This window comes from Nocardioides jejuensis (genome assembly GCF_004337475.1).
Lineage (GTDB): Bacteria > Actinomycetota > Actinomycetes > Propionibacteriales > Nocardioidaceae > Nocardioides > Nocardioides jejuensis.
In genome coordinates this window covers 1-55,251 of sequence record NZ_SJZJ01000015.1, presented here as the reverse complement: position 1 = coordinate 55,251, position 55,251 = coordinate 1, and the positions used below count along the sequence as shown (strand labels likewise).

Below are 55,251 nucleotides of genomic sequence, written 5' to 3'. Positions count from 1 at the left end.
CTTGCTGGGGGTCGTCTTCCAGGTGGTCATGAGCTCTTCCTTCGGGGGCGGGTCGCCGTGGCGGCAACAGGGGTGGACGTACGTGCGTCGAGGCGGGCGAGGACGTCGAGAATCCGGCGGTCGCGGGTGAAGCGGTCGTCGAGGGCTGGGCCGGCCACGCCGCGCAGGGCAGAGACCGGTCGCCAGAGCTTCGGCAGGACGACGCGGCTGTCGCGCGCCTCGAGTCCATCGGCGATGCCGGCTGCGGCCTGGTCGGGCGTGATCCGCTTGAGCATCACCTTTGGCAGGGCGCCGAGGAGCTCCATCACGACCGGGTCCTCGTCGACGCCGCGCGCGATCATGTCCGTCTGCACGAGGGAGAAGTAGGCCGTCAACACCGAGACGCCGTGGTCGGCGAGCTCGACGCGGAGGCCCCGACCCATCTGCTCGACAGCGGCCTTGCTCATCGCGTACGGAATCGTCCCCATGCCGTTGAGGAAGGCGAAGACCGAGCTGATCAGCACGACCTGGCCCTTGCTCGCGATCACCGCCGGCAGTGCCGCGGCAACGGTGTTGGCGACGCCGGTCACGTTGACGGCAAGGGTGGCCTCGATGTCTGCGACGGGGGTGTTTCGCAGGGTGGCCGCCTTGGCCAGCAGGCCGGCGTTCGCGATCACGACATCGAGGCGGCCGAAGCGGTCGACCGTCTGCTCGACCGCGGCGTCGAGCGAGGCGCGGTCGCGTACGTCCGCCACGCACCCGAAGGCATCGGTCGGGTGCAGCCCAGCGGAGCGCTCCGGGGTCGTCGGGTCGATGTCGGCGATCGCCACGCTGGCGCCACGTGCAAGCAGGGTGCGAGCCGTCGCCGCCCCGATGCCGCCGTTGCCGCCGGTGATCAGGACGACCTTCCCTCCGAGGTCGTACGCCGCGCGGCTCACCGGTGGCCCCGGCGCGACGTGAACGACACCCGGCCGTTGCGCCGGATCATGGCGAGCGTCGTGCGCAGCGGGCCCCGGTCGAGATCGGGCTCCTTGCCGGCAGCGAGCCGGTGCAGCTGGTCGGTGTTCCACGCCAGGTTGAGGACCCCGTCGAGCATCTTCAGGTCGGCGAAGCGGCCGAGCAGGCCGCGCATCCCGGTCGCGATCTCGTGGGTGGTCAGCTGCGTCGCGCGGCCCTGGAGGATCACGGTGGCGGCGTCCGTGGTGGTCACCGTCGGCCGCGCGATGCCGACGACGTCGCAGTCTCCGGCCGTGAGTGCGTCCTGCATGCCGGCGCTCGAGCGGAAGCCTCCGGTCACAGCGATCGGCACGTCACCCGCGGCGTCGCGCACCGAGCGCGCGTAGTCGAGGAAGTAGGCCTCACGGGCGCGCGTCGACGCAGCTGCGGAACCCGCCATCGCCGGCTCCTCGTAGCTGCCGCCACTGACCTCGATCAGGTCGACGTCCTCCAGCGCCAGGGCCGCGACGACGGCACGGGAGTCCTCCTCGGCGAAGCCGCCGCGCTGGAAGTCGGCGGAGTTGAGCTTCACCGCGACCGCGAAGCCGGGGCTGACCCGCCCGCGGACCCGGCGTACGACCTCGAGCAGGAAGCGCATGCGGCGCTCGGGGTCGCCGCCCCATGCGTCCTCGCGAAGGTTGGTCAGCGGGGAGAGGAACTGGGTGACGAGGTAGCCGTGGGCCGCGTGGATCTGCACGCCGTCGAAGCCGGCGTCCTCGCAGACCTCGGCAGCAACGGCGAACCGCTCGATGATCTCCTCGATCTCGGCATCGCTGAGGGCGCGCGGCGTGGTCGCACCGGGCAGGGCCAGCGCCACGGCGCTCGGCGCCACCGGGGTGTGGCCGATCTCCATCAGGTTGGACTGCCGACCCGGGTGGTTGAGCTGCACGAAGATCGCCGCACCGCCGTCGTGGGCGGCCTTGGCCCACGCGGTCAGCTGCGGGAGCGCCCGGTCGTCCTCGATCACGATGTTGCCCGGCTCCCCCAGGTGGTCACGGTCGACCATGACATTGCCGGTGATCAGGAGGCCGTAGCCGCCCTGCGCCCAGCGCCGGTACAGCGTCACGATCCGCCCGTCGGGGGCGTTGTCGGCATCGCCGAGCGCCTCGCTCAGCGCAGCCTTCGCGATGCGGTTGGGCAGTCGTACGCCGGAGGGCAGGTCGAGCGGATCAGCAAGCGAGGCCATGGGGCAGCTCCAGTTCGTGATTGCAGTACGTTCGTAATAGTATGATCGTAATGCTAAAGTTCTGACAAGCCCCCGGAAGGAGATCCACGTCATGGCCCGCTACAGCGCAGAGCACAAGGAAGCGACCCGCCGCCGGATGGTCGAGACCGCCGGCCGCCGCTTCAAGAGCGACGGCATCGACGGCTCCGGCATCGCGACGCTGGTGGCCGACGCAGGCCTGACCAACGGCGCCTTCTACGGCCACTTCGCCTCGAAGGACGAGCTCGTCGCCACCGTCGTCGCGCAACAGCTCGAGGACCAGGTCGCGGCGGTCAACGCCCTGCCAGCCGGGCTCGAGTCGGTCGAGGGCTTCCTCCGGTGGTACCTCTCCCCCGACCACCGCGACGACCTCGCCGGCGGTTGCCCCTCGGCTGCGCTGCTCGACGAGATCGGCCGCTGTGACGTCATGGTCCGGGAGGCCTACACGGTCGGCGCGGAGGCGATGGTCACGGCCATCTCCCGTCACCTCGATGACGGCGACCCACAGAGGACCCGGCAGCGCGCGCTCGGCCTCTTCACCATGCTTGTCGGCTCACTCCAGGCGGCCCGCGCGGTCACCGACCCCGAGCTCTCCGATCAGTTCCTCGCCGCGGCGTACGCCAACGCGATGACGATCGCCACCGCCCCGCTCCCTCCCGCAGCACCCACCGGACAGGACTCCTGATGAAGGCATTCGTCGTCACCCACTACGGCCCCGACGGTCTCGAGCAGGCCGACGTACCGGCGCCCGAGGTCGGGCCCCATGACGTCCTCGTCGACGTCCGCGCGGCGAGCATCAACCCGCTCGACAAGATGGTCCGCAACGGTGAGTTCAAGCAGCTGATCCCCTACAAGCGACCCTTCGTGCTCGGCCACGACCTGGCCGGCGTGGTCACCGCCGTTGGTGCCGACGTCCGTGGCTTCGAGGTCGGCGACGAGGTCTATGCCCGCCCGCGCGACCGGCGCATCGGAGCCTTTGCCGAGGCAGCCGCGATCGACGCCGGGGACGTTGCGCTCAAGCCCACAACGCTCTCCTTCGCCGAGGCTGCCGCACTGCCGCTCGTCGCCCTCGCTGCATGGCAGGCGCTCGTCGACGTGGCCCAGGTCCAGCCCGGGCAGAAGGTGCTCGTGCACGCGGGAGCCGGCGGGCTCGGCTCGACGGTCATCCAGGTCGCGAAGCACCTCGGTGCGTACGTCGCCACCACCGCAGGCACCAAGGACGTCGCCAAGGTCCGTGCCCTCGGCGCCGACGAGGTCGTCGACTACACGCAGGCCGACTTCGCCGACGTCCTGAGCGGCTACGACGTGGTGCTCGACTCGCTCGGAGCGGCCAGCCTCGAGAAGTCGCTGACCGTGCTCAAGCCCGGCGGCCTGGTGATCAGCGTGGTCGGCCCGCCCGACCCGGCGTTCGCGTCCCAACTCGGCAAGCCGCTGCTCAAGCCGGTCATGGCCGCTCTGAGCCGCAAGGTCCGGCGCCGGGCGAAGCAGCTCGGCGTCCGCTACGCCTTCTTCTTCATGCACGCCGACGGCGACCGCCTCGCGAAGCTCGCCGCCCTCTACGACGACGGCACGCTCCGCCCGGTCCTCGACCGCACGTTCGACTTCGACCAGACCCTCGAGGCGATGGCGTACGTCGAGCAGGGCAAGGCCAACGGCAAGATCGTGGTCACGCGCTGACACACCCGCCGGGGTGCGACCGCCGGGTGGGGCGTACTGTCGAGAGCAGGAGCCATTCAGGCTTCCTCTCAGAGAGAACCCACATGAGCGACAAGTCGCCGCGCCAGAGCATGACCAAGAAAACCGGCAAGTCCATCAAGGAGAAGCGCGCCGACAAGCGCAATCTCGCCCAGCCGGAGACGCTCGCCGACAAGCTCCATCCGGGCAAGAAGAAGTGACCCTCGCGACGCTCGGCGTCATCGGCTCCTCAGCCAAGGAGAACGAGCACCGGCTGCCGCTGCACCCGGATCACCTCCCCCACCTCGATGCTGACCTCCAGGCACGCATCACCCTCGAGCACGGGTACGCCGCCCGGTTCGGCGTCGCGGACGACGCGTTGCTGCCGTACGTCGCCGGCTTCGCCTCCCGCAAGCAGCTGCTGGCGGAGTCCGAAGTCGTCCTGCTGCCCAAGCCGCAGCTCTCCGACGTCGAGGCGATGGGTCCGGGGCAGGTGCTCTGGGGCTGGCCGCACTGCGTCCAGGACACCGAGCTGACCCAGGCCGCGATCGACAACCGGCTCACGCTCATCGCTTTCGAGGCGATGAACCACTGGACCCGTGATGGCGCGGTCGGGCTGCACGTCTTCCACAAGAACAACGAGCTCGCCGGCTACTGCTCCGTGCTGCACGCGCTGGAGCTGGCTGGGCTCACCGGCGACTACGGCCGCCGGCTGAGCGCGGTCGTGATCGGCTTCGGCGCCACTGCACGCGGGGCTGTCACCGCCCTCAACGCGCACGGCGTGCACGAGGTCGCGGTGCTGACCAACCGGGACGTCGCGGCAGTGGGCGCACCGATCCACTCCGTCCGGATCCGGCAGTTCGAGCACGACCCGGTCAACGGCAGCGACGTGATCACAGAGCGCGGCCGCGAGCCGCTCCCGGCGTACCTCGCGGAGAACGACATCGTCGTCAATTGCACGTTCCAGGACACCGCGAACCCGCTGATCTACCTGCACGACGAGGACCTCTCGGCCTTCCGGCCGGGCAGCCTGCTCGTCGACGTGTCGTGCGACCTGGGCATGGGCTTCAGCTTCGCCCGCCCCACCAGCTTCGAGGAGCCGACCTTCGTGGTGGGCGACAACGTCCTCTACTACGGCGTCGACCACTCGCCGTCGTACCTGTGGAACTCCGCGACCTGGGAGAACACCAGCGCGCTCATCCCGTTCCTGCGACGCGTGCTCGAGGGTGCTCCTGCGTGGGATGCCGACGAGACACTGAGCCGGGCGATCGAGATCCGTGACGGCACCGTGGTCAACCCCGCGATCCTGGCCTTCCAGGGGCGCGAGGCAGAGCCGCCGTACCGGGTAGAATCCGGCCAGTGCCCGACACTCGCCCCCGCCGTACCTTCGCCGTCATCAGCCACCCCGACGCGGGTAAGTCCACGCTGACCGAGGCCCTCGCGCTCCACGCGCGGGTGATCACCGAGGCCGGCGCGGTCCACGGCAAGGGAGACCGGCGCGCCACCGTCTCCGACTGGATGGCGATGGAGAAGGCGCGCGGCATCTCGATCACGTCGGCCGCGCTCCAGTTCGTCTACGACGGCCACGTGATCAACCTGGTCGACACCCCGGGCCACAGCGACTTCTCCGAGGACACGTACCGCGTGCTGTCGGCCGTCGACTCTGCGGTCATGCTGGTCGACGCCGGTAAGGGCCTCGAGCCGCAGACCCTCAAGCTCTTCCGGGTCTGCGCGCTGCGCGGCATCCCGGTCATCACCGTCATCAACAAGTGGGACCGCCCCGGCCTCTCGCCGCTCGGCCTCATGGACGACATCGAGAAGCAGATCAAGCTGCGTCCCACTCCCCTGACCTGGCCCGTCGGCGAGGCCGGCGACTTCCGCGGCGTTCTGGACCGGCGTACGGGCGAGTTCATCAAGTACACGCGTACGGCGGGTGGCGCGACGCGCGCTCCCGAGGTGCGGATGGACGCCGACGACGTCGAGGAAGCCGACCGGCTCCCGTGGTCCGAGGCCGTGGACGGTCACGAGCTGCTCCAGCTCGACGACTACGACCACGACCAGGAGCGCTTCCTGGCCGGCGAGACGACGCCGGTCATGTTCGCCTCGGCGCTGCAGAACTTCGGCGTCGCGCAGCTGCTCGACCTGCTGCTCGACCTGGCTCCGTCGCCCAGCCCGACCGAGGGCATCGACGGCTCGATCCGCAAGGTCGAGGACGACTTCAGCGCGTTCGTCTTCAAGGTTCAGTCCGGCATGAACAGCGCCCACCGCGACCGGCTCGCGTACGCGCGCGTCGTCTCCGGCAGCTTCGAGCGCGGCATGGTCGTCACGCACGGGACGACCGGCCGGCCGTTCGCGACGAAGTTCGCCCAGGCGATGTTCGGCCGCGAGGCGACGTCGGTCGAGACCGCCGAGCCCGGCGACATCATCGGCCTGGTCAACGCCGGCTCCCTGCGCGTCGGCGACACGATGTACGTCGGCGACCCGATCGCCTATCCGCCCGTCCCGAGCTTCGCGCCGGAGCACTTCAAGACGTGCAGCGCGGCCGACATCAGCAAGTTCAAGCAGTTCCGCAAGGGCATCGAGCAGCTCGACCAGGAAGGCGTCGTGCAGGTGCTCCGCTCCGACCTGCGCGGTGACCAGAGCCCGGTGCTCGCGGCCGTCGGTCCGCTGCAGTTCGAGGTCGTCGAGGACCGGATGAAGAACGAGTTCAACTCCCCCATCCGGCTCTCCAGCCTCCCCTACTCCGCTGCCCGGCTGACGGACGCTGCCGGCGCCGACGAGCTCCGCGGCGTCCGCAACACCGAGGTGCTCCAGCGCAGCGACGGCACGTACCTCGCGCTGTTCGTCGACAAGTGGACGGCGGGCTACGTGGGCCGCGAGCACCCGGGCGTCATGCTCGAGGAGCTCCCTGCCGGCGGCAGCTGAGCACCGTCAGAGGACCGCTGATGCCGCACCAGAACGTCGACATCCCGCTCACCGTGATCGCGCGACGTCAGGAGACGCCGGACCACCTCACGCTGGTCTTCGAGCGGCCTCGTGGCTTCCAGTTCGAGGCAGGCGACTGGATCGACCTGGAGATCCCGGGCGCGGACCTCACCGGCGGCAAGACCTACTCGCTGTCGTCCTCCCCCGGCGAGCCCGACCTGGCGATCACGTTCAAGGCCGGTCAGAGCGGGTTCAAGCGTGCGCTCCAGGAGGCGCAGCCCGGCGCGACGATGCGGATGACGGCGTACGGCAATGACTACGACTTCTCGCTGCGGCAGCACCGCTCGAGCGTGCTGATCGCGGCGGGCGTGGGGGTCGCGCCGTTCCGGAGCATGATCGCCGAGATGGCGGAGACCTCCAGCCACGAGGCAGCGCACCTGATCTACCTCAACCGCACCGATGACTTCCTGTTCATGGATGAGCTCGACGCGTGGAGCAAGCAGCTCCCCGGCGTCACCATCGACTACGTCCTGACGGCCGGCATGAAGAGCAAGGAACGCCGGCGCATCCTCGCCGCCAGCGTCAGCGACGCCGTGCACTACTACTACATCGCCGGCCCGCCCGCGATGATTGAGGCGACCGAGGCCGTCCTCATGGAGGCCGGCGCGGACCACGACGACATCCGCATCGACTCGTTCGACGGCGACTGAGTCACCCCGCGCCTCTGGCGCGCCCGCGACGACAGTGCCATCGTCGAAGGACACGCCGCGCAAGGAGTGACCCCATGGATGCACCCGACTTCACCGGCCTCCGGGCCATGTTCATCAACTGCACGCTGAAGAAGAGCCCCGAGGTCAGCAACACCCAGGGTCTGATCGATGCCAGCGCCCACATCATGCGGGAGCACGGCGTCGAGGTGGAGGTCCTCCGGGCCGTCGACCACGACATCGCGACCGGCGTCTATCCCGACATGCGCGAGCACGGCTGGGAGACCGACGCGTGGCCGGAGATCTACCCACGGCTGCTCGCCTCCGACATCCTCGTGCTTGCCGGGCCGATCTGGCTCGGCGACAACTCCAGCGTCATGAAGCGGATCATCGAGCGGCTCTACGCGCTCAGCGGCATGCTCAACGACAAGGGCCAGTACCTCTACTACGGCCGCGTCGGCGGCTGCCTGATCACCGGCAACGAGGACGGCATCAAGCACTGCGCGCAGAACGTCCTCTACTCCATGCAGCACATCGGCTACACGATTCCGCCGAACGCCGACGCCGGGTGGATCGGTGAGGCCGGACCGGGCCCGAGCTATCTCGACCCCGGCAGCGGTGGCCCGGACAACGACTTCACCAACCGCAACACCACCTTCATGACGTGGAACCTCATGCACCTCGCGCAGCTGCTCAAGGACGCCGGCGGGGTGCCGTCGTACGGCAACTCGCGCAAGGAGTGGGACGCCGGTGCCCGCTTCGACTTCGAGAACCCGGAGTACCGCTCCTGATCAGCACTTTCCGGCCAACCACCGCGAACATCGTCACCGCGAGGAACGCGGTTGCCGCGATTCTCTGTCGGCCAACGTAACCACTGCCCGCGTGCCGCGTTGATATGAACAGACGCAGCCAGGTCCTCATCCCTCCCTCCCGAGGAGCTGGCAGGAGCCCGCCGGTCACCCTCCCTCCCGACTGGCGGGCATCGTCCATTTCAGGGGCGAGGGGTTCAGGCCCCTGGGTGCAGGGGCTTGCGCTCGAAAGCCAGCAGCGCGAGTGCCAGGGCGGCGGCGAGCAGGCCGAAGTCGCGCAGCGCCACGTCGTAGAAGTCCCCGAGCGTCACGAGGTCGACGATGATGCCGCCGAGCCAGGCGGCGACCAACAGGGCTCCGAACCGCGCATCGACGGCGACCACCACGCCCGCGACGATCTCGATCACGCCGACGACCAGCATCGCGTCGTGGGCGCTGCCGGGGACGATGTCGTTGATCCACGGAGCGAGGTACTTCTCCCAGTCATCCGTCAGGATCCCGAGGAACTTGTCGAGCCCGAAGGCGATTGGCGCGACCGTGAAGACGGTGCGCAGCAGCAGGTAGGCGCGGTCGGTGCCGCGCTCGGTCAGGGTTTCGGTGAAGGTGGTCATGCCCTGTTGGTGTCGCACTCGCAAACGTTCTTACCCGCGGCCGGTAAGAACATCGCGCACGGCGACACCAACCCGGCATGACCGATGGCACGCTGGCAGGTGTGGAGCTCGCGCCGACACATCCCGACGCCGCTTGGCACCGCGACCTCACCGCGGAGGGACCGGAGGGCGATGAGGCGCTGGCGCGGCTCCGCACGACGCTGCTACAGGCGACCCTGCACCAGGTCTGGAGGCTGCGCGACCAGCTGCCGGGCGCCGGGAGCGGCGACCTCGAGGACCTCGCCGAGCAGGCCGCGAACGACGCCCTGCTGGCCGTCCTCCGGCAGCTGGAGACGTTCGAGGGACGCAGCCGCTTCACGACCTGGGTGTGGAAGTTCGGCGTGCTGCACGCGGGCGTCGCCGTACGCCGTCAGGCCTGGCGCCACCGCGAGGTCGCCCTCGCTGACTCCCTGCCCCTCACCGACGCCACGCCGACGCCAGCGTCCGTCCTCGAGGCCGGCGAGCTGCGCCGCGCCGTCGAGCTGGCGATCCAGCGCGACCTCACGCCGCACCAGCGGGTCGTGGCCCTCGCCCTGCTCGTCGAGGGCGTGCCGATCGACGTCCTCGCCGAGCGCACCGGCAGCACCCGAAACGCCCTCTACAAGACCTTGCACGACGCGCGCCGACGGATCCGGGCCAGCCTCACCGCCGCCGGACTGCTCGACTCCCCCACCCCTCGGAGCCCCCGATGAATGACCACACTCCCCTGACACCCGATGCGGTGGAGGCGCTCCTCGTCGACACCTCGCCGTACCTCTCCTGCGACGACTGCTTCGCCACCATCGACGTGTACGCCGAGCGGCTGGCCGCCGACCCGGGCTACCGGGACCTGCCGATGGAGACGCACCTCGCCGGGTGCGGAGCCTGCGCGGAGGAGGCTCGCACCCTGAGCGAGCTGCTCGCCGGGAGCTGACCGATCAGCGGCTCTCGAACCACGGCTGGTGCAGGTCGTAGAACGTCGCCGACGCGAATGCGTAGTCGAGCTCCTGCTGGACCTCGGCCGGCGGCGGAGCGGACTTCTCGTACTCGCGTGCCTCGGACTCACTGGTGAAGGCGACGGTCTCGGTGAAGGTGCCGTCGGGTTCGATCGCGAGGCTCGCCCCGATGATGTCGGGCCGCATCTCGTGCATCGCCCGGGTGTCGGTCATCATCGCCTTGAGCCGCGCGAGGTCGTCGACTCGCCCGCGGATGATCTGGACGAAGCCGGCCTGGTCGGAGCCGCCGTCGAGCATGAGCGTGACGTCGTCGCAGTCGTGGAACTCGAGCGGGCCGTCGAGCACCGCGTTGAGCCGGTCGGCCCAGGCACCCTGCTCCGGACGGGCCGAGTTGGCGGCGGCTTCTTCCCGCGACGCGAAGCGGACCACGCCGATCAGCTGGCCGTCGTCGGTGCAGCCGTAGGTGCCGCCCAACCATCCGGTCGCCCCGGGTGCCAGGTCACGACGCCACTCGTCAAGCAGCGCGTGGGCCTCCTCCGGCCGCGAACAGGGTCCCTGGATTACCTGGATGAACATGGCACTGCCTCCTCGGCGGACGGGGTCGGGCACGTACCGGTCGAGGCGTACGTCGGACCCCGGCCGGGCCCATCGGCCAACGTACGCCGGGTGCGCGGCGTACGCCACGGACCCCGGTGTCAACCCCCGGGTCGGGAGTGGCCGGGGCGTGTCAGGACGGCAGGTATGTGCCGGGCGTCGCGGCGCGACCACGTGCGGCCGCCGGCTCGGTGAGCACGACGGCGACGAACGGCGACGTCATCGCCTGCACCAGCGCGCCGTAGCCGACGCCGAAGGTGAGCTCATCTCCCACGGCCAGACGGTGGTCGCCGCAGTCGACGACCAGGTGGTCGCTGCTCATGCCCAGGATCGTGATGCCGGGCGGCGGCACCAGACCCTCGAGCAGGACGTCCTGCCGGCCGAGCGCCAAGATCGCCTGACGCGTGGTGCCGGAGCCGCCGCCAGCGCGCAGCGGCGCCAGCTCGCCGTACGCCGTCTGCGCCAGCGCACCCCACGGCTGCGAGGGCTTGACGCCGGCCTCGATCACCTCGGCGACCAGCCGGAAGGCATCGTCGTGCAGGCCGGGAAGGACCGTGCGGTGCAGCGGTTCGGTGCCGAGCAGGATCGCCTCACCGATGCGCAGGTCGTTGATCCGGCCGACGGCCGAGGTGGAGAGCGCCCACGGCAGGTTCGCGGAGTTGCCACCGGAGACGACGGCCAGTGACTCCCCCGTGGCCGCCTCGACCTCCTCGACCAGCCGACTGAGCTCACCCATGTTGCGGTCGTCGGGGACCACGCCGTTCTGGCAGGCAAGGTTGGTCCCCAGGCCTGCGAGCCGCAGTCGTCGCCGGGTCCGCGTCGTGAGCGCCAGATCGATGACGTCCTCCGGGGCGATGCCCTCGCGCAGGTCGCCGAGCTCGACCATCAGCACGACCTGGTGAGTACGACGCTGCCGGCGAGCCGCCTCGTCGAGGGCGTCAAGGACCCGCAGCCCTGTGTTCAGCGACGTTGTCGCATGCCGGACGACCTGGTCCACCTGGCTGATCATCGGGGAACGGATCAGCGTGCGTGACGCCGACGCCGGAGCGCCGGCAGCAAGCCGGGTGAGGTTCTCGATCCGTGAGTCGGCGAGGCCGATCGCGCCGCCGCGCAGCATCGCTGCGCCGATCTCCGGTGACCCCAGCGCAGCCTTGGTGACGCCGGTGACGCTGATCCCCCGAGGTCGGAGCTGCTCGACGAGCTGCCGCGTGTTCGCCTCCACCTTGACCAGGTCGACGACGAGCCGCGGCGCGCTCACAGTGTCAGCGGAACGCGAGAGTGTGCGAGGGCCGGGAACGCCAGCAGCACCATGTCGACGAGCTCGGCGCCGGGCCGGGTCAGCGGGTCGGTCACCGGGAGTCCGAGGCTCCGCGCGTGGTGCGCGATCACGCCGCCGATCTCGTCCGTCTCCATGAGCTCGTGGTTGATCGTCACGCCGATGACCTCGGTGTCGGCGAACGCCTCGATCAGCGCGATCTCCCGCGCGATGCTGGGCATCGCGACCATCGGGAAGTCACCGAGCGCCACGCGCCGCGGCGCGTGCTGCACGATGACGCCGGCCGGCCGGCTGCCACGCAGGATGTGCGCGCTCGTCAGGTACGCCGGGTGACTGAGCGCGCCCTGCCCCTCGACGATGATCACGTCAGGGTCCTCGCCCTCCCAGGCGGCAACGACCTGGTTCTCGACCTCGCCGGAGCAGAACTGCGGGACGAGAGCGTCGAGCGCGACGCCGTACTTGCCGCCCTGGATCAGGGTGGTCTGGCCGGTGCCGACCATGACCGCCTTGATGCCGGCGGCGTTCAGCGCCTGCACGAGGAGGGTGGCGGTGGTCCGCTTGCCGATCGCGCCGTCCGTGCCGAGCACGGCGATACGCGGACAGGTCACGTCGAAGATGCGCCCGGAGAAGAGGTGCAGGTCGCGCTTCTCCTTCGGGCGTCGCACATCGGTGATCGTGACGCGCGCCAGCGCGGCGGCAGCCACGAACTCGGCGTCGTCGTTGAGGAACTCGTGCAGGCCGTTGATCACGTGCATGCCGTTCGCGATGCCGTCCAGGAGCACGACGCGCTGCGCATCGGAGAGCAATCCGTCCGCGGGCGCGACGCCGCAGATCAGGTAGTCGGGCACCTCGCCGGCGAGGTGGAGCGCGTCCTCGAGGTCGGCCACGACGGGGATGCCGTTGGGGATTCCGTCGAGGAAGCTGCCCGCGTCGACGCCCGCACAGCTGCTGTCGATGACGCTGAGCACGTCGTACTTCTCGGAGTGCCGGACCAGCCCGTTGGCGGTCTTGCCGTCCTGCTCGCCGAACTGGCCCTCGCAGTAGACGACGGCGGTCGTGCCGGTCGGCAGCGCGAAGGCCTCTGCCGGGTCGTGGGTGGCGTCGGGAAGGTTGGGCGTGGGCATGCGCGATTCCTCTGAGAGAGCTCAGAGGAGGCGACGGGCTTCGTGGCGGGCGGCGTGCCCAGCAATCAACGAGGCGTCTGCCCTGAGAGGCGGCAAGGTTGCCGCGCCCTTTGACGGTAACAGGCACCCCCATCGAACCCCGCATCGTTCACGCCACCCGAACCGGCACGCGCGGGTCTCAGGCGCTCTCGAACCAGGGAGTGTGCAGGTCGTAGAAGGTCGCCGAGGCCATCGCGTACTCCAGCTCGCGCTGGACCTCGGCGGGCGGCGGGTTCTTCTCTCCCTGCCTCGCTTCGGCTTCGCTGGTGAAGGCGACGGTCTCGGTGAACGTGCCGTCGGGCTCGATCGCGAGGCTCGCCCCGATGATGTCGGGCCGCATCTCGTGCATCGCGCGGGTGTCGGTCATCATCGCCTTGAGCCGTGCGGGGTCGTCGACCCGACCGCGAATGATCTGGACGAAGCCCGCCTGGTCGGAGCCGCCGTCGAGCATGAGCGTTACGTCGTCGCAGTCGTGGAACTCGAGCGGGCCGTCGAGCACGGCATTGAGCCGGTCGGTCCAGGCACCCTGCTCCGGACGGGCCGAGTTCGCTGCGGCTTCTTCCCGCGAGGCGAAGCGGACCACGCCGAGCAGCTGACCGTCGTCGGTGCAGCCGAAGGTGCCGCCCAACCATCCGGTCGCCCCGGGTGCCAGGTCACGGCGCCACTCGTCGAGCAGTGCGTGGGCCTCCTCCGGCCGCGAACAGGGTCCCTGGAAAACCTGGATGAACATGGCGCTGCCTCCTGGATGGTCGGGGTCGGGCACGTACCGGTCGAGGCACGGATCGGACCCCGGCCGGGCCCATCCGTCAACGTACGCCGGGCACCCGGCGCGCGCCACGAACCCCAGTGTCAACCCCCGTCCCTGCCTGAGGCGTCCGGGCCCAGCCGTGCGACCAGCCGTGTGAGCGGGCGCGGACATCCCGCCTAGGATGGGCCGCGATGTCGACCGCCGAAGCCACCGAACGCCGCCTGCTCCTCGTCGTCGACGCCCCGTCGCTGCTGCACCGCAACCACCACGCGCGGTCGCACACCGGCATGACCGATCGCGCCGGGCGGCCGGCGTGGGCGCTGCACGGCATGCTGCGCCAGATCCTCGAGGCCATCGACACCTTCGCGCCCGACGCGGTGCTCTTCGGGATCGACGACCGGGAGCGGTCCGAGCGTCGCGAGTTCTACCCCGACTACAAGGCCGGCCGCGCGGAGAAGGACGCCCAGCTCGTCGACCAGCTCGAGCGGGCCGGCTCGCTGCTCGGGGCCCTCGGCCTGGCCACCGTGACTCCCCCGGGCCTCGAGGCCGACGACGTCAACGCCTCGGCGGCCGCCTGGGCCCAGCGCAACGACTGGAACTGCGTCGTCATCACCTCCGACCGCGACGCGTTCGCGCTGATCAGCGAGCACACCCGCGTGCTCCGGCTGATCAACGGCGGCATCAACGGCTCACCGCTGCTGAGCCCCCGCAGCCTCCAGTCGATGTACGGCGTACGCGCCGAGCGCTACCTCGAGTACGCCGCCCTCCGCGGCGACTCCAGCGACAACCTCCCGGGCGTCAGCGGGATCGGCGAGAAGACCGCCGCGGCCCTGCTGTCCCAGCTCGGCCCGATGGACGGCGTCTGGGCCGACATCGACCACAACGACGGTGCAGCCGTCATCGCGGTCCTCGACGAGTGGGCGGCCGAGGCCGGCACGCGCAAGATCGGCGCCCGTGTCGTCCGCGCCCTCACCGCCGAGGGCGCGCGCGAGCGCTACGACTTCAACGTGCGGATGATGACCGGCCGCAACGACATCGAGCTCGGCCTGACCCCCGACATCCCGGGCACCCCGGGACTCCTGCCGCTGCCGTGGGAGCGGGTGTCGCGGGTCGTGGAGTTCCTAGGTGACGACGCCACGACGGCGTACGCACGCCGGGTGCTGAGCACCGACCCCGCGTCGGCGACGTACGGCCGCAACTGACCCGTCAGTGGCAGGGAGCGCCTTCGCAGCACGGGCGGATGTAGCCGCATCCGTCGCACCGCTCGTGCGAGGTCTCCCAGCGCATCATCGTGTTGCAGTTGGGACAGGGTTCGGTGAGGTCAGCCACGTGCCGCAGCGTATGCTGTAGACCAGTCAGTCTACTTCTGGAGGCATCATGGCGACCACGCCCGTCACCGTCACCGCCCGGCGGCAGCTCACCGCGACCCCGGCCGCCCTCTTCGCGACGCTCGTCGACCCGGTCCGGATGGCCGCGGTCAAGGGCATCACCAAGGTCACCGTGCTCAAGGAAGGCACCGACGGCCCGCAGAGCGTCGGCACCCAGCGCCGCGTCGGCCTGCCGGGAGGTGCGTACCTCGTCGAGGAGTTCGCCGACCTCGACGCCCCCACTCGCTTCGACTACAAGCTGCTCGCCGCCAGCACGCCGCTCGACCACCGCTTCGGGCGGATCGAGTTCGTACGCCGCGGCGCCGTCACCGAGGCGACCTGGACCTCGACGTACGTCGTGCCCGTCCCGCTCGTCGGCGCGGCCCTCACGCAGGCCTCGCGACCGCTGATCAAGGCTGCGTTCCACACTGCACTCGGAGCGATCGACGCGGCGGCACTGAAGGCCACGGCATGACCAGCCTCGCCGAGATGACCGGCCTCGAGCAGCTGCGGCTCTTCGCCGGTATCGACACGTCCACGATCCCCAACATCGGCGGTCTGCTCGGCATGAAGATCGAGCTGATCGACGAGGGGCGGGTCTCCTTCGCCCTCACCACGCGCCCCGACTTCGCCAACCCGATGGGCAACGTCCACGGCGGCATCTGCGCCACCCTGCTCGACTCCGTCATGGGCTGCGCGGTCCACACGACCCTCGGGCCCGGCGAGAGCTACGCGACGCTCGAGCTGAAGGTCAACTACACGGGCAACGTCACCACCGACGGACAGCGGCTCACCGCCACCGGCGAGATCATCCACGTCGGCGGACGTGTCGCGACCGCCGAGGGGCGGGTCGTCGACGAGCGCGGTCGTCTGGTCGCCCACGGCACGACGACCTGCATCGTCAACCGCTGACGTCGCGGCCGGAGCGTGCCACGATCGGCTCCATGACCTACGCATCCCAGTCCGCCTGGCGCACCATCCAGCAGCAGCTGCCGCCGGCGTACCGACTGACGCCGGAGACCGAGCCGACCGAGGAGTGGTGGGAGCACGAGGGTCACCGGATCCACCTCGACACCTACCGCAACGCGGACGCGCCGGTGAAGGTCCTGCTCTTCCACGGCGTCGGCACCAACGGCCGGCAGATGACCACGATCCTCGGTCACCCGCTCGCCGAGCGTGGCTACGAGACCATCGCGATCGACATGCCGACGTACGGCATCACCGAGGTCGCGCCGGGCGCGCTGGTCACCTACGACGACTGGGTGCGCATCGGCTCGGCCCTGATCGAGAAGGAGCGCGACGGACGTCCGATCGTCCTCTACGGCCTGTCGGCCGGCGGCATGGAGACCTTCCACGTCGCCTCCCTCAACGCCCAGCGGGGAGGCGGCGTCGCGGGCATCGTCGGCATGACCTTCCTCGACCAGTCCTCCGCGCAGGTACGCCGCGAGACGGCGTTCGACCCGATCACCGGCATGCTGGGCGCGACGCTGATGAAGCTGCTCGCGATGACTCCCCTGCGCCGCCTGCGCGTGCCGATGCGCTGGGTCAGCAAGATGCGCACGCTGGTCAACAACCGCGCGGCGAAGAAGGCCTGTTACGCCGACAAGACGTCGGCGGGCAACAACGTCTCGATCGCGTTCCTCGACTCCTACCTCAACTACACCGCGCCGCTGACTCCCGCCGCGTTCGACCTCTGCCCCGTGCTGCTCACCCAGCCGGCAGCTGACCGCTGGACGCCACTGCACCTGTCGACGCCGTTCCTCGAGCAGGTCACGAAGGTGTCCGTCAAGACGGTCCTGCTCGACAACGCCGGCCACTACCCGCTCGAGCAGCCGGGCCTGGACCAGATGGTCGACGCGATCGACGCGTTCTGCACCCGCGTCGGCCAGGAGTGACCACGCCCCGTACATGAACGTTTGCCAAAACTCCCCGCGCCGCGTTGTCCACAGCCGAACCCGTGCCTAGGTTCGCAACGACAACCCGTACATCAAAGGAGATGCACCACATGGCTGAAGACTGGGCTGCAGACGTCAAGAAGTACGCCGCCGACGCGGACGACGCCGTCATCGCGACGCTGCTCAAGAACTACCGGCTCGTGATGAACGACCGCGACTCGGCGTACGTCGCCCTGTCGGACGCCACCGAGCGCGCCACGGTGAAGACCAACTTCCTGAAGAAGAAGCTCGGCCTGACCGACGGCGACGACGTCCTCGACGCCGCGCTCGACGAGGTCGCCCTGGCGATGAAGGCGGACCGCACCAAGAGCCGCATCACCGTCTACTACCTGCTGGCGGACAAGTTCGGGAAGCTCGACCTCTTCCGCTGACGTGCATCACAGGGCCCGCTTCCACCGTCCGGTGGAGGCGGGCCCTGTCGCATTCCGCCAGCCCGCGCACGCGAGGATGTCCCGGTGACCACCCCGGAACGCCGCACCCTGCCCGACGTACTCCCGGGCGAGGATCGGGCCTTCAACCCGGCCCCCGGCGGTGCGCCGCTCTTCGTCGACCTGGTCCCCGCCTCGTGCTGGTTCACCAACGTCCGCTCCAACATCGCGCCCGCCGACTGGGACCGCGTGCGGCGCATGGTCTACGGCCGCGCGGGCAACCGCTGCGAGGCGTGCGGCGAGCCCGCCCGGCCGCGGCAGAAGATCTGGCTCGAGGCCCACGAGCGCTGGGCGTACGACGAGGCGCCGACCGACGAACCGTTCGCCAGCTTCGGCATGCCGGTGCAGCGCCTGCGGCGACTGGTCTGCCTCTGCACCCGCTGCCACGAGACCACCCACCTCGGCCTCGCGGGACTCCGCGGCCATCACGAGCGGGCGTTCGACCATCTGTGCGCCGTCAACGGCTGGACGAGGTCCGAGGGCCGCGCCCACGTGGCCGAGGCCAACGCGCTCTTCGAGGAACGGTCCCGCACCGAGTGGCTGCTCGACCTGAACATCCTGCTGCTCGCGGGCATCCAGGTGCTGCCGCCCCGGTAACCTTCCGGGCATGACGGGCGGCGCACAGGCATCAGAGACCCCACGGCCCTCGCTCGTGCCCGGCGGCATCGGGCAGCACCCGAGCTGCCTGCTCGTCCGCCTCGGCCAGGTCGCCTACCGGCTGCAGGAGCAGGCGATCGACCCCCTCGGCGTCCGGGTCCGCCACTTCAGCGTGCTGCAGATGCTCGTCGACCTCGGCGCGACCGGGCAGGTCGACCTCGGCCGCCAGCTCCGCATCGACCCGGCGACGATGGCCGCGGCGCTCGACCACCTCGAGTCCCTGGACGCAGTGGTGCGTGAGCGCGATCCCGCCGACCGCCGCCGCTACGTCGTCGCCCTGACCGCTGAGGGCCGCCGTCTGCACGAGCGCATCGTGACGGCGTTCGCCCGCGTGGACCGGATGATCGACGACGAGCTCGGCGACCGGGCAACGGACCTGCTCGACTCGCTGCGCACCATTGCCGGGAGCCAGCCGCTCATCGAGGCGTTCGACGGCGAGACCGCATAATCGTTCGTGGAGCAAATGATATCTTCCCCGCATGATCGTTGCGCGGCAGTACGACACGCTCTTCCACGACCTGCTCTCCCCCGCTGACGTCCTCGACGCCCGGGCCAAGGCCCGCGAGATCGCCGACCGGATCGTGGCGCCCGCCGCCGCACAGATCGCGAACGGCGACGAGCAGGTCGACGGGTTCCCCCGCGCCGTCTTCGACGCACTCGCCGCGGAGGGCCTGTTCGGCGTGGGCTTCGGCGCCGAGGTCGGCGGCCACGGCCTGGAGCACCCGGCCACCGCGACCGCCGCGACAATCGAGGAGCTCGCCTACCACTCCAGCAGCATCGGCGCGGTCTTCGACGTCCACTGCATCCTGTCGGGCAACGCCCTCAACCAGGGCACGGACGAGCAGAAGCAGCGCTGGCTCACCAAGATCGTCACGGGCGAGATCGTCGGCGCCTTCGCCACCACCGAGCCCGACGCCTCCACCGACCTCTCCATCGAGGCGCTCAAGACGGAGGCCGTCCCGACCGCCGGCGGTTGGGTGCTCAACGGCCACAAGCGCTGGATCTCCAACTCCCCTGTCGCCGGCGAGATCGTCGTCCTGGCCAAGACCGGCGAGCGCATGTCGATGTTCATCGTCGACACCACCCTGCCCGGCGTCACCGTCGGCACGCCCGACCGGAAGATGGGCAACCGTGGCCAGCTGACCGCCGACGTCCACTTCAAGGACGTGCACGTCTCCAGTGAGGAGCTGCTCGGCGGCGTGGAGGGCAACGGCCTGCGTCAGGCGCTGCAGACCCTCACCTTCGGCCGCATCGGCATTGCGGCAGCCGGCGTCGGCATGGCCCAGCGCGCGTTCGACCTGATCGTCGAGCAGGTCTCCACCCGCAAGGCCTTCGGCAAGCCGGTCGGCGCCAACCAGCACTGGCAGTTCCTCCTTGCTGACCGGGCCACCGAGATCGAGAACGCCCGCAACCTCTACCTCAAGGCCGCCCTGCGTCTCGACGCCGGCAACCCGTTCCCCGAGCCGGAGGCCGCGATGGCCAAGCTCTACGGCACCCGTCTCTCGGTCGACATCGCCCGCGACGCCGTGCAGGCGTACGGCGGCTTCGGCTTCGCCCGCGAGCTCGCCGCCGACGGCACGCCCGGCCCGGTCGAGGCGCTCTACCGCGACTCCAAGATCGGCGAGATCTACGAGGGCACCAACGAGATCCAGAAGTGGGTCATCGCGCGCCAGATCCTCGGGCGCGACATCACCGGCTGACCCGCGCCGGCTCCCGGCCCTTGCCCCGCGGCGGACACGGGGCGAGGGTGGAGTCATGACCATCTCGAAGATCGCCGTTGCCATGTTCAGCGTCGCGGACCAGGACGCAGCCGTCGCCTTCTACACCGGCACGCTCGGCTGGGAGGTCCGCTTGGACGTCTCCTTCGGGGAGGGCGCCGACGCCGGCCGCTGGGTCGAGGTCGGCCCGGCCGGCTCCGACGCGCGCCTGGCCCTCAACCCTCCGATGAACGGCGAACCGGGCGGTGGCGCGATCGGCGTCGAGACCCCGGACGTCGACGCCACCCTCGAGGCCCTGCGCGCAGCGGGTGCACAGGTCGGCGAGCCGATGGGCGGCGAGGGACCGGTGCCGAAGATGTTCTCCGTCACCGACCCCGACGGCAACTGGATCTGGGTCGTCCAGGCGAGCTGACGCGGCCCGCCCCCGACGTCACTCGTCGGGCTTCTCGGGGAGATCGCGCCTGGCCCGGTGCTCGAGGCGCTGAACCTCGTCATGGATCGGGTGGTCCCGGTCGCGCCACGGCCAGCCGGCAACGAGCTCGACCAGCCAGATCCCGGCCACGACGAGGACCACCACGGAGCCGACCATGGCCACCGCCATCCACGCCCATCCCTGGTCCGCGTAGTCGTGCCACATCATCGCCCGCTCCTTCCGCCTGCACACCCCGGGTGCTCACCTCAACGGTCCCTCGCCCACCCTCGCGGGACCAGTGAACGAGGTCCCGCGAGGTCAGGACCTGGGACCCGTGCGCCCGCCTTCCCGTGCGCGCACGCTGGAGGCATGGACACCGAACTGCACTACCGGGAGTGCCGTGACCTCCTCGGCGCGACCACCGTCGGCCGTTGTGCGATCAGTACGCCTCAAGGACCCGTGATCGTGCCGGTCAACCACACGGTCGTCGACGATGCGCTGATCCTGCGGACCTCGCCGTACAGCCAGCTCGGGACGTACGGGTGGAGCGCACGCGTGGCGTACGAGGTCGATTCCTACGACGAGGCAACGCGCTCCGGCTGGAGCGTGGTCGCCCTCGGCACCTGCGAACGGATCGACAACGTCGCGGAGGCGACGTTCCTCAGGACCTTCCACGACCCGGACCCGTGGGCCCAGGGGGCCAGGACGCTCTTCCTCCGTCTGCGCTGGGACCAGCTGACCGGTCGGCGGATCGGAATGACCCGGATGGATACCCGTTCGGCGGGCTGATTTCCCTGTGTGCCCCGAGGTGCTCCTGAGACCATGAGAGGCGTGGAGAGGGACGACGAGGGACTGAGCAGCGACGCGCGCGTGCTCCTCGAGGCGGTGGCAGCGATGAGCTCCGACCTCGATCTGGACAAGGTGCTGCGGCGGATCGTCGAGTCCGCCTGCCAGCTCACCGGCGCTCGTTACGGCGCACTGGGCGTGATCAGCGACCACGACGACCTCGCCGCCTTCATCACCCACGGCGTCGACGACGACGAACGCGCCCGCATCGGCGACCCTCCTCACGGACGGGGCATCCTCGGCCTGCTCATCCGGCACCCGGGACCGCTCCGGCTCCCCCACCTGCAGGACCACGTGGCGTCGTACGGATTCCCGAAGAACCACCCGCCGATGACCAGCTTCCTCGGCGTACCCGTCCTGATCCGCGGCGTCGCCTTCGGCAACTTGTACCTGACGGAGAAGGCCGGAGGCGCCGCCTTCACCGACCAGGACCAGGCGCTCGTCGAGGCGCTGGCCAGCGCTGCCGGCGTGGTCGTGCAGAACGCCCGTGCCTACGCGCTCTCGGAGCGCCAGCGCGTCTGGCTCGAGGCGACCGCTCGTCTCGAGCAGGCCTTGCGCCCGAGCGCCACGATGAAGGAGGCCCTGGACCTCGTCGCTGTCGCGGCGCGCGTTGTCTCCCGCTCTCCGCTCGTCGCGGTGCTGTCGACCGACGAGGCCGGCGCGCCGACCATCGTGAGCACCGAGGGCCGCGACGCCGGCTCCGCCCCAGCCGTCGTGGAGACGTCCGACGTGGCGGTTCGGGAAGCCTTCGCGGGCGGCCGCCCCGATCCTGTCGCGCTCGCCGACGAGCAACTCGCGGTCGCCGTGCCGGTGCGCGCGGAGCTCTTCGGAGCGACGGTCCTGGTGGTCGTCCTCGACCCCCGGCAGGAGCGCGGGATGCTGCGGGCCGACCTCGACATGCTCGCGTCGTTCGGTGAGCAGGCAGGTCTCGCGCTCGACCGCGCGCGAGCCCTTGCGGACCGTGCCGAGCTCGCGATCGTGTCGGATCGCGACCGGATCGCGCGCGATCTCCACGACCTGGTCATCCAGCGGCTCTTCGCCACCGGCCTCCAGCTGCAGGGCGTCCGCGGACAGGTGGTGTCCCCCGTCGTGGCTGACCGGATCGACAGCACCGTCGCCGACCTGGACACCACCATCCGTGACATCCGGAGCACGATCTTCGCCCTCCAGCGGCCGGGCGCCCAGTCGTTGCGCGCACAGGTCACTGCCCTGGCCCTTGAGTACGAAGGTGTGCTCGGCTTCGCCCCTGTGGTCCGGACCGCCGGCCCGGTCGACACCGCCGTCTCCGCCGTGATCGCCGAGCACCTCGTTGCGGCCCTGCGTGAGGCCCTCTCCAACGCCGCGCGCCACGCGTCGGCCGGTGCCGTCTCGATCGCCCTCACGAGTGATACCGACGAGGTCAGCCTCACCGTGACCGACGACGGCTCCGGCATCGCCCCGGGCGGCCGCGAGAGCGGCCTGCACAACCTCCGGCAGCGAGCGACCCACCTGGGCGGCTCGCTCGAGGTGACCCGCGCCGAGCCGACCGGCACACGCCTGCTCTTCCGTGTGCCCGTCCGCTGACCGCCGTCAGTGCAGCAGCCGTGAGGCCAGCACCGCCGCCTGCGTACGCCGCTCGAGGCCGAGCTTGGCGAGCAGGTTCGACACGTAGTTCTTGACCGTCTTCTCGGCGAGGAAGAGACGCTCGCCGATCTGCCGGTTGGTGAGACCCTCGGCGATCAGCTCGAAGATCTCGCGCTCGCGGGCGGTCAGGACCTCCAGCTCGGCTGGCCCCGTCGACGCGCCCGAGCGCACGCGCTCGAGCACCCGCGCGGTCAGCGACGGGTCGATCAGCGACTGGCCCTCGGCGACGCGGCGCACCGCGTCGACGAGGTCGGTGCCGGTGATCTGCTTGAGGACGTAGCCCGAGGCTCCGGCCATGATCGCGGCGAACAGCGCCTCGTCGTCGTCGTACGAGGTGAGGATGAGGGCCCGGATCGAGGCGTCGACGGACCGCACGTCACGGCACACGTCCACGCCGCTGCCGTCCGGCAGCCGGCCGTCGAGCACGGCGACGTCGGGGTGCAGCGCGGGGATCATTGCGGTGGCCTGGACGGCCGAGCCGCTCTCCCCGACGACCTCGATGTCGCCGGCCGACTCCAGAAGGTCGCGCAGGCCGCGGCGGACGACCTCGTGGTCGTCGAGCAGGAACACACGGATCGTCATGGCACCGTTCTACCGGAAGCTGGGGATGCATTCATCGCAGTTGCGGTCACGGGAGCAACCGGCGCCCGGAGATCGAGTCACCGGCGAGGCGCACCCAGACGTCACGCTCGCCCGCGGCCCAGGGCCGGGGCCACTCCGACCGGTGCTCCGGAAGGTCCTCCGGGCTGATCCGGCGCACCTCCCCGCGGACGAGGACGCTCCATCCGGCCTGCCGGAACTCGTCGAAGCCGTCGACCTCGTACGCGGCCCGGCCATCCGCGAGCGCCAGCGCCAGCTGCGACCCCTCCCGCAGCCGGAAGTACACGTCCTCGCCGTCGGCTCGCCCATTGACCGGGACGACCAACGGCCCGTCCGGGTCGTTGACCGCGATCCGGCCCACCCGGCTCAGCTCAAGGAGCCGCAGGCACTCCGGGCGCTCGAGGTCGACGATCTCGCCCTGGAACAGCTTCTCGGCCTCATCGATCAGTCGCATGGCTGACTTCCTTCCTCCTCGACCGGTGCGTGGATGATCGCGACCGGACAATGCGAGCGGTGCAGAACGGCGTTCGCGACAGAGCCGAGCAGGAGCCGCGACGAGCCTGTCGTGCCCCGGCTGCCGACCACCACCAGGCTGGCGTTCTCGGAGGCCCGGGCGATCTCGTGCGCCGCGGAACCCTCAGCGATCCGCACCTGGGCGACGAGGTCGGGATGACCGGCAAGCGCCGCCTCCACCGTGGCCCGGACCTGGGCGTCGTGGGCCTCGAGGTCCCGCAGCAGCTCGACCGGCGCCGGTCCCTCCCAGTACACGTACCCCGGCAGGTGCTGCGGGACGTAGAGCGCATCGACGGGGAGTCGGCGAGCCGCTCCCTCTGCCAACGCGAACTCCAGTGCCGCCATGCTGCCGGGCGAGCCGTCGACGCCGACTACGACCGGCCCTACGGCGACACCGCCTGCCCGGACCACCAGTAGCGGGCAGGCGGCGTGCCGGGCGAGCTGCTGGCTCACCGAGCCGAGCAGGCGGCCAAAGAGAGGACCGTGCCCGCCCGCGCCCACCACCACGATGGAGGCGGTGCGACTGGCGGCGATCAGCACGTCTGTCGGCGTTCCCTCGACCAGCTCGGGGACGAGCTCCGGCCGGCCGAGCTCGGCGAGAACCTTCTGCGCCTTTGCGCTCCATTCCTCACCGAGTCCTCGCGTCCATTCGTCCGCCCAGACCGAGAGCTTGCCGATGTCACCGAGCGCGATCACCACGCGCAGCGGACACTGCGTGCGCTCCGCGCGCTCATGCCCTCGCTGGAGCGCGAGGTGCGCCTCCGGGCTGGCATCCCAGCCGACCACCACGGGACCCATCGCGTCGTTCATGACCTGAGCGTGCGCCTCGACCACAGCGGGCCGACAGGGCCGCGCGGCCCACGCTCGACGGACCTAGGTCACGCATGGCGAAGGCCCGGACCGCCGAGCGGTCCGGGCCTTCGCGATGGTGCGATCAGAACCAGGCGTCCTGCATCTCGTACGACGTGAGGTCACCCGCCGCGACGAGGTCCAGCATCGGCGTGATCTTCGGCAGCTCGGTGGCGAAGAAGTAGCGGCCGGCCTGGCGCTTGCCGTTGTAGAAGTCGCCCTCCGTGGTGCCGGCGACCACCAGCTGCTCGAGCCAGATCCACGCGACGACGAGGTGACCGGCGGCCTCGAGGTAGACCGAGGCGTTGGCCATGATCTTCTCCGGGTCGCCGAGCGCGACGAGACCGAAGGTGACCTCGCCGATCCGGTCGAGCTGCGCCTTGAGCTGGTCGGCGTACGCCGAGGGCTCGCCGCCGAGCTCGCGGGCAGCGGCGATCGTCTTCTCCATGCGGCCGGCGAGCGCCATCAGGCCGGCGCCGCCGTCCATCAGGATCTTGCGGCCGAGCAGGTCGAGCGCCTGGATGCCGTGCGTGCCCTCGTGGATCGGGTTGAGGCGCTGGTCGCGCCAGTGCTGCTCCACGTCGTAGTCGCGGGTGTAGCCCGCACCACCGAGCACCTGGATGGCCAGCGAGGTCGACTCCTGACCCCACTGCGACGGCCACGACTTCACGATCGGCGTGAGGACCCCGAGCACCTTCGAGGCCTCGGCACGGGCCTCCTCGGTCTCCGCAGTCCGCTCGTCGTCGAGCAGGCTGGCGCAGAGGAGGGCCAGCGCCATGGCGCCCTCGACGTACGACTTCTGCGCGAGCAGCATCCGGCGCACGTCGGTGTGCTCGATGATCTCGACCTGCGGTGTGGCCTGGTCGGTCGTCGTCAGCGCGCGGCCCTGCGGGCGACTGCGGGCGTAGTCGAGCGACTTCAGGTACGCCGCCGACGCGGTGCCCGTCGCGGCCGTGCCGACCGCGAGGCGGGCGGCGTTCATCATGTGGAACATGTACTTCAGGCCCTTGTGGGGCTCACCCACGAGGAAGCCGATCGCGCCCGACTCGCCGCCCGGCTGGAAGGCGCCGTCGCCGAAGACCGGGGCGGTGTTGACCGTGCCGCGCGAGCCGAGCTTGTGGTTGATGCTCGAGAGCACCACGTCGTTGCGCTCACCGAGCGAGCCGTCTTCGTTGACCAGGAACTTCGGGACGACGAAGAGCGAGATGCCCTTCGTGCCCTCGGGCGCGTCCGGCAGCTTGGCCAGGACGAGGTGGACGATGTTCTCCGCGATCTCGTGGTCTCCACCGGAGATCCACATCTTCGATCCGAAGACCCGGTAGGTGCCGTCGGCCTGCGGGATCGCGCGGGACGTGACGTCGCCGAGCGAGGTGCCGGCGTGGGGCTCCGACATCGCCATCGTGCCGAAGAAGCGACCCTCGAACATCGGCCGCGCGTAGCGCTGCTTGATCTCGTCGCTCGCGTGAGCGACCAGGAGCGAGGCGTTCGCAACCGTCAGGAACGAGTAGCAGGCGGTGCCGATGTTGGCCGCGGTGAACCACGTCGAAGCAGCCGTGCCGACGGTCGCCGGCAGCTGCATGCCGCCGAACTCCTCGTCCGCCTGCAGCGAGAAGCCGTCCATCTCGGCGAAGCGCTTGAGCGCGTCGCCGATCTCCGGGATCAGGTGGACGGTGGTGCCGTCGAACGTCGGCTCCTGCTCGTCGCTCTTGCGGAAGTGCGTCGCGAAGTGGTCGGTCGCGAGCTGCGCGGAGAGCTCCAGCAGCGCGTCGTACGACTCGCGGGAGTGCTCAGCGAAGCGCTCGCGCGAGGAGAGCCGCTCGACGTCGAGCCATTCGTACAGCAGGAACTCGATGTTGCGGGCGGAGACCAGGTTCGAGGCCACGGGGGTCCTTCCAGGAGGGGGAATCGCAAGAATGCTACGTGCTTGGAGGAATGTCAGGCGAGACGGCCCAGGACGGCCTGGGACTCGATCAGGCCTTCGTCACTGGGCGCGAGGCCCTCGCCGAAGACCCGCGCCTGCTGCCGGGCACGGAGGTCGTGGTGCGCCTCGCTGGGCCGGACGTAGCCCCACTGGTGGCGCGCCTCCTCGGGCGTCAGGACGACGGGGTTGTCCGGCGTGAGCCCGCGCCAGTGCGGCTCGACGATCGGCAGCGTCTTCGGCGCGATCTGCGCAAGAAGGAAGCGCTGGAGCGGGAGGCTACGGTGGGCGGTCCGCATGAGGAACCGCACCATGAGCGTCACCCAGGCGTCCGTGAAACGGCTCTGCCGGACGTTGGCGAGCTCGCGCATGTGGTGCGGCAACGAGGCGATCGTGCTCTTGCGGATGAGGACGTTGGCGACCGGGCGGACGAGCCGCAGCACACCCTTCCTGTCGGCGAGCACGGCATTCACGCCATTGAGCAGCTGGTTGATCATCTGGTGCGTCGACAGGCTCGAGGCGAGCCGTGGCTTCCACTCGGCAAAGTACGCACGCACCTCGTCGCGGCTGCGAGGCACTGCTGCCGGGTCACAGGTCTGGAGCTCGGCCGCGATCGCGCACTCCGCCCAGTACTGACGCTCCTCGTCCTCGGTCAGCTTGCCCGGGCCGAACATCTCGTACGCCTTGAGCACCGAGTGCCAGCCGGTGACCAGGATCCAGAGCTGCGAGTCCGGGTCGTTGGCGTCATAGCGGTTGCCGCTGACCGGCTCGATGCCGATCGCCTTGGAGTGGATCTTCACCAGGACGTCGGCCATCTTCGTGACGGTCTGACTGTCGGCGAACGCCACCGCAGCGAAGTACTGGACGGTGCGGGCGTAGCGGGTGTCGAGCCGGTTGTAGTTCGCGCCGGTCTGGTGCACGGCTGCAACAAGATTGGGGTCGAACTCCTCCACCACGACAGCCCGGACGATGCCCGTGAGCGGCGTCGTCGGGTAGCCCCAGACCTTGCGGGTGACGGAATCCGGCGCGAAGAAGCCGTAGTCGCGGTGCGGGGCGACGGGGCGCGATGCCATGGCGAAGACCTTTCGTGGCGCCTCCCGACGGGAGGGTGTTGGTGTGACATTAAGTCACACATGAAGCATGTTCCTTCAAGTGTGAAGCAAATCTCTTCGTTTCCGGATCCGTGTCAGGATCACGCCATGTCGACCGCCACACCCCGCACCCGCGCCGCCCACCTCGGGCCGGAACGACGGCGCCCGGCCGTCCTCGACGCGGCCCTGGAGATCGCGGTGGACGGCGGCATGGCAGCGGTCACGATCGGCACCGTCGCCAGCCACCTCGGCGTCACCCGCCCGGTCGTCTACGCCTGCTACGCCGACCGCGTCGAGCTGGTCAGCGCGCTGATCGACCGCGAGGCGACCCTGCTGCGCGAGTCGCTGCTGACCGCGCTGCACTCCTCCGGCGGGCAGGACGATCCCGAGGCCGCTTTCGTCACCGGCTTCCGCTCGCTGCTCGCCGCCGCCGAGAAGCAGCCCTCCACCTGGCGGCTGCTGGTCAGCGGCGAGCCGGACCCGGCACTGTCCGCCCGCTTCCAGGCGGCGCGCGCCGAGATCCTCGAGCACGCGACGCACTGGATCCGCTCGGCCGTCGACCGGTGGTGGCAGATCGACGACCTCGACCGGAAGATGCCCGTGCTGATGGAGCTCTTCATGGCCTCCTGCGAGGCAGCGATCCGCTCGCTCCTCGACGAGGACAACCCCTGGACGACCGACGACCTGGGAGCCCTGGTCGGCAGCGCGGCGTGCCGGATGTTCAGCGGCGCCTGACCCCTGCGCAGCCCTATGCTGCGGATCATCCCCCGTGTCGATCCCGCAGGAGCAACGCATGGCCACCTTCGACTACGACGTCCTCGTCATCGGCTCGGGCTTCGGCGGCTCCGTGACCGCCCTCCGGCTGACCGAGAAGGGCTACCGGGTCGGCGTACTCGAGTCGGGACGGCGGTGGGCTGCCGACGACATCCCGAAGACCAACTGGAACCTGCGCAAGTCGATCTGGATGCCGCGCCTGGGCATGACCGGTCCGCAGCGGATCAGCATGCTCGGCAAGTGCATGGTCTTCAGCGGCGCGGGCGTCGGTGGCGGCTCGCTGATCTACGGCAACACGCTCTACAAGCCCTTGCCGGACTTCTACAAGGACCAGGCGTGGGCACACATCACGGACTGGGCCGACGAGCTGGCGCCGTACTACGACCAGGCCGAGCGGATGCTCGGCGTGGAGGAGAACCCGCGCACCGGTCCGGCGGATGACCTGCTGCTGGAGATCGCCCGCGACCGCGGCGTGGCCGACACCTTCCACCGCACGCGCGTCGGTGTCTTCTTCAACGAGGGCGCCGAGGGCGAGGAGGTCCCCGACCCGTACTTCGGCGGTGCTGGGCCCGCCCGCCGGGGCTGCATCCACTGCTCGGAGTGCATGACCGGCTGCCGCCACAACGCCAAGAACACCACCGTCACCAACTACCTCTACCTGGCCGAGCAGGCCGGCGCCGAGGTGCACGCGCTGACCACCGTCACGTCGGTCCGCCCGCGCGCAGGCGGCGGCTACGAGGTCGACACCGAACGCGCCAACGGCAAGCTGCGCAAGGGGCGCCGCACGCTCACCGCCGAGCAGGTGGTCTTCTCGGCCGCCGCGCTCGGCACCCAGAAGCTGCTGCACAAGCTCAAGGACGACGGCTCGCTCCCCCAGCTCTCCGACCGCCTCGGCGAGCTGACCCGCTCCAACTCCGAGGCGATCCTCTGCGTCACCAGCAAGAGCCGCGACGACTTCGCCCAGGGCGTCGCGATCACCTCCTCGATCCACCCCGAGTCGCAGACGCACATCGAGACCGTCACCTACGGCTCCGGTCAGAACGCGATGTACGCGCAGGCCGTCCCGATGATCGACGGCGGACCGTTCCGCTTCCTGCGCTTCCTCGCCTTCCTGCTGCTCCACCCGCTGCAGTCACTGCGCGCGTTCGACCTCCGCAAGGCCGCCGACCGCACCGTCGTTCTCCTCGTGATGCAGTCGCTCGACAACTCCCTGACGTCGTACCTCCGGGGCGGGCGACTGCGCACGAAGCAAGGCACGGGCGAGCCGAACCCCGACTGGATCCCCGTCGCCCACGACATCGCCCGCGAGTACGCCAAGAAGGCCGACGGTGTCACGAGTGCGGTCATGACCGACCTCTTCAACATCCCGGCGACTGCGCACTACATCGGCGGCGCGACCATCGGTGACTCCCCCGCGACCGGAGTCATCGACCCCTGGCAGCGGATCTACGGCCACCCCGGCCTGCACGTTGCCGACGGCTCCGCGATCACCGCCAACCTGGGCGTGAACCCGTCGCTCACGATCACTGCGCAGGCCGAGCGGGCCATGGCGTTCTGGCCCAACAAGGGCGAGGCGGACCCGCGGCCGTCGCTGGGGTCGGCGTACGCGCGGGTGGCGCCGGTCGCTCCGCTGTCGCCCGCGGTGCCGGCTGGGGCTCCGGCCGAGCTGCGGCTGCCAGCGGTCGGCTGACGCTGGCGCCGCGCCCACTCTGCAACCACGTCGGCGCACTCTGCGGACGTCACTACCTCCGCAGAGTGCGCCAACATGGTTGTCCAGTCCCGAGCGGGGCCGCGCGCCCCGCTCAGAACGTCGGTCGCTCCCCCTCAGCCTCGAGCAGGCCCCGGTAGAGCTCGACGTTGCGGAGCTTGACCGACTCGTAGCCACGGACCACGTCGGGCAACGCCGCCAGCCGGACCGCCCGCTCGTAGCCGTCGGCACTCAGACCGCCAGCCAGGCCGGCCACCAGGGATCGGTAGTGGTCACGCATGGCCCGCTCCGTGCGGCGTACGTGCGCCCGACCGAAGGGGTCGAACGCCGTGCCACGCAGCACCTTGAGCGTGGCGAGCAGCCGCAGCAGCCAGTGCCACCGCGGACCGAACGCCATCTTGCGCTCCTTCAGGAACCACGCGAACGCCGGCGGCCGCAGGTTGAAGGTCACCTGCGCACCACCCGGCACCTGCTCCGCGACGGCGGCGCGGGCCTCGGGTGAGGTCAGCATGCGCGCCACCTCGTACTCGTCCTTGTAGGCGGTCAGCTGGAAGAGGTGACGCGCCACCGCGTCGGACAGCCGCGTGTCCTCGGTGACCGCCCGCTCGGCCGTCCAGACGGAGTCGACGAGCGACACGTAGTCGGCAGCGAGAGCGGCCGACTGGAAGTCGACGAGCCGCGCCGCACGATCCACGACGAGCGAGCGGACCTCACCGGTCACGGCCGCCTCGCGCAGCCCGGGAACGTCGACTGCCCGCACCCGCTCCCCCGGCTTGGCGGTCGCCGCAGCAAAGGCCTGCGGGTCGGAGACCGCGACCCGGCCCCAGCGGAAGGCGGCGACGTTGGCCTTCACCGCCACACCGTTGATGCCGATCGCCTCCTCGATCGCGGACGCCGGGATCGGGAGCGCGCCGCTCTGGAAGGCGGCACCGACGAGCAGGAAGTTCGCCGCCGCGTTGCTGCCGAAGAGCACCTCCGCCGCCTTGATCGCATCGAACGACCACACCGCCGCGGCCACGCCGTCAACGCGCTCGAGGAGACCCGACTCCCCCGGGTGCTCCAGTGTCTTGTCGTAGACCATCGGCCCCGTGGGCGTCCGGCTTGTCGAGACGACGGCGAGCGTGCGCGACGCGTCGGCGTACTGCAGGTTGCGGCCCTCGGCGAGGGTCAGCAGGTCGAAGCCGAGCACCGCATCGGCCTCACCGGGCGTGACGCGGTTCGACGGCTCCAGCGTGCCGGGGCCGAACCGCAGGTGACCGGTGACCGGCCCGGCCTTCTGACTCATCCCGACCTGGTCGAGCGACTCGACACCGAGGCCGGCACGCAGCGCGGCGGTCGCGAGGACCTGGTTGACCGTGACGATGCCGGTGCCGCCGATGCCGGCCATGAAGACGCTCCATGTGCGGTCCAGCGGCGCTGCCACCGGGTCGGTGACCGACGGCGGCTCGGGAGCCCTCCTCCGGGCCACCTTCGCCGTCGGGTCCGTCTCCACCGTCACGAACGACGGGCACTCGCCCTGCACGCAGGTGTAGTCGGTGTTGCACCCGGTCTGGTCGATGCGCGTCTTGCGCCCCAGCTCCGTCTCGACGGGCTGGACCGAGAGGCAGTTGCTCTTCACGCCGCAGTCGCCGCAGCCCTCGCAGACCGCCTCGTTGATGACCACGCGCTTCGTCCGGGGAGCGAGCGTGCCCCGCTTGCGCTGGCGACGGGCATCGGCAGCGCAGTGCTGGTCGTAGACGAGGACCGTCGTGCCCTTGATCTCGCGCAAGACCTTCTGCGCCTCGTCGAGCCGGTCGCGGTGCCACAGCTCCACGCCCTTGGCCAGGTCACGGCGGCGGTAGCGCTGCGGCTCGTCGGCGCAGATGATCACCTTGGCGACGCCCTCGTTGACCAGGTTGTGCGTCAGCTTCGCGATGGCGAAGCGGCCCTGCGGGTCCTGCGCGCCGGTCATCGCGACCACGTCGTTGTGCAGCAGCTTGTAGGTGATGTCGACGCCCGCCGCGACACACGCCTGCACAGCCAGCTGGGCGGAGTGGAAGAACGTGCCGTCGCCGACGTTCTGGAACATGTGCTCGGCCTTGGCGTACGGCGCCTGACCGATCCACTGCGCACCTTCGCCACCCATCTGGGTCACGCCCAGGACCGCACTGTCCGAGCGCTGCGAGATCGTCACCAGCGTGTGGCAGCCGATACCGCCGCCACCGACCGAACCCTCCGGCAGCGCCGTCGAGCGGTTGTGCGGACACCCGCTGCAGAAGTACGGCGTCCGGCTGGTGCTCAGCAGCGGCAGGTCGATCCGGGTTGGCGGCTCGGGCGCCAGCGGCATCCGGTCGCGCAGGACCCGTCGCAGCGGAGTGAGCAGTCGACCGGCGGTGAGCTCGCCGTCGTACGGGACGAGGGGCACACCCTTCTCGTCGTTCTTGCCGAGGATGCGCGGGGCATCGGGGCGGCCGTAGAGCAGCTCACGGATGCCCTGCTCGAGGAACGGGGTCTTGTCCTCGACGACCAGCACCTCGTCGAGCCCGTCCACGAAGGTGTCGATGATGGTCGGCTCGATCGGCCACATCATGCCCATCCGGAGCACGCGGATGCCGGCCTGCTCGAGTGCCTCGTCGGAGGCCCCGAGGTCGGCGAGCGCCTGGCGCAGCGAGTCGTGGCAGCTGCCGGCGGCGACGATGCCGAGCCTGGCCCCGGGGGCAGGGAGCTCGATCCGGTTGAGGTGGTTCGCGGCTGCGTACGCCTTCACGGCTGCCATCCGCGGGCCGTAGAGCTTCGCCTCCGCGCCGACGATCCGGTCGGGGTAGAGCTCGATCTTCGTCGGCTCGTAGGTCCAGGGGCTGCCCTGCCACGCGATCGGCGCAGGAGCCGGATCGATCGTCGACGTGCTGCCGTCGACCACCCACGCACCGTCGGCAACGTCGGCGACCACCTTGAGCGCGACGACACAGCCGGTGGCACGCGACATCGCGATGCCGTGCAGCCCGAGCTCGACGATCTCGGCTGCGTTGCGCGGAAACAGCACGGGTACGCCGAGGGTGGCCAGCGTCCGCTCGCTCACGGCCGGGACCGTCGACGACTTCGCCGCCGGATCGTCGCCCACGAGCATGAGGACACCGCCCTGCGGGTGGCCGCCGTACATGTTCAGGTGACGGATCGCGTCGCAGGCGCGGTCAACGCCCGGGCCCTTGCCGAACCAGACGCCGGTGACCCCGTCGTAGCGGTCGGTGTCGAGCGTGGCCGCGGACTGCGTGCCCCAGACGGCCGTCGCCGCGAGCTCCTCGTTGAGGCCGGGCACCACGGTGATGTCGTTGTCGGCCACCTCCTGCGGCATCTTGAGCAGCAGCTGGTCGAGCCCGCCGAGCGGGCTGCCCGGATAGCCGGAGATGAAGAGGCCGGTGCGAAGACCGCGACGACGATCGAGGGCGCGCTGCTCGACGAGCATCCGGGCGATCGCCTGGACGCCGGTCAGCAGGACAGGACCGGCGCCGGCACGGTAGCGGTCAGCGAGGTCGTAGCCCTCGAAGACGGTGCCCGGCTCGAAGACCGCGGTCACCGACCCAGCTCCGAGCGACGGGCGGCGAGGCGGGCCTCGACGATCGCGTCAGCGGCGGCGGACGTCGTGATGCCGAGGTCGTCGGCGGTGCGCAGGATCTCCTCCGTGGTGTGGCCGATCGCCGCGATCTTTGCCTCCACCTCCTCGTGCGACTGGCCGTAGAGCTCGCCACCGACCTGCACGACACCGCCGGCGTTGGCGACGTAGTCGGGGACCCACAGGATTCCGCGCGCGTGCATCAGGTCGGCGACGTCGTGCGTGAGGAGCTGGTTGTTGGCGGCTCCGCAGACCACCGGCGCGCGCAGCGCAGCGACGCTGGACGGCGTCAGCGTCGCGCCGAGGGCGCACGGTGCGTAGACGTCGACGGCGGCATCGATGACCGATGGCACGACCTCGACGTGGGCCAGGTTCGCGGCGAGCGCCGCGGTGGCCGCGGCGTACGGGTCGGAGACGAGGATCCGCTCCACCCCGGCGGCGGCGAGCAGGCTGACCAGGCGGGAGCCGACCTTGCCGACTCCCTCGACGCCGACCGTGCGACCCGACAGCCCGGACGGACCGAAGCGCCGCTCGGCGGCCGCCCGCATCGCGCAGAACACGCCGTACGCCGTGGAGTAGCCGCTGTCGCCCGACCCGCCCTTGTTCTTGCCGACGACCCACCGGGTCGACTCAGCCACGATGTCGAGGTCGTCCGCCGTCGAGCCGATGTCGGCCGCGGTCACGTAGCGACCGCCGAGGCTGTCGACGAAGCGGCCGTATGCCAGCAGCAGCTCACGCGTCTTGATCACCGACGGGTCGCCGATGATCACCGCCTTGCCACCGCCGAGGTCCATGCCCGCAGCAGCGGACTTCGCCGTCATGCCCTGCGAGAGGCGCAGGACGTCGGTGAGCGCATCGGCCTCGGAGGCGTAGGCCTTGATCCGGGTGCCGCCGAGCGCGGGACCGAGCGTGGTGTCGTGGAGGGCGATGATCGCGCGGAGGCCGGTGGCGCGGTCGTGACAGAAGACGACCTGCTCGTGGGCGGCGGTGGCGAGCTCGTCGGTGCGGTCGAAGACCAGACCTGCGGGACGACTCGGCGCGCTCGTGGCGACGGGTGCAACGGCTGTGGACACGGATGGCTCCTCAGGTGGGCCGGGCGGCGCGAGTGGTCCGACCGGAGTGGGGCGGGCGGCCCGGGTGGGACCGCCCCGTGGTGTGCACCACCGCATGGGTGACGGAGGTGTGATCCACATCATGCACCGCAAACGCGTCCGATCCCAGTCGCCGCGGCGCGCGTCGTCGTACGCCGGGGGCTAGCGTGGGGCGACCCGGTGGACAGGCAGCGCGAAGGAGCAGTACGTGATCGGTCATGTCGTGATGTGGAGCCTCAAGGACCCGGCTGACGCGCCGGCGTTCAAGGCGGCACTGGACCGCTGCGGCGACCTCGTCCCGGGCACCCTGGAGTTCCAGGTCGGCATCCGCGCCGACGGTCTGGAGGCGTCCGCCGACGTCGTCCTGGTCTCCCGCTTCGCCGACGAAGCCGCGCTGGCCGCATACCAGGAGCACCCCGTGCACCGCGAGGTCGCCGCGCAGCTCGGCGCCCTCCGCTCCGAGCGCCACGTCCTCGACTACACCTACGACGCCTGATCGCTGCCGATGACGACGGTCTGGTTCGCGGCGGCTCTGGTGGTGGTCGCCGCGGCGACCGCCGCCGTCGCGCGGGCGTTCCGGATCTCGATCGGCTGGCAGCCGGTGGTCGCGCTGGCCCGGGCCGCCCTCCAGCTCACGATCATCGCGCTGCTGCTCAAGGGCGTGCTGTCCGCGCCGGCAACGGCTGCGGCGTTCATCGCCCTGATGCTGCTGACGGCCTCTGCCGTCGCCGGTGGCCGGATCCGCACCATCCCGCACGGTCGGCGCCATGCCGCGATCTCCGTCGTGGCCGGCGCTGCCATCGCGCTGACGCTCGCTCTCGGGATGCGGCTGGTGCCGTTCGACGCACGCCACGTCATCGCCCTGAGCAGCATCGTCATCGGCAACGCGATGAGCGCCTCGACCCTGGCCGGCCGCCGCTTTGCCCACGACGCCGCCGTACGCCGGGGCGAGGTCGAGGGCTGGCTGGCACTGGGGGCCACACCCCGCCGGGCGTACGACGACATCCTGCGCACCGCCGTCGCCGAGTCGCTCCTGCCCAACCTCGACCAGACCCGGGCCACGGGGCTGGTCACGCTGCCCGGCGCGTTCGTCGGAGCCCTGTTCGCCGGTGCTCCACCGGCCGAGGCAGCGCGCTTCCAGCTGGTGGTCCTGGCGTCGATCGGCCTCGCCATGCTCGTCACGGCGCTCGCCGTCACCCTGCAGGCGTCACGCAGCCGCTACGTCTTCGTCGAGTGACCTGAACCCGTCACCCGAACGCGTCGACGACCGCCTGGCCCCGGAACACCCGGAAGTCCGTCGACCCGTCGTCGAACGCTCCCGTCGGCACGGCACCACACGCGATGAGCATGTTGCCCTCGCGACGCCCCTTCATGGTGGCCGGCTCGACCGCGACCATCAGGCCGCCCAGGTCACGCGCCGCCGCGATGAACGGCCGGATCCGCGGGTACGGCGGCCGGTCGACGATGTTGGCCACGAACACGCCGCGCGGAGTCAGGACCTCGCGCACCTGGCGGATCCACGGAGCCGACGTCAGCGCCTCGGGCACGACGCCACCGTCGAACGCATCGAGCACGACCAGATCCTGTGACGCCGGCCGGATCTGTGCGATCCCGGTCTGCCCGTCGACCACCCGGACCTCGATCCCGGACCGTGGGGGCAGCGGCATCTCGTCGGCCACGCGAGCGAGCACGGCCTCGTTGGGCTCGAGCACGATCTGGGGCGACCGCGGGCGTGTGGCCGCGACGTACCGTGGCAGGGTCATGGCGGCACCGCCGACGTGGAGCACGCGCAGCGGACCCTCCGGCATCGCGTCGATCAGGTCGCCGATGCGACGGACGTAGTCGAAGACCAGCCGCGTGGGGTCCTGCGGATCGACCGCGGACTGCTGCAGCCCGTCCAGCTCGAGGACGAACAGGTCGGACATCAGCGCATGCGGCGGCGGATCGCCCACGCGCCCAGGCCCACAGCCGCGGCGGCCGCCGCAATCGCGCCCGGACGGTTCTGCCAGCGCGTGTACTCGTCCGACACCTGGGGCCAGGCCCGGCCGATCGCCGTGGCGGCGTCTTCCGGCGTGGCCTCGAGGTCGGCGACGGAGACCGGCTCACCGAAGGTCAGCGTGACCTTGCGGGGCAGCGGCCACCGACGCTTCTCGGTGCCGGTGATCGTGGCCGGCACCAGCGGCGCACCGGCTTCAATCGCCAGCCGCGCTGCTCCGCGCTTGGGCGCACCGAGGTCGTCGCCACGCACACGGGTGCCCTCGGGGAAGAGCGCGAGCGCGTCACCCCGAGCGAGGATCGCGCGAGCGGTCTCGAGCGCGTCAGCGTCCGACTCGCCGCGCCGCACCGGGAAGTAGCCGAGCGCGAGGAAGTACTTCGCCCAGCGGCCCTCGGCGTACTCCGCCTTGCCCATGAAGTGCACCGGGCGTCGCAGGACGAGAGCCACGAAGAACGGGTCCCAGAAGCTCTTGTGGTTGGGCACGATCACGATCGGGCCCTTCTTCGGGACGTTCTCCTTGCCTCGCACGGTGAAGCCGCACAGCAAGCGGAAGACGAGTCCGACCACCGTCTTGACGACGAAGTAGAAGGGTCCGCTCACCCCCTCTTCGCGGGCGATGCGGTGGGCTTCGGCGTTCGTCATCGGCATGCGCCGATCATGGACCACCGGGAGCCGCACGTCAGGCATGCTGCAGACATGAATTCGCCGACGTCGCTGCCCCGCACGCTCGCCCGGCTCCTCCTCGGAGCGTTCCTGACCTTCGCCGGCATCGGTCACCTGACGTTCCTCCGCACGGAGTTCCGCGCGCAGGTCCCGTCGTGGTTCCCGGTCGACACCGACCTGGTCGTGCTCGCGTCGGGTGCCGTCGAGATCAGCCTCGGCTCGGCACTGCTCCTCTGGGCTCGCCGCCGGGTGACCGTCGGCTTCGTCGTGGCGGCCTTCTTCATCGCGATCTTCCCCGGCAACATCGCCCAGTACGTCGAGCACAAGGACGCCTTCGGGCTCGACTCCGACGGCAAGCGGCTGGCCCGTCTCGCCGGTCAGCCCCTGCTCGTGGCGTGGGCGCTGTGGTCCACGGGAGCGTGGCGCGACCGCTCCCGCAGCTGAGGAGCGACGCATCTCACGCCTCTGAGTACTGCCGCGTACACAGGAACGGAACTACATTTCGAGGACGCCCTGTCCAGCGTTTCTTCGCACGACACGGCTCCACCCGTCACCGCGTCCCCGAAGGATCCAGATGCTGCACCGCGCCCTCCTCGAAGGCCGTTCCCTCGCCGCCATGGCCCGCGCCGGAGTCCTTCCGCTGACGCGCCCGGACCACACCATCCGGATGGCCCTCGCGATGAAGGCCTACGGCCCGATGGGTGGCGCGGTCGCCGCAGCCGCGGGTCGCCACGGCAAGCAGGCCGCGATCGCCGACGAGCGCGGCACGATCACGTACGCCGACCTCGACGCGACGATCAACAAGCTCAGCAACGTCCTGCGCGCGTCGTACGAGCCGGGGCAGACCGTCGGCATCCTGATGCGCAACCACCGCAACCCGCTGATCGTCGCCTGGGCTGCGTCCCGCGCCGGCCTCAACACCGTGTGGCTCAACACCGGCTTCTCGCCGCGCCAGGCCACCGAGGTCGCCGAGCGCGAGGGCGTGGACGCGCTCTTCGTCGACACCGACCTCGTGCACCTCACCGAGGACCTGACGATCCCCGTCGTCACCACCGACATCGCGGCCACGACCGACGACCTCGACGCCTACATCGCGCAGGGCTCCGCGACTCCCCCGCCGAGCCCGGCGCGTCCCGGCCGCCTGATCCTGCTCACCTCCGGCACCACCGGTACGCCGAAGGGCGCGCCGCGCACCGAGCCGAAGGGCTACACGCTGCCTGGCGCCATGCTCGACCGCCTCCCGATGCGGACGCGCGGCGCCACCGTGATCGGCCCGCCGCTGTTCCACGGCACCGGCCTGATCATGACGATGATGACGATCGCGCTCGGCTCGACGGTCGTCCTGCGTCGTTCGTTCGACCCGGAGACGTTCGTCGCCGACATCGCGCAGCACCGGGCGACCGCGATCTGCGTCGTCCCCGTGCTGCTGCAGCGCGTCCTCGCGCTGCCGACCGAGGTGACCGAGCAGTACGACACCTCGTCGCTGCGGGCCGCGTTCTGCTCGGGCTCGGCCCTGCCGGCCGCCGTGTCGGCGGAGTTCCAGGACCGCTTCGGCGACGTCATCTTCAACCTGTACGGCTCGACCGAGGTCTCGCTCGCCACGATGGCGAACCCGGACGTCGTCCGCTCGCACCCCACCTCCGTCGGCACCCCCATGCTCGGCTCGCGCGTCGTGCTCATCGGCGACAACGGCAAGCCGGTCGCCAAGGGCGAGCGCGGTCGGGTCTTCGTCGGCACGGTGACCCCGTTCGAGGGCTACACCGGCGGCGGCCACAAGGAGATCATCGACGGCATGCTCGCCACCGGCGACGTCGGCCACTTCGACGACCGCGGCCTGCTCTACATCGACGGCCGCGACGACGACATGATCGTCTCCGGCGGCGAGAACGTCTTCCCGGCCGAGGTCGAGGAGCTGCTGATCACCCACGCCGCCGTCCGCGAGGTCGCGGTCGTCGGCGTCGAGGACCCCGGCTTCGGCATGCGCCTGCGCGCGTTCCTGGCCTGCCACGACGGCGCGTCGCTCACCGAGGACGAGGTGCGTGACCTGGTCCGCGACAACCTGGCTCGCTACAAGGTGCCGCGCGACGTCATCTTCGTCGACGAGCTCCCCCGCAACCCCACGGGCAAGGTGCTCAAGCGCCAGCTCGTCGAGTGGAACGCCGACCAGTGACCGACTCTCCCCTGCACGTCGCCACCCGCATGGCCCGCACCGCGTGGGACATCTCGTGGTTCGGCAACGGGCTCGAGGATCCCTCGCGCACGCCGACGGAGCTCCTGTACGACGAGCCGCACGCCCGCGTCGAGCGCGTCGCTCCCGACGCGCCGGTGTCCGGCAACCCGGTGCTCCTGGTCACCCCGCTCGCCGTACCCGTCACCTGCTGGGACCTGCGCGAGGGCCAGAGCCTCTCCGCCCACCTCACGGGCACCGACGGATCCGGCACCGACGGATCCGGCACCGCCGGCCGACCGACGTACACGATCGACTACGGCGCGATCCGCTTCAGCGACCGCACCATGGGCTTCGAGGACTGGATCGACGGCATCCTGCCGACCGCGATCCGGCGGATCTCGGAGGCCCACGGCGGCGCACGCGTCCACCTCGTCGGCTGGTCGCACGGCGGCACGATGTCACTCCTGACCGCCGCCTGGCAGCCCGAGCTGCCGATCGCCTCGATCAGTGCCTTCGGCACCCCGACGGACTACCGCAAGAACCCGGCGTACGCGGGCGTGCAGTGGATCTATGACCGCGTCGGGGCGCTTCCCCTGGTTGCTCCGACCGCCCTCGTCGGCGGCACCACCGCGCCGTTCACGCGTCTCGGGTACCGCTGGATGGCGCCCGTCCGCGAGATCACCAAGCCATGGACGCTGCTGCGCAACCTGCACCAGCCCGAGGTGCTCGCGCGGATCAACGCGGTCGACCAGTTCGTCGACGCGATGCCCGGCTACCCCGGCCGCTTCTACCACCAGTCCCTCGTGCGCCTGGTCTGCGAGAACGACATGGCGAAGGGTCGTGTCCATCTCCGTGACGACGTCGTGGTCGAGATGGACCGTCTGGTCGCGCCGCTCCTGCTGATCGGCAGCACCACCGACGTCCTCGCGAACGCCGCCTCGGTCGGCGCCGGTGCCGAGGCCTACCGCAATGCCGACGTGCGGTTCGTGAAGGTCAAGGGGCTCAGCCACCTCGGCCTGATCGCCTCGCCGCGCGCCGCGACGGCGACGTGGCCCGAGGTCGACGCCCACCTGGCGGCTCACGACGACTGACGCGGTGCCGACCGGCACCGTGTGACGGGCGCGACACCGCCGTCCACTTACATCGGACATGGTGTCTCACTAACGTGCAGGCCATGAGCCGCTTCGCCCCCATCGACCTCGACGGCGCCCTCGTCGTGATCACCGGAGCCGCGCGCGGCATCGGACTCGCGACCGCCCGTGCCTTCCACGACGTCGGCGCTCGTGTCGCGATCGGCGACCTCGACGGGACCCTGTCCGTCGAGGCAGCCGCGTCGGTTGGTGTGCGGGCGACGGGCCACTCGCTCGACGTCTCCGACCGTGCGTCGTACGCCGCTTTCCTCGCCGCCGCCGAGGAGGCACACGGGCGACCGGTCGACGTTCTGGTCAACAACGCGGGCATCATGCCGTCGGCGCCGTTCCTCGAGCAGCGTGACGAGGTCGACCGGAAGACGTACGAGATCAACGTCCTGGGTCCGTCGATCGGCATGCGCCTCGTGCTCCCGGGGATGATCGAGCGCGGCCGCGGCCACGTCGTCAACGTCTGCTCGCTCGTGGGCCGGTTCCCGCTGCAGGGCCTGGCGGGCTACAACGCGAGCAAGTTCGCCGCACTCGGGCTGACGCAGTCGGTGCGGATGGAGACGGCCGGCACCGGGGTCAGCGTCTCCGCCGTGCTCCCGAGCGCGGTCCGCACCGAGCTCGCCTCGGGCATCGACTTCGGACTCTTGCCCCAGGTCGACCCGGAGGACATCGCCGCGGAGGTGGTCGCCTCGGTGAAGCACCGGCGCTCGGAGACGGCCGTGCCGCGCTACATCGGCGCGGTCGCCCGGATCGGCATGGTCTCGCCTGAGCGGATCATGCGACCGATCCGCAAGGCGCTCAAGGACGACTCCCCCATCAGCAAGGTCGACGACGCCGCACGCCGGAGCTACCTCGACCGGATCGGAGGCTCCCGATGAGCACCATCGAGCACCACGACGTCGTCATCGTCGGAGCGGGCTTCTCCGGCATCGGCGTCGCCATCGCCCTGAAGAAGGCAGGCTTCGAGGACGTGCTCCTCGTCGACGACGCCGATGGCGCGGGCGGCGTGTGGCACTGGAACACCTACCCGGGCGTCGCCGTCGACATCCCGTCGTTCAGCTACCAGTTCTCCTACGCGCAGCGCTCCGACTGGTCGCGCAGCTACGCCAAGGGCGCCGAGCTCAAGCAGTACGCCGACCGGCTGGTCGCCGACTTCGACCTCGCCGACCAGATCCGGTTCGAGACCCGGGTGACGTCAGCGGCGTACGACGAGGAGGAGTGTGTCTGGGACGTCGCCACCTCGACCGGTGACCTGACCGCGACCCACGTCGTCCACGCGGGCGGCCCGCTGAGCCAGCCGAAGTATCCCGACATCGCGGGCCTCGACAGCTTCGCCGGCACCGTCATGCACACCGCGCGCTGGGACCACGCTGCCGACCTCGCCGGCAAGCGGGTCGCGATCATCGGCACGGGCGCGTCGGCGGTCCAGATCATCCCGTCGATCGCCGCCGATGTGGAGCACCTCACGGTCTTCCAGCGGACGCCGATCTGGTGCCTCCCGAAGGCCGACTTCCCGCTCGTCGCGCCGCTGCGCGCCGGCCTCGGCCTGCTGCCCGGGGCCAAGCGCGTGGCCCGCCTGGCCAGCGACCTGTACGTCGAGGCGACCTTTCCCTTCCTGGCGCACTACGGCGGTGCGCTGCAGGCGGGCAAGGTGCTCGAGCCGATGGCCCTCAGCTACCTGAAGTCGCAGGTCGACGACCCGGAGACGCGCGAGAAGCTGACCCCGCGCTACGGCCTGGGCTGCAAGCGCCCGAGCTTCCACAACAGCTACCTGTCGACGTTCAACCGCGACAACGTGGCGCTGGAGACCGGCGGCATCAAGCGGATCACCGAGACCGGCGTCGTGACTGCCGACGGCGTCGAGCACGCTGTCGACGTGCTGCTGCTCGCGACCGGCTTCAAGGTGACCGAGAAGGACGCCCTGCCCGGCTACGACGTCGCCGGCCGCGAGGGAGTGCTCATCGCGGACTGGTGGGAGACCGACCGGCTGCAGTCCTACCAGGGCGTGTCGGCGCCGGGCTATCCGAACTTCTTCACGACCTTCGGGCCCTACGGCTACAACGGCTCGTCGTACTTCCAGCTCGTCGAGGCCACGGCCAGCCACATCGTGCGTGTCCTCACCGAGGCCCGCCGCCGCGGCGCGGCCGAGGTCGAGGTGACGTCACGCGCGCACGAGCGCTACATGGCATCCGTGCGCAAGCGCCGCGGCCCCCAGGTCTTCTGGCAGCCATCGTGCGCCCAGGCCAACAGCTACTACTTCACCAAGGACGGCGACGTGCCGCTGCGGCCCGGGTTCACGCCCGAGGTGCGCTGGCGCAACGCGCACTTCCCGCTCAACGACTACGCCTACGCCTACGCCTGACGTACGGGCGCCTCCTGTCGTGATACCGATCAGTACGGCCCCTCAACCTGCAGAAAAGGGGCCGTACTGATCGGTATCGCGCACGCATCAGCCGGCGAGCAGGCCCTTCGCCACGTGCGTCACCTGGATCTCGTTCGACCCGGCGTAGATCATCAGTGACTTCGCGTCGCGCGCCAGCTGCTCGACGCGGTACTCCGCCATGTAGCCGTTGCCGCCGAAGAGCTGCACGGCCTCCATCGCGACGTCCGTGGCTGCCTCGGTCGAGTAGAGCTTCATCGCCGAGGCCTCGGCGAGCGTCGGGATCGCGCCGGCGCGGAGCTGGCCGAGGGCACTGAAGACCATGTTCTGGCAGTTGAGGCGTGCGACCTCCATCTTCGCGAGCTTGAGCTGGATCAGCTGGAAGTCGCCGATCGGCTTGCCCCAGAGCTCACGGGTCTTCGCGTAATCCACCGAGAGCCGGTGGCACTCGTTGATGATGCCGAGCGAGAGCACCGCGCAGCCGACCCGCTCGATGACGAAGTTGGCCTTGGCGCTCTCGCGACCGTCGTTGGCGGCCAGCGAGCGGTCGAGGGCATTCGGGCCGCCGAGCAGCCGGTCCATGCCGAGGCGCACGTTGTCGAAGGTCAGTTCGCCGGTCGGCGAGCTCATGATGCCCATCTTCTTGAAGGGCTTGCTCTGCATCAGGCCCGCGTCGCCCTTCTCCAGGACGAAGGTGAGGACCTGGCGGTCGCGGAGCGGAGTGCCGTCCCCCTCGTCGAGCTTCGCGTACACGACGATCACGTCGGCGTACGGACCGCCGGTGGTGAAGGTCTTGTGCCCGTTGAGGATCCACTCGTCGCCGTCGCGCCGGACCGTGGTCTTCATGCCACCGAAGGCGTCCGAGCCGGACTCGGGCTCGGTGATCGCCCAGGAGCAGAGCAGCTCGGCGGTGACGATCTTCTTCAGCCACCGCTCCTTCTGCTCGAGCGTGCCCTTCGCAGCGATGGTGCCGGCGCCGAGTCCGAGCGAGACGCCGTAGGTCACTACCGTGCCGAGGCTCTGGCCCGCCAGCTCGGCGAGCAGGACGGCACCCATCGAGTCGACACCCTCCATGCCGGCAAGGAGACCCGTCGGCGCCTTGTCTCCGGCGGACGCCTTCCGCTCCGCCTTCTCGGCCTTGCGAGCGGCGATCTCCTCCGGCGTCCTCTCCGCGCGCCTCCGCTCGGCCGCGAGCAGCTTGTCGACCGCATCGGCGGCCATGGCGTCGAGACCGAAGTCGGCGAAGAGCTTCCGGGCGAGCTCCATCGGCGGTACGACGCCCGTCTCGATGTCGTCGCGGACCGGCGTGAAGTTCTTCGCGATCCAGTCGCGGACCCCATCGCGGATCGCCTCGTCCATGTCGGACCACTGGTGCATGCGGTTCCTCCTCGATCGGGCGCGGCTCGAGTCCGCGCACGTGACGGCAGACACCGTCGGACGAGGAGATACTTACATGGACAACATGTCCAGCATAGATTTCAGCGCGGAGAAATTTCGCCGCATCGAAGCGTCAGAGGGCGACGGGCGCATCCAGGTCGAGGTCGACGCCCGCTACCCCGGCCGCGCCGAGGATCACGCCGCACGACGCCTCGGTCAGGAACTGGATCAGCTCCTTCTTCGTGCTGCGCGAACGGCCCGCGACGAGCCACCGGTTGACGACGCTGTCCGTGACACCCGTGAGGGCGAAGGCGAGGTTCTCCGCTGACCCCCTGCTCACCGAGGCCGCAGGGTCGAGGTGCTTGAGCAGGAGGATGACCAGGTCCGCGACGTTCTGCGCGAACGCTGCCTTGCCGCCTGCGATCGACGGCGAGCCCGGCGTCGGGCGCGTGGTCGAGCCGGTGCCGATGAAGCGGTGCAGGTTCGCATGGGCGGTGACCCAGTCGACGTACGTCTTGGCGGCGACGCGGACCATCTCGCGCAGCGTGCCGCGCGGCACCAGCAGCGGCGCCAGCGTCGCCGTCGCCTCCTGGATGATCCGGATCCGGATCTGCTCGTCGAGGTCCTCGCGGTCACGGAAGAGCTTGTAGACGACCGAGCGCGGAATGCCTGCCTCGGCGGCGATGGCAGCGACACCGACGTCGCCACCCTGGCGGTCGATCAGCGCCACGGCTGCGACGAGCAGTCGCTCGCGGCGTTCCTGGCGGTGGTCCTCCCAGCGCCGATCGCGACCGTCGACCGAACCAGCGGCGTCCACAACCTGACTCATGCGCAAAACCCTAACCGGAGTCCTTGACTGGACACCGTGTCCAACCTAGTTTTTACCTCGGACACCGTGTCTCAGACAGGGCGCATCGAGCGACCCCGCATCCACGAAGGGCTCCATCGCATGGCTAACAAGGTCTACGTCGTCGGCGTCGGCATGACGAAGTTCGAGAAGCCCGGCGCGAAGGACTGGGACTACCCGGACATGGCCCGCGAAGCGGGCACCAGGGCGCTCGAGGACGCCGGCATCGCGTACGACGCGATCCAGCAGGTCCACGTCGGCTACGTCTACGGCGATTCGACCTCCGGCCAGCGCGCTGTCTACGAGCTCGGCAAGACCGGCGTCCCGATCACGAACGTCAACAACAACTGCTCGACCGGGTCGACCGCGCTCTACCTCGCGGCCCAGGCGATCCGGGGCGGTCTCTACGACTGCACGCTCGCCCTCGGCTTCGAGAAGATGCAGCCTGGCTCGCTCACCTCGCACTTCGACGACCGCACCAACCCGATGCTCGACCACCTGATGGCGCTGGCGGAGCTGCAGGAGTTCTCCCTGCCGGCGGCGCCGTTCATGTTCGGCGCTGCAGGGCGCGAGCACATGGAGCGCTACGGCACGACGCTCGAGCACTTCGCGAAGATCGGGTTCAAGAACCACAAGCACTCGGTCAACAACCCGTACGCGCAGTTCCAGACCGAGTACACCCTGGAGCAGATCCAGGACGCGCCGATGATCTACTCGCCGCTGACCAAGCTGCAGTGCTCCCCCACGTCCGACGGCTCCGGCGCCGTGATCCTCGCCAGCGAGGCGTTCGTCGACAAGCACGGTCTGGCCGACCAGGCGGTCGAGATGATCGGCCAGTCGATGGTGACCGACATGGAGTCGACCTTCACCGACAACTCGGCGCAGTCACTCGTCGGCAAGGAGATGTCCCGCGAGGCCGCGCGCCAGGTCTACGAGCAGGCCGGCTTCGGCCCGGAGGACGTCGCCGTCATCGAGCTCCACGACTGCTTCTCGGCCAACGAGCTGATCACCTACGAGGCGCTCGGCCTCTGCGCCGACGGCGAGGCCGGCAAGCTCATCGACAACGACGACACGACGTACGGGGGTCGTTGGGTCGTCAACCCCTCCGGAGGCCTGATCTCCAAGGGCCACCCGCTCGGCGCCACGGGCCTGGCCCAGTGCTCCGAGCTCACCTGGCAGCTGCGCGGCACCGCCGACAAGCGCCAGGTCGAGCGCGCCGCCCAGGCCGGCGGCATCGCGCTGCAGCACAACATCGGGCTCGGCGGCGCCGTCGTCGTCTCGGCGTACCGCCGCGCCTGATCCCGACACGCCCTCCGCGCTGCTCGATCGCCGAGCACCGCTCATCCGCCCCACCACACCAAGGAGCCACCATGGCCAGCGTTTCCGTCACCCAGTCCCTCCCCGTCGACGTCGAGACCGCGTACGGCGCGCTCGCGAACCTCGAGGGCTACAAGGACTGGCTCAAGATCCACCAGAGCTGGAAGTCGGAGCTGCCCGCGCCCGACGCGATCACGGTCGGCACCCAGATCACCGAGGTCGTCTCCGTCATGGGCATGGCCAACAAGATCGAGTGGACCGTCACCGAGGCCAACGCGCCCAAGTCGATGACGATCGAGGGCACCGGCATGGCCGGCGTGAAGATCAAGTTCACGATGTCCGTCGCCGACAACGGCAACGGCTCCGACGCGACGATCGACGCCGAGTTCAACGGAACCATGGTCGTCGGCCCGATCGGCAAGGCCATCGCGAAGAACACCACGGCCGACCTCGAGGCCTCGCTCGCCCAGCTTGCCGAGCTCGTCTCCGCCTGACCCTCCACGCAGCGAAAGGCGTACTCCGCGATGAGCACCGAGACCCTCAAGGCCACCACGCCCGTCAGCTTCAACGACGACGGCATCGGCGAGTGGACCGAAGACGTCGTCTTCGAGGTCACCCGTGAGCGCATCGCGGAGTACGCCGCCGCGACGAACGACCCGATCGAGGCCCACCTGAAGGGCGAGATCGCCTCGCCGGTCTTCGCGGTGGTCCCGACGTTCTTCTCGATGGCGCCCGCCGCCCTCGAGGTCGCGCCGGTCGAGCTCCTGATGAAGCTCGTGCACGGTGAGCAGGACTTCCACTTCCACGCCCCGATCAGGCCCGGCGACGTGCTGACCTGTCGCGCGCGGGCCACCGGCTACGCGGCACTGAGCACCGGCTCGACGGTCGTGGTCAAGGCGGAGACCCGCAACCAGGACGACGTCCTGGTCAACGAACAGTTCATCACCGCGTTCTTCCGCGGCGTCGACGCGGGCAAGGACGTCGGTGAGCTCGCCCCCGGCCATGCCCTCGACCCCGCCCTCACCACCGGTACGCCGATCGCCGAGGTCACTGCGCACGTCGACGAGGACCAGACCTTCCGCTACTCCCCTGCCTCCGGCGACCCGATGCCGATCCACCTCGATGAGGAGATCGCGCAGATGTCCGGCCTGCCCGGCATCATCAACCACGGCCTCTGCACGATGGCGTTCACCTCGTGGGCCGCGCTCGACTCCTTCGCCGACGGCGACGTCACCCGGCTCAAGCGCTTCGCGGTCCGCTTCGCCAAGCCCGTCCTTCCCGGCGAGGACATCACCACCCGCTTCTGGGAGCTCCCCGCCACGACCGAGGGCGACCGCGCCGTCGGCTTCGAGACCTCCGTCGGCGATGCCCTCGTCATCCGCGACGGCCTCGCCGTCTTCACACACTGAATCTCGATCCGCCGCGCGCGCCTGCGCGATCACCGAACACCAAAGGACACGCACATGGGAACCCTTGACGGACGCGTCGCCATCGTCACCGGCGCCGGTCGCGGCATCGGCCGCGAGCACGCCCTCCTCCTCGCCCGCGAGGGCGCCAAGGTGGTCGTCAACGACCTCGGCGGCGCCAACGACGGCAGCGGCTCCGACGCTGGTCCGGCACAGGCGGTCGTCGACGAGATCCTCGCCGCCGGCGGCGATGCCGTGGCCAACACCGACGACGTCGCCACCTGGGGCGGCGCGGAGAACCTCGTGCAGCAGGCGATCACCGTCTTCGACGGCCTCGACATCCTCGTCAACAACGCCGGCATCCTGCGCGACGCCTTCATCCCGGCCATGGAGGAGCACCAGTGGGACGCCGTCCTCGCCGTGGTCCTCAAAGGCACCGCCGCCCCGATCCATCACGCCGCGGCGTACTGGAAGGAGCAGTCGAAGGCGGGCAAGCCGGTCGCCGCGTCGATCATCAACACGGCGTCCGCCTCAGGCACCTTCATGCCCAACGCCGGCCAGGCCAACTACGGCGCTGCCAAGGCCGCGGTCGCCGCGCTGACCCTGGTCGCCGCCGACGAGCTCGACCGGTACGGCGTACGCGCCAACGTGATCGCACCGATCGCCCGCACGCGTCTCACCCTGGCCACGCCGGGGATGGGTGCGATGTTCGCTGCCGAGGTCGAGGAGGGTGAGTTCGACGCGTTCGCACCGTCCAACATCTCCCCGATCGTCGCCCGGCTCGCGGCCGAGGACTGCAAGCTCACCGGAAAGTTCTTCGGCGTCCAGGGCGGCGTGATCCAGGAGTTCCAGGGCTGGCACGAGGTGAGCTGCATCGAGTCCGAAGGTCCGTGGGAGATCGCCGACCTCGCTGACCGACTGGGCTGACGCCCACCACCACCCGCGCCACCCCTCCCGCGTCACCCTCAGGAGCACATCGCACATGGCCCGTCAGAACTACGAGCTCGGTCTCGGCATCATCGAGGAGCACGTCGACCTCGCCACGGCAGTCGCCGACCTCGCAGAGAACGTCTTCTCCGCCGATGCCGTCCGCGCGATCGTCGACGCCAGGAAGCCCGAGAAGTTCCCGCCGTTCTGGAAGTCGCTGGTCGACTACGAGCTGCTCGGCCTGCACATCTCCGACGAGTACGGCGGGTCGGGCGGCGGCCTCACCACCCTCGCCGTCGCGCTGGAAGCGCTCGGTCGCCACGCGATCCCGGGCGCCTTCGTCCCGACGGTCCTGGCGTCCGGCCTGATCCAGGCAGCAGGTGGCGAGGCAACCGCCCTGCTGCCGTCCCTCATCGACGGTACGACGACGGCTGCTGTCGCCCCCGAAGGCACCACGCTGCCGACTGCGGTCGCCGACAGCAGCGGCCTCGCGGTCAGCGGCACCTGGGACGGCGTCGCGGCCGGCGACGTCGCCGACCTGCTCGTCCTGCCGGTGTCCGTCGATGGCGACACCCGGTGGATCGCCGTCCCGGCCGACCAGCTCGAGGTCGCACCACAGGACAGCGTGGACGTCCTGCGCAGCGCTGCCCGAGTCACCGCGACCGACCTGCTGGTGCCCTCCGCCCGGGTCCTCACCGGGCTGACCGCCGACCGTGCACGCTCGATCACCGCGGTCGTCCTGGGCGCCGAGCTCGCCGGCGTCATCGCCTGGTCGGTCGCCACCGCGTCGGAGTACGCCAAGATCCGCGTCCAGTTCGGCCGACCGATCGGCCTCTTCCAGGGAATCAAGCACAAGTGCGCCTGGATGGGCATCGCCCTCGAGCAGGCCCGCGCGGCCGTCTGGGACGCCGCGACCGCGATCGACAAGGGCGACGACACGGCCGACTTCGCCGGCAAGGTTGCTGCCGCCCTGGTTCCCGAGCTGGCTGTCAGGGTCACGCAGGACTGCATCCAGGCGCACGGCGGCATCGGCTTCACGTGGGAGCACGACGCCCACCTCTACTACCGCCGCGCACTGGCCACCCGCGCCGCCCTCGGCAGCCACGAGATCCGCGCGCTCCGCGTCGCCGACGACTTCATCGCTGGCCGCGCCCGGGCACTCGAGATCGAGCTCCCGGCGGAGGCCGAGGCAATCCGCACCCAGGTGAGGGCCGAGCTCGACGCGATCCAGGCGATCGACGACGAGGACGAGCGCCTCGCCGCCCTCGGTGACGGTGGATGGGTGCTCCCCTACTTCCCGGCGCCGTACGGCCGCTCCGCCGGCCCCCTCGAGCAGGTCGTCATCGCCCAGGAGATCAAGGCGGCTGGCGTGCAGGTACCGAACCTGCTGATGGGCATCTGGGCCCTCGCCTCGATCGTCGGCTACGGCTCCGACGAGCTCAAGGAGGAGTTCGGCCTGCCGACGCTGCGCGGCGACATCATGTGGTGCCAGCTCTTCTCCGAGCCGGGCTCCGGCTCCGACCTCGCCTCGCTGCAGACCAGGGCCACCAAGGTCGAGGGCGGCTGGCGGATCAACGGCCAGAAGATCTGGACCTCGATGGCTCAGTTCTCCGACTGGGGCATCCTCATCGCACGCTCCAACCCGACCGCCCCCAAGCACGAGGGCATCACGTACTTCCTCCTCGACATGAGCAAGGAGGGTGTCGACATCCGCCCGCTCAGGGAGATGACCGGCTCGGCGCTCTTCAACGAGGTCTTCTTCGACGACGTCTTCATCGAGGACAGGTACGTCGTCGGCACGGTCGACGACGGCTGGAAGGTGACGCGCACCGCGCTGGCCTCCGAGCGCGTGGCGCTGTCCGGCAAGATGCCGGCGTACGCCAACGACAGCGACCTGCTCCGCTTCACCCGCGACCGCGACCTGACACCGGTGACGCGCGCGAAGATCGGCGAGCTCGTCGCCGAGTCGCAGGCGATCGACGTGATGAGCAACCGGATCGTCCTCAAGCAGTTGCTCGGCGCCGACAGTGGCACGACGGCCTCGGTCAACAAGCTGCTGGCGATGAGCATCAGCCAGAAGATCGCGGAGTTCATCACCGCGAGCCTCGACGTGGCGGGCGCCTTCTCGGTCCCAGGCGAGCGCACCGACCATGCCCTCGAGCAGCTGATCGGTGGCCGCGCGACGACCATCTACGGCGGCACGACGGAGGTCCAGCTCAACCTGATCGGCGAGCGCATGCTGGGCCTGCCGCGGGACGCCCAGTGAGGTCACGATGCTGAGTCACGAGATCCACGGCAGTGGAGCGCCGCTCGTCCTGCTGCACGGCCTGACCCACCGCCGCCAGGCCTGGTATCCGGTACTGGAGCACCTCACCGACCACCGGACCGTCGTCCTCCTCGATCTCCCGGGCCACGGAGACTCCCCGGACCTCGTCGTGCGCGACGGCGACGTGCAGGGCGCGATCCGCGGCGAGCTCGAGCAGACGCTGGACGCACTGGGGCTCGACCGGCCGCACATCGCGGGGAACTCCCTCGGCGGCCGGATCGCCCTCGAGGCCGCAGCCGACGGCATCGTCGCGAGCGCGACCGGGCTGTCGCCGGCGGCCTTCTGGTGGGGCTCCGCGGACTTCGTCTACATCCGCTCGGTCTTCACCTGGCTCACGACGAGCGCACGGCTCATGGCGCCGGTCGTGCCCACGCTCGCCCGATCGCCGCACGCCCGGCGGGTCATGGGCACCATGGTCTCCACGCGCAGCGACCTGATCCCGCACGAGGAATTCGTCGCCGACCTCCGCGGCATGCGGCGCGCGATCCCGGCGATGAAGCAGATCTTCCCGGCGGCCGAGCCGTTCACCGGGCGGATCCCGAGCGACGTACCGGTGACCATCGCGTGGGGCGAGCACGACCGGATCCTGCTCGGCTACCAGGCCGCCATCGCTCGCCGGCGCATGCCGCACGCACGCCACGTACTCCTCGAGGGCTGCGGTCATGTGCCGATGGCCGACGATCCGGCCCAGATCGCGGCCGTCCTGCTCGCAGGCAGCGCGTCGGTGAGCCCGGACGTCGCCACGGCCTGACGGGCCGCACGACCTGACGCCCCGGGCGTCCACCGGGTACAGGGTGTATCCCTTTCTGGTTAGCGATCGTTAACATGGCGCCATGGACCGCAACATCTTCGAGCCCGAGCACGACGACTTCCGCAAGAGCGTCCGCGCGTACATCGAGCGCCAGGTCGTCCCGGCGTACCCGGAGTGGGAGAAGGACGGCATCGTCCCGAAGTCTCTCTTCACCGACCTCGCCGAGCTCGGCCTCACCGCCGCGGTCCCCGAGGAGTACGGCGGCGCGGGCCTGCACGACTTCCGCTTCAACGCGATCTTCATCGAGGAGGGCGCGTACGCCGGCGTCGGCCCCGCGATCCTCGGCCCGACCCTGCACTCCGACATCTGCCTCCCCTACCTGCTCGAGCTGACCACCGACGAGCAGAAGGCCCGCTGGCTGCCGAAGGTCGCGTCGGGCGAGTCGATCGTCGCGATCGCGATGACGGAGCCGGGCACCGGCTCGGACCTCTCGGGCATCCGCACCAAGGCGGTGCGCGACGGCGACGACTACGTGATCAACGGCGCGAAGACGTTCATCACCAACGGCCAGAACGCCGACCTCGTGATCCTCGCCTGCCGCACGGGCGAGCACCCCCACAAGGGCATCTCGCTGATCGTCGTCGAGGAGGGCACCCCGGGCTTCTCGCGCGGCCGCAACCTCGAGAAGGTCGGCATGCACGCCCAGGACACCTCCGAGCTGATCTTCGAGGACTGCCGCGTCCCCGCCGCCAACCTGCTGGGCAACGAGGGCGAGGGCTTCTTCGGCCTCACCAACAACCTCCCGCAGGAGCGCCTCAACATCGCCATCGGTGCCATCGCCGGCGCCCGCGCCGCGCTGGAGTGGACCAAGCAGTACGTCCGCGACCGCAAGGCCTTCGGCAAGCCGATCGGCTCGCTGCAGACGATCAGCCACCGCCTCGCGCTGCTCGAGACCGAGGTCGAGATCACCCAGACCTACATCGACCGCTGCATCGTCGAGCACAACGCCGGCGGGCTCTCCGTCGCCGACGCCGCCAAGGCGAAGCTCTGGTCCACCGAGGTCCAGGGCCGCGTCGTCGACGCCTGCGTCCAGCTCCACGGCGGCTACGGCTACATGCTCGAGTACCCGATCGCCCGGGCCTACATCGACAACCGCGTCCAGCGGATCTACGGCGGCACCTCCGAGATCATGACCGAGATCATCGGCCGCAGCCTGAACCTCGGCTGAATCCACCTCCGTCGTACGCCGCGCCGGTCACCCTCACGGGTGGCCGGCGCTGTGCGTTGAGCCACATCTGCGCCGAACCGCGTCATGCATCACCGATCGGAAGGTCTCCCCCTCGTGCGGCCGGGATCGGCTGCGCACCATCTCGGAACACAGGGGAATCACCGATGAGCATCCAGACCGACGAGCCTACGACCGCCCGTCATGCGGCCGCACGACAGAGCGTGGATCCCGAGTCCTCGGGACTGGCGCTGGTGCTCGTCCTCGCCGTCCTGATCGTCCTGGCTGCGCTCGTCATGTGACTTTCCTCAAAACGTTGTCCAGAAATGCGCCGTCAACTTCGTGAATCCATTCACATGGCGCCAGAATGACTCCGTGACCGAGACCAACCAGTCGCAGCAGACCACGACCGACGTACTCCTCATCGGCGGCGGCATCATGAGTGCCACCCTCGCCACGATGATTGCCGAGCTCGAGCCGTCCTGGACGATCCGCGTCCTCGAGCGCCTCGACCGCCCGGCCCGCGAGTCCACCGGTCCGTGGAACAACGCCGGCACGGGCCATGCCGCCCTGTGCGAGCTCAACTACACGCCGCAGGCCGAGGACGGCAGCGTCGACATCTCGAAGGCCGTCGTGGTCAACGAGCAGTTCGCGCTCTCCCGCCAGCTGTGGTCGTTCCTGGTCGAGAACGGTCGCCTGCCGAGCGCCGACGCGTTCATCCACCCGACGCCGCACATGAGCTTCGTCTGGGGCGCGGACAACGTCGCGTACCTGCGTGAGCGTCACCGCCTGCTCTCCGAGCACCCGCTCTTCGAGGGCATGCTCTACACCGAGGACCCCGAGCAGATCCGAGCCTGGGCGCCGCTCCTCCTCGAGGGCCGCGACAGCGACGAGCCGATCGCCGCGACGTACGCCGTCCAGGGCACCGACGTCGACTTCGGCGCGCTCACCGAGCTGCTGCTCGGCAGCGTCGCGGAGCGCGGCCTGACCGTCGACTACAACGCCGACGTCTCGAAGGTGAAGCGTGCCGACGACGGTCTGTGGATCGTCAAGGGCAAGAAGGACGGCCAGAAGTTCGAGCACCGGGCGCGGTTCGTCTTCGTCGGCGCTGGCGGCCGTGCGCTCACCCTGCTGCAGAAGTCGAAGATCCCCGAGATCAAGGGCTTCGGCGGCTTCCCGGTCAGCGGCGAGTTCCTCCGCACCGACAACCCGGAGATCGTCGCGCGCCACCACGCCAAGGTCTACGGCAAGGCTGCCGTCGGTGCTCCGCCGATGTCGGTGCCGCACCTCGACACCCGCGTCGTCAACGGCAAGACCAGCCTGATGTTCGGCCCGTACGCCGGCTTCTCGCCGCGCTACCTCAAGCACGGCTCGCTGCTCGACATGTTCAAGGCGATCCGCTGGCACAACCTGATCCCCATGATGCGGTCGGGCCTGGCCAACATCCCGCTGACGATCTACCTGATCACGCAGCTCATCTCGCGCCCGAAGACGAAGTTCAAGGACCTCCTCGACTTCTTCCCGGATGCCGACATGAAGGACTGGCAGAAGATCATCGCCGGCCAGCGCGTCCAGGTGATCCGCCCCAACGGCGTGCTGCAGTTCGGCACCGAGGTCATCACCCACGCCGACGGCTCCATCGCCGGCCTGCTGGGCGCCTCCCCGGGCGCCTCGACGGCCGCGCCGATCATGTTCGAGGTCCTCGAGCGCTGCTTCCCCTCGCAGTGGGACGGCTGGCAGCCGAAGCTCACCGAGATGGTCCCGAGCCACGGCCATAAGCTCTCCGACGAGCCGGGCCTGGCCCGCGAGGTCCAGAAGCGCACCGCCGAGGTGCTGGGTCTGGACCTACCCGAGGTGCCCGAGGTCGCCTGACCTCCACCTGGTCATCCTCCGGAGGCGGCCAAACTGTCAGTCTGACAGTTTGGCCG

General features: G+C 70.1%; 58 protein-coding genes (1 of these 58 only partly in view). 38 read left to right on the top strand and 20 right to left on the bottom strand.

What is annotated here, in order from left to right; genetic code table 11:
- The 3 genes in view from EPD65_RS09975 to EPD65_RS09965 are tightly spaced (each overlapping or abutting the next) and all read right to left on the bottom strand, a layout consistent with a single transcriptional unit that may run on beyond the window.
- Positions 1-30: the beginning of an alpha/beta fold hydrolase gene (locus EPD65_RS09975; protein ID WP_131583674.1), read on the bottom strand. 825 nt of this gene lie to the left of the window's left edge; 30 of the gene's 855 nt are visible here — the first part of the coding sequence; it begins with the start codon at positions 28-30; its stop codon lies off the left edge, out of view.
- Positions 27-917: an SDR family NAD(P)-dependent oxidoreductase gene (locus EPD65_RS09970; RefSeq protein WP_131583672.1), complete on the bottom strand. Its 891-nt coding sequence runs from the start codon at positions 915-917 to the stop codon at positions 27-29. Before EPD65_RS09970 ends, EPD65_RS09975 begins: the two co-directional genes overlap by 4 nt.
- The gene (locus EPD65_RS09965; protein ID WP_131583670.1) at positions 914-2,161 is read right to left on the bottom strand and encodes an NADH:flavin oxidoreductase/NADH oxidase family protein; all 1,248 of its coding nucleotides are present in this window, start codon (positions 2,159-2,161) and stop codon (positions 914-916) included. The genes EPD65_RS09970 and EPD65_RS09965 overlap by 4 nt, the downstream gene beginning before the upstream one ends.
- A gap of 91 nt (positions 2,162-2,252) precedes the next feature.
- On the opposite strand from EPD65_RS09965, the gene EPD65_RS09960 reads away from it, so the two are divergent.
- The 7 genes from EPD65_RS09960 to EPD65_RS09935 all read left to right on the top strand — a co-directional run bounded on the left by EPD65_RS09960 (position 2,253) and on the right by EPD65_RS09935 (position 8,276).
- Positions 2,253-2,864, top strand: coding sequence for a TetR/AcrR family transcriptional regulator (locus EPD65_RS09960; RefSeq protein WP_131583668.1), 612 nt, complete (start codon positions 2,253-2,255; stop codon positions 2,862-2,864).
- A complete protein-coding gene (locus tag EPD65_RS09955) occupies positions 2,864-3,856 on the top strand; it encodes an NADP-dependent oxidoreductase (protein WP_131583666.1) in 993 nt (330 codons plus the stop codon). The genes EPD65_RS09960 and EPD65_RS09955 overlap by 1 nt, the downstream gene beginning before the upstream one ends.
- 83 nt (positions 3,857-3,939) lie before the next feature.
- A complete protein-coding gene (locus EPD65_RS16660) occupies positions 3,940-4,074 on the top strand; it encodes a hypothetical protein (protein ID WP_279387561.1) in 135 nt (44 codons plus the stop codon).
- Complete coding sequence (locus EPD65_RS09950; protein ID WP_131583664.1) at positions 4,071-5,282, top strand: N(5)-(carboxyethyl)ornithine synthase; 1,212 nt, start codon at positions 4,071-4,073, stop codon at positions 5,280-5,282. The genes EPD65_RS16660 and EPD65_RS09950 overlap by 4 nt, the downstream gene beginning before the upstream one ends.
- Positions 5,213-6,778, top strand: coding sequence for a peptide chain release factor 3 (locus EPD65_RS09945; RefSeq protein WP_131583662.1), 1,566 nt, complete (start codon positions 5,213-5,215; stop codon positions 6,776-6,778). The genes EPD65_RS09950 and EPD65_RS09945 overlap by 70 nt, the downstream gene beginning before the upstream one ends.
- Before the next feature lie 20 nt (positions 6,779-6,798).
- On the top strand, positions 6,799-7,488 hold the full coding sequence (locus EPD65_RS09940) for a ferredoxin--NADP reductase (RefSeq protein WP_131583660.1): 690 nt from the start codon (positions 6,799-6,801) through the stop codon (positions 7,486-7,488).
- A gap of 74 nt (positions 7,489-7,562) precedes the next feature.
- Positions 7,563-8,276, top strand: a complete 714-nt coding sequence (locus EPD65_RS09935) for a flavodoxin family protein (RefSeq protein WP_131583658.1) — start codon at positions 7,563-7,565, stop codon at positions 8,274-8,276.
- Positions 8,277-8,491: 215 nt separating this feature from the next.
- Here the strand turns inward: EPD65_RS09935 and EPD65_RS09930 are convergent, their stop codons facing one another.
- Positions 8,492-8,905, bottom strand: a complete 414-nt coding sequence (locus EPD65_RS09930) for a hypothetical protein (RefSeq protein ID WP_131583656.1) — start codon at positions 8,903-8,905, stop codon at positions 8,492-8,494.
- 77 nt (positions 8,906-8,982) lie between these two features.
- On the opposite strand from EPD65_RS09930, the gene EPD65_RS09925 reads away from it, so the two are divergent.
- Entirely contained in the window at positions 8,983-9,636 is a 654-nt protein-coding gene (locus tag EPD65_RS09925) for an RNA polymerase sigma factor (protein ID WP_131583654.1), read from the top strand.
- Positions 9,633-9,857 carry a hypothetical protein gene (locus EPD65_RS09920; RefSeq protein WP_131583652.1) on the top strand — a complete coding sequence of 75 codons (225 nt, stop codon included), beginning with the start codon at positions 9,633-9,635 and terminating at the stop codon, positions 9,855-9,857. Before EPD65_RS09925 ends, EPD65_RS09920 begins: the two co-directional genes overlap by 4 nt.
- 4 nt (positions 9,858-9,861) lie before the next feature.
- Here EPD65_RS09920 and EPD65_RS09915 read toward each other — a convergent pair whose 3' ends face one another.
- The 4 genes from EPD65_RS09915 to EPD65_RS09900 form a co-directional block, all read right to left on the bottom strand.
- Positions 9,862-10,455 (bottom strand): hypothetical protein, encoded by a 594-nt coding sequence (locus EPD65_RS09915; protein ID WP_131583650.1) that lies wholly within the window; start codon positions 10,453-10,455, stop codon positions 9,862-9,864.
- A 151-nt stretch (positions 10,456-10,606) separates the two neighbouring features.
- Entirely contained in the window at positions 10,607-11,731 is a 1,125-nt protein-coding gene (locus tag EPD65_RS09910) for an alanine/ornithine racemase family PLP-dependent enzyme (RefSeq protein ID WP_131583648.1), read from the bottom strand.
- Complete coding sequence (locus EPD65_RS09905) at positions 11,728-12,873, bottom strand: N-acetyltransferase DgcN family protein (RefSeq protein ID WP_131583646.1); 1,146 nt, start codon at positions 12,871-12,873, stop codon at positions 11,728-11,730. The genes EPD65_RS09910 and EPD65_RS09905 overlap by 4 nt, the downstream gene beginning before the upstream one ends.
- Positions 12,874-13,051: 178 nt before the next feature.
- Complete coding sequence (locus EPD65_RS09900) at positions 13,052-13,642, bottom strand: hypothetical protein (protein ID WP_131583644.1); 591 nt, start codon at positions 13,640-13,642, stop codon at positions 13,052-13,054.
- 209 nt (positions 13,643-13,851) lie between these two features.
- On the opposite strand from EPD65_RS09900, the gene EPD65_RS09895 reads away from it, so the two are divergent.
- The 9 genes from EPD65_RS09895 to EPD65_RS09855 all read left to right on the top strand — a co-directional run bounded on the left by EPD65_RS09895 (position 13,852) and on the right by EPD65_RS09855 (position 20,197).
- Positions 13,852-14,862 carry a 5'-3' exonuclease gene (locus EPD65_RS09895; protein WP_131583642.1) on the top strand — a complete coding sequence of 337 codons (1,011 nt, stop codon included), beginning with the start codon at positions 13,852-13,854 and terminating at the stop codon, positions 14,860-14,862.
- A 175-nt stretch (positions 14,863-15,037) separates the two neighbouring features.
- Complete coding sequence (locus EPD65_RS09890; protein ID WP_131583640.1) at positions 15,038-15,502, top strand: SRPBCC family protein; 465 nt, start codon at positions 15,038-15,040, stop codon at positions 15,500-15,502.
- A complete protein-coding gene (locus tag EPD65_RS09885; RefSeq protein ID WP_131583638.1) occupies positions 15,499-15,939 on the top strand; it encodes a PaaI family thioesterase in 441 nt (146 codons plus the stop codon). Before EPD65_RS09890 ends, EPD65_RS09885 begins: the two co-directional genes overlap by 4 nt.
- Before the next feature lie 32 nt (positions 15,940-15,971).
- Positions 15,972-16,922: an alpha/beta hydrolase gene (locus EPD65_RS09880; protein ID WP_131583636.1), complete on the top strand. Its 951-nt coding sequence runs from the start codon at positions 15,972-15,974 to the stop codon at positions 16,920-16,922.
- A gap of 110 nt (positions 16,923-17,032) precedes the next feature.
- Positions 17,033-17,353 carry a DUF2853 family protein gene (locus EPD65_RS09875; RefSeq protein WP_131583634.1) on the top strand — a complete coding sequence of 107 codons (321 nt, stop codon included), beginning with the start codon at positions 17,033-17,035 and terminating at the stop codon, positions 17,351-17,353.
- Between the two features lie 84 nt (positions 17,354-17,437).
- Positions 17,438-18,007 (top strand): DNA primase, encoded by a 570-nt coding sequence (locus tag EPD65_RS09870; protein ID WP_131583632.1) that lies wholly within the window; start codon positions 17,438-17,440, stop codon positions 18,005-18,007.
- Between the two features lie 10 nt (positions 18,008-18,017).
- Positions 18,018-18,515 carry a MarR family winged helix-turn-helix transcriptional regulator gene (locus tag EPD65_RS09865; RefSeq protein ID WP_131583630.1) on the top strand — a complete coding sequence of 166 codons (498 nt, stop codon included), beginning with the start codon at positions 18,018-18,020 and terminating at the stop codon, positions 18,513-18,515.
- A gap of 31 nt (positions 18,516-18,546) precedes the next feature.
- Positions 18,547-19,767, top strand: coding sequence for an acyl-CoA dehydrogenase family protein (locus tag EPD65_RS09860; RefSeq protein WP_131583628.1), 1,221 nt, complete (start codon positions 18,547-18,549; stop codon positions 19,765-19,767).
- 55 nt (positions 19,768-19,822) lie between these two features.
- Positions 19,823-20,197 carry a VOC family protein gene (locus EPD65_RS09855; RefSeq protein ID WP_131583626.1) on the top strand — a complete coding sequence of 125 codons (375 nt, stop codon included), beginning with the start codon at positions 19,823-19,825 and terminating at the stop codon, positions 20,195-20,197.
- An 18-nt stretch (positions 20,198-20,215) separates the two neighbouring features.
- Here EPD65_RS09855 and EPD65_RS16285 read toward each other — a convergent pair whose 3' ends face one another.
- The gene (locus tag EPD65_RS16285; protein WP_165872961.1) at positions 20,216-20,425 is read right to left on the bottom strand and encodes a hypothetical protein; all 210 of its coding nucleotides are present in this window, start codon (positions 20,423-20,425) and stop codon (positions 20,216-20,218) included.
- 141 nt (positions 20,426-20,566) lie between these two features.
- Here EPD65_RS16285 and EPD65_RS16280 point away from each other — a divergent pair, with 141 nt between their 5' ends.
- The gene (locus EPD65_RS16280) at positions 20,567-20,986 is read left to right on the top strand and encodes a pyridoxamine 5'-phosphate oxidase family protein (RefSeq protein ID WP_165872960.1); all 420 of its coding nucleotides are present in this window, start codon (positions 20,567-20,569) and stop codon (positions 20,984-20,986) included.
- 42 nt (positions 20,987-21,028) lie between these two features.
- Positions 21,029-22,606 carry a GAF domain-containing sensor histidine kinase gene (locus EPD65_RS09845; protein ID WP_165872959.1) on the top strand — a complete coding sequence of 526 codons (1,578 nt, stop codon included), beginning with the start codon at positions 21,029-21,031 and terminating at the stop codon, positions 22,604-22,606.
- 6 nt (positions 22,607-22,612) lie between these two features.
- Here EPD65_RS09845 and EPD65_RS09840 read toward each other — a convergent pair whose 3' ends face one another.
- The 5 genes from EPD65_RS09840 to EPD65_RS09820 form a co-directional block, all read right to left on the bottom strand.
- The gene (locus tag EPD65_RS09840) at positions 22,613-23,248 is read right to left on the bottom strand and encodes a response regulator (RefSeq protein ID WP_131583620.1); all 636 of its coding nucleotides are present in this window, start codon (positions 23,246-23,248) and stop codon (positions 22,613-22,615) included.
- Between the two features lie 46 nt (positions 23,249-23,294).
- Positions 23,295-23,720 (bottom strand): pyridoxamine 5'-phosphate oxidase family protein, encoded by a 426-nt coding sequence (locus EPD65_RS09835; protein ID WP_131583618.1) that lies wholly within the window; start codon positions 23,718-23,720, stop codon positions 23,295-23,297.
- Entirely contained in the window at positions 23,711-24,589 is an 879-nt protein-coding gene (locus EPD65_RS09830) for a universal stress protein (RefSeq protein WP_131583616.1), read from the bottom strand. The genes EPD65_RS09835 and EPD65_RS09830 overlap by 10 nt, the downstream gene beginning before the upstream one ends.
- A 124-nt stretch (positions 24,590-24,713) precedes the next feature.
- Positions 24,714-26,510, bottom strand: a complete 1,797-nt coding sequence (locus EPD65_RS09825; RefSeq protein WP_131583614.1) for an acyl-CoA dehydrogenase — start codon at positions 26,508-26,510, stop codon at positions 24,714-24,716.
- A 53-nt stretch (positions 26,511-26,563) separates the two neighbouring features.
- Positions 26,564-27,619 carry an oxygenase MpaB family protein gene (locus tag EPD65_RS09820; protein ID WP_131583612.1) on the bottom strand — a complete coding sequence of 352 codons (1,056 nt, stop codon included), beginning with the start codon at positions 27,617-27,619 and terminating at the stop codon, positions 26,564-26,566.
- Positions 27,620-27,745: 126 nt separating this feature from the next.
- Between EPD65_RS09820 and EPD65_RS09815 the strand changes: the two genes are divergently transcribed.
- Together EPD65_RS09815 and EPD65_RS09810 are read left to right on the top strand one after the other, a co-directional pair.
- Positions 27,746-28,372, top strand: coding sequence for a TetR/AcrR family transcriptional regulator (locus EPD65_RS09815; RefSeq protein WP_131583610.1), 627 nt, complete (start codon positions 27,746-27,748; stop codon positions 28,370-28,372).
- Between the two features lie 58 nt (positions 28,373-28,430).
- Complete coding sequence (locus EPD65_RS09810; RefSeq protein ID WP_131583608.1) at positions 28,431-30,101, top strand: GMC family oxidoreductase N-terminal domain-containing protein; 1,671 nt, start codon at positions 28,431-28,433, stop codon at positions 30,099-30,101.
- Positions 30,102-30,213: 112 nt separating this feature from the next.
- On the opposite strand, the gene EPD65_RS09805 is transcribed toward EPD65_RS09810, so the two are convergent.
- Positions 30,214-33,672: an indolepyruvate ferredoxin oxidoreductase family protein gene (locus tag EPD65_RS09805; RefSeq protein ID WP_131583606.1), complete on the bottom strand. Its 3,459-nt coding sequence runs from the start codon at positions 33,670-33,672 to the stop codon at positions 30,214-30,216.
- Positions 33,669-34,781 (bottom strand): Glu/Leu/Phe/Val dehydrogenase dimerization domain-containing protein, encoded by a 1,113-nt coding sequence (locus tag EPD65_RS09800; RefSeq protein WP_243640536.1) that lies wholly within the window; start codon positions 34,779-34,781, stop codon positions 33,669-33,671. Before EPD65_RS09800 ends, EPD65_RS09805 begins: the two co-directional genes overlap by 4 nt.
- 226 nt (positions 34,782-35,007) lie before the next feature.
- Between EPD65_RS09800 and EPD65_RS09795 the strand changes: the two genes are divergently transcribed.
- Positions 35,008-35,295 carry a Dabb family protein gene (locus EPD65_RS09795; protein WP_131583602.1) on the top strand — a complete coding sequence of 96 codons (288 nt, stop codon included), beginning with the start codon at positions 35,008-35,010 and terminating at the stop codon, positions 35,293-35,295.
- 9 nt (positions 35,296-35,304) lie between these two features.
- Entirely contained in the window at positions 35,305-36,036 is a 732-nt protein-coding gene (locus EPD65_RS09790; protein WP_131583600.1) for an ABC transporter permease, read from the top strand.
- A gap of 10 nt (positions 36,037-36,046) precedes the next feature.
- Here EPD65_RS09790 and EPD65_RS09785 read toward each other — a convergent pair whose 3' ends face one another.
- Both EPD65_RS09785 and EPD65_RS09780 read right to left on the bottom strand, forming a co-directional pair.
- Positions 36,047-36,724, bottom strand: coding sequence for a spermidine synthase (locus tag EPD65_RS09785; RefSeq protein ID WP_243640535.1), 678 nt, complete (start codon positions 36,722-36,724; stop codon positions 36,047-36,049).
- A complete protein-coding gene (locus tag EPD65_RS09780) occupies positions 36,724-37,443 on the bottom strand; it encodes a lysophospholipid acyltransferase family protein (protein ID WP_165872958.1) in 720 nt (239 codons plus the stop codon). The genes EPD65_RS09785 and EPD65_RS09780 overlap by 1 nt, the downstream gene beginning before the upstream one ends.
- Positions 37,444-37,491: 48 nt before the next feature.
- Between EPD65_RS09780 and EPD65_RS09775 the strand changes: the two genes are divergently transcribed.
- The 5 genes from EPD65_RS09775 to EPD65_RS09755 all read left to right on the top strand — a co-directional run bounded on the left by EPD65_RS09775 (position 37,492) and on the right by EPD65_RS09755 (position 43,129).
- A complete protein-coding gene (locus tag EPD65_RS09775; RefSeq protein ID WP_131583596.1) occupies positions 37,492-37,902 on the top strand; it encodes a DoxX family protein in 411 nt (136 codons plus the stop codon).
- A gap of 130 nt (positions 37,903-38,032) precedes the next feature.
- Complete coding sequence (locus EPD65_RS09770) at positions 38,033-39,628, top strand: AMP-binding protein (RefSeq protein ID WP_131583594.1); 1,596 nt, start codon at positions 38,033-38,035, stop codon at positions 39,626-39,628.
- A complete protein-coding gene (locus EPD65_RS09765) occupies positions 39,625-40,719 on the top strand; it encodes an alpha/beta hydrolase (RefSeq protein ID WP_131583592.1) in 1,095 nt (364 codons plus the stop codon). Before EPD65_RS09770 ends, EPD65_RS09765 begins: the two co-directional genes overlap by 4 nt.
- A gap of 83 nt (positions 40,720-40,802) precedes the next feature.
- A complete protein-coding gene (locus EPD65_RS09760; protein WP_131583590.1) occupies positions 40,803-41,645 on the top strand; it encodes an SDR family oxidoreductase in 843 nt (280 codons plus the stop codon).
- Entirely contained in the window at positions 41,642-43,129 is a 1,488-nt protein-coding gene (locus EPD65_RS09755; protein ID WP_131583588.1) for a flavin-containing monooxygenase, read from the top strand. Before EPD65_RS09760 ends, EPD65_RS09755 begins: the two co-directional genes overlap by 4 nt.
- An 87-nt stretch (positions 43,130-43,216) precedes the next feature.
- On the opposite strand, the gene EPD65_RS09750 is transcribed toward EPD65_RS09755, so the two are convergent.
- Entirely contained in the window at positions 43,217-44,524 is a 1,308-nt protein-coding gene (locus EPD65_RS09750; RefSeq protein ID WP_131583586.1) for an acyl-CoA dehydrogenase family protein, read from the bottom strand.
- Between the two features lie 133 nt (positions 44,525-44,657).
- Positions 44,658-45,353 (bottom strand): TetR/AcrR family transcriptional regulator, encoded by a 696-nt coding sequence (locus EPD65_RS09745; protein ID WP_131583584.1) that lies wholly within the window; start codon positions 45,351-45,353, stop codon positions 44,658-44,660.
- A 120-nt stretch (positions 45,354-45,473) separates the two neighbouring features.
- On the opposite strand from EPD65_RS09745, the gene EPD65_RS09740 reads away from it, so the two are divergent.
- From EPD65_RS09740 to mqo, 9 genes are all read left to right on the top strand, one after another.
- Positions 45,474-46,670 carry a lipid-transfer protein gene (locus tag EPD65_RS09740; RefSeq protein WP_131583582.1) on the top strand — a complete coding sequence of 399 codons (1,197 nt, stop codon included), beginning with the start codon at positions 45,474-45,476 and terminating at the stop codon, positions 46,668-46,670.
- A gap of 71 nt (positions 46,671-46,741) precedes the next feature.
- Entirely contained in the window at positions 46,742-47,182 is a 441-nt protein-coding gene (locus tag EPD65_RS09735) for a type II toxin-antitoxin system Rv0910 family toxin (RefSeq protein ID WP_131583580.1), read from the top strand.
- A gap of 30 nt (positions 47,183-47,212) precedes the next feature.
- Entirely contained in the window at positions 47,213-48,097 is an 885-nt protein-coding gene (locus EPD65_RS09730) for a MaoC/PaaZ C-terminal domain-containing protein (protein ID WP_131583578.1), read from the top strand.
- 54 nt (positions 48,098-48,151) lie between these two features.
- A complete protein-coding gene (locus tag EPD65_RS09725; protein WP_131583576.1) occupies positions 48,152-49,021 on the top strand; it encodes an SDR family oxidoreductase in 870 nt (289 codons plus the stop codon).
- A 55-nt stretch (positions 49,022-49,076) separates the two neighbouring features.
- The gene (locus EPD65_RS09720) at positions 49,077-51,287 is read left to right on the top strand and encodes an acyl-CoA dehydrogenase family protein (protein WP_131583574.1); all 2,211 of its coding nucleotides are present in this window, start codon (positions 49,077-49,079) and stop codon (positions 51,285-51,287) included.
- 7 nt (positions 51,288-51,294) lie between these two features.
- The gene (locus tag EPD65_RS09715; RefSeq protein WP_131583573.1) at positions 51,295-52,098 is read left to right on the top strand and encodes an alpha/beta fold hydrolase; all 804 of its coding nucleotides are present in this window, start codon (positions 51,295-51,297) and stop codon (positions 52,096-52,098) included.
- A gap of 82 nt (positions 52,099-52,180) precedes the next feature.
- Entirely contained in the window at positions 52,181-53,326 is a 1,146-nt protein-coding gene (locus tag EPD65_RS09710; RefSeq protein WP_131583572.1) for an acyl-CoA dehydrogenase family protein, read from the top strand.
- Between the two features lie 164 nt (positions 53,327-53,490).
- On the top strand, positions 53,491-53,625 hold the full coding sequence (locus EPD65_RS16655) for a hypothetical protein (protein ID WP_279387560.1): 135 nt from the start codon (positions 53,491-53,493) through the stop codon (positions 53,623-53,625).
- Between the two features lie 73 nt (positions 53,626-53,698).
- Positions 53,699-55,195 (top strand): malate dehydrogenase (quinone), encoded by a 1,497-nt coding sequence (gene mqo / locus EPD65_RS09705; RefSeq protein ID WP_131583570.1) that lies wholly within the window; start codon positions 53,699-53,701, stop codon positions 55,193-55,195.
- Positions 55,196-55,251: the final 56 nt, after the last annotated feature.

Bases quoted from the DNA above. Each gene is read 5' to 3' on its own strand.
- EPD65_RS09965 (WP_131583670.1), bottom strand. From the start codon at position 2,161: ATGGCCTCGCTTGCTGATCCGCTCGACCTGCCCTCCGGCGTACGACTG.
- EPD65_RS09960 (WP_131583668.1), top strand. From the start codon at position 2,253: ATGGCCCGCTACAGCGCAGAGCACAAGGAAGCGACCCGCCGCCGGATG.
- EPD65_RS09955 (WP_131583666.1), top strand. From the start codon at position 2,864: ATGAAGGCATTCGTCGTCACCCACTACGGCCCCGACGGTCTCGAGCAG.
- EPD65_RS16660 (WP_279387561.1), top strand. From the start codon at position 3,940: ATGAGCGACAAGTCGCCGCGCCAGAGCATGACCAAGAAAACCGGCAAG.
- EPD65_RS09940 (WP_131583660.1), top strand. From the start codon at position 6,799: ATGCCGCACCAGAACGTCGACATCCCGCTCACCGTGATCGCGCGACGT.
- EPD65_RS09935 (WP_131583658.1), top strand. From the start codon at position 7,563: ATGGATGCACCCGACTTCACCGGCCTCCGGGCCATGTTCATCAACTGC.
- EPD65_RS09930 (WP_131583656.1), bottom strand. From the start codon at position 8,905: ATGACCACCTTCACCGAAACCCTGACCGAGCGCGGCACCGACCGCGCC.
- EPD65_RS09925 (WP_131583654.1), top strand. From the start codon at position 8,983: ATGACCGATGGCACGCTGGCAGGTGTGGAGCTCGCGCCGACACATCCC.
- EPD65_RS09920 (WP_131583652.1), top strand. From the start codon at position 9,633: ATGAATGACCACACTCCCCTGACACCCGATGCGGTGGAGGCGCTCCTC.
- EPD65_RS09915 (WP_131583650.1), bottom strand. From the start codon at position 10,455: ATGTTCATCCAGGTAATCCAGGGACCCTGTTCGCGGCCGGAGGAGGCC.
- EPD65_RS09905 (WP_131583646.1), bottom strand. From the start codon at position 12,873: ATGCCCACGCCCAACCTTCCCGACGCCACCCACGACCCGGCAGAGGCC.
- EPD65_RS09900 (WP_131583644.1), bottom strand. From the start codon at position 13,642: ATGTTCATCCAGGTTTTCCAGGGACCCTGTTCGCGGCCGGAGGAGGCC.
- EPD65_RS09895 (WP_131583642.1), top strand. From the start codon at position 13,852: ATGTCGACCGCCGAAGCCACCGAACGCCGCCTGCTCCTCGTCGTCGAC.
- EPD65_RS09890 (WP_131583640.1), top strand. From the start codon at position 15,038: ATGGCGACCACGCCCGTCACCGTCACCGCCCGGCGGCAGCTCACCGCG.
- EPD65_RS09885 (WP_131583638.1), top strand. From the start codon at position 15,499: ATGACCAGCCTCGCCGAGATGACCGGCCTCGAGCAGCTGCGGCTCTTC.
- EPD65_RS09880 (WP_131583636.1), top strand. From the start codon at position 15,972: ATGACCTACGCATCCCAGTCCGCCTGGCGCACCATCCAGCAGCAGCTG.
- EPD65_RS09875 (WP_131583634.1), top strand. From the start codon at position 17,033: ATGGCTGAAGACTGGGCTGCAGACGTCAAGAAGTACGCCGCCGACGCG.
- EPD65_RS09865 (WP_131583630.1), top strand. From the start codon at position 18,018: ATGACGGGCGGCGCACAGGCATCAGAGACCCCACGGCCCTCGCTCGTG.
- EPD65_RS09860 (WP_131583628.1), top strand. From the start codon at position 18,547: ATGATCGTTGCGCGGCAGTACGACACGCTCTTCCACGACCTGCTCTCC.
- EPD65_RS09855 (WP_131583626.1), top strand. From the start codon at position 19,823: ATGACCATCTCGAAGATCGCCGTTGCCATGTTCAGCGTCGCGGACCAG.
- EPD65_RS16285 (WP_165872961.1), bottom strand. From the start codon at position 20,425: ATGATGTGGCACGACTACGCGGACCAGGGATGGGCGTGGATGGCGGTG.
- EPD65_RS16280 (WP_165872960.1), top strand. From the start codon at position 20,567: ATGGACACCGAACTGCACTACCGGGAGTGCCGTGACCTCCTCGGCGCG.
- EPD65_RS09840 (WP_131583620.1), bottom strand. From the start codon at position 23,248: ATGACGATCCGTGTGTTCCTGCTCGACGACCACGAGGTCGTCCGCCGC.
- EPD65_RS09835 (WP_131583618.1), bottom strand. From the start codon at position 23,720: ATGCGACTGATCGATGAGGCCGAGAAGCTGTTCCAGGGCGAGATCGTC.
- EPD65_RS09830 (WP_131583616.1), bottom strand. From the start codon at position 24,589: ATGAACGACGCGATGGGTCCCGTGGTGGTCGGCTGGGATGCCAGCCCG.
- EPD65_RS09820 (WP_131583612.1), bottom strand. From the start codon at position 27,619: ATGGCATCGCGCCCCGTCGCCCCGCACCGCGACTACGGCTTCTTCGCG.
- EPD65_RS09815 (WP_131583610.1), top strand. From the start codon at position 27,746: ATGTCGACCGCCACACCCCGCACCCGCGCCGCCCACCTCGGGCCGGAA.
- EPD65_RS09810 (WP_131583608.1), top strand. From the start codon at position 28,431: ATGGCCACCTTCGACTACGACGTCCTCGTCATCGGCTCGGGCTTCGGC.
- EPD65_RS09790 (WP_131583600.1), top strand. From the start codon at position 35,305: ATGACGACGGTCTGGTTCGCGGCGGCTCTGGTGGTGGTCGCCGCGGCG.
- EPD65_RS09785 (WP_243640535.1), bottom strand. From the start codon at position 36,724: ATGTCCGACCTGTTCGTCCTCGAGCTGGACGGGCTGCAGCAGTCCGCG.
- EPD65_RS09780 (WP_165872958.1), bottom strand. From the start codon at position 37,443: ATGCCGATGACGAACGCCGAAGCCCACCGCATCGCCCGCGAAGAGGGG.
- EPD65_RS09775 (WP_131583596.1), top strand. From the start codon at position 37,492: ATGAATTCGCCGACGTCGCTGCCCCGCACGCTCGCCCGGCTCCTCCTC.
- EPD65_RS09770 (WP_131583594.1), top strand. From the start codon at position 38,033: ATGCTGCACCGCGCCCTCCTCGAAGGCCGTTCCCTCGCCGCCATGGCC.
- EPD65_RS09760 (WP_131583590.1), top strand. From the start codon at position 40,803: ATGAGCCGCTTCGCCCCCATCGACCTCGACGGCGCCCTCGTCGTGATC.
- EPD65_RS09755 (WP_131583588.1), top strand. From the start codon at position 41,642: ATGAGCACCATCGAGCACCACGACGTCGTCATCGTCGGAGCGGGCTTC.
- EPD65_RS09750 (WP_131583586.1), bottom strand. From the start codon at position 44,524: ATGCACCAGTGGTCCGACATGGACGAGGCGATCCGCGATGGGGTCCGC.
- EPD65_RS09745 (WP_131583584.1), bottom strand. From the start codon at position 45,353: ATGAGTCAGGTTGTGGACGCCGCTGGTTCGGTCGACGGTCGCGATCGG.
- EPD65_RS09740 (WP_131583582.1), top strand. From the start codon at position 45,474: ATGGCTAACAAGGTCTACGTCGTCGGCGTCGGCATGACGAAGTTCGAG.
- EPD65_RS09735 (WP_131583580.1), top strand. From the start codon at position 46,742: ATGGCCAGCGTTTCCGTCACCCAGTCCCTCCCCGTCGACGTCGAGACC.
- EPD65_RS09730 (WP_131583578.1), top strand. From the start codon at position 47,213: ATGAGCACCGAGACCCTCAAGGCCACCACGCCCGTCAGCTTCAACGAC.
- EPD65_RS09725 (WP_131583576.1), top strand. From the start codon at position 48,152: ATGGGAACCCTTGACGGACGCGTCGCCATCGTCACCGGCGCCGGTCGC.
- EPD65_RS09720 (WP_131583574.1), top strand. From the start codon at position 49,077: ATGGCCCGTCAGAACTACGAGCTCGGTCTCGGCATCATCGAGGAGCAC.
- EPD65_RS09715 (WP_131583573.1), top strand. From the start codon at position 51,295: ATGCTGAGTCACGAGATCCACGGCAGTGGAGCGCCGCTCGTCCTGCTG.
- EPD65_RS09710 (WP_131583572.1), top strand. From the start codon at position 52,181: ATGGACCGCAACATCTTCGAGCCCGAGCACGACGACTTCCGCAAGAGC.
- EPD65_RS16655 (WP_279387560.1), top strand. From the start codon at position 53,491: ATGAGCATCCAGACCGACGAGCCTACGACCGCCCGTCATGCGGCCGCA.